Below are 57671 nucleotides of genomic sequence, written 5' to 3'. Positions count from 1 at the left end.
TCAAGCGTTCTGGGTAGTTGACTCCTACCTCAAACTGACTTGCTAACCACTTGAGAATTACTAAGCGCTTTTTGCGACTAGCAGGAATTTCTTTGAGACGTTGGACAGAATTTTCATTACATCCATCGTCTTCTATATAGTTTTTTAGGACTTTACTTCCCCAAGCCTCAGTATTTATATCTTCTATCAAAGTTGTTATTTTATTAGCTGTAAAAATTTCCTTACTGATACTTTGCAAAGCCTCGTTATCTAATTGATACAGATTGGTATTTCCATCAGAGCGCATTGTCACCAAATTTAACTCCTTAAGTTTTGTCAAATGATGGCATATCGTCGGCTCTTTGAGTTGCATTTGCACCGCCAACTCTTCAACACTACATTCCTGGTTTGCCAAAATACCTATTATCTTCAATCGACTATTGTCTGCTAACACCTTGAAAAAGCGCAGCAAGATGTTCAATTGCTCTGGTTGCATAACTCACTTCTAATTAGACATCAATCTAATTAGAAGTATATCTAATTTAAACTGATTAAACCATCTCTATCTCATACAAATCTGCTTAACCTCGTTTTTACGCGCTTATCAGTCCGAACGCCAATAAACCCCATTCTCTCGTTGCATCAACTGGTAGCCTATCAATTCCCGTCTTAGAGTGGCGTAGTCAGGATGGTAGCGCTTGAGAATATCATTCACTGCGCGTTCTGGATACTGAATCCCAATTTCAAATTTATTTGCTAACCACTTGAGAATTACTAGGCGCTTTTTGCGACTAGCAGGGATTTCTTTGAGGCGTTGGACAGAGTTGTTGTCAAAAACATCGCCATCAAAATAGTTTTTCAATACTTTGTTTTCCCACGCTTCAGTATCTACGTCGTCAATCAAAGAAGCAATTTGCTCAGGTGTAAAAATTTGCTTACTGATGCTTTGCAAAGCGTCGCTATCCAACTGGTACAGACGGCTATTACCCTCAGGGCGCATAGTCACTAAATTGAGTTCCTTAAGTTTCGCTAGATGATGGGATACTGTCGGTTCCTTGAGTTGCAATAACACAGCTAATTCTTCGACGCTGCACTCCTGGTTCGCCAGGATACCTACAATTTTCAATCTGCTTTCGTCTCCTAAAGCTTTGAAAAATCGCAGCAGGGTCTGAAACTGTTCTTTCTCCATAATTTGTTATAATCAAATTAGATCTCAATCTAATTAGAAAAAAATCAAATTAGCTCTGCTGTCCTCTTCTGATACAGCATTGCCTTATCTTCGCTAATTGTGAATTAATGTTAATTCTTAGATTTTTTTCGTAGAAAATTGAGATTTCTTAAGTTGTTCTTTACATTTCGCCATGACACGTCCCTCATTAATTAGGAACAGAAGAAGAGGGAGTATCCTCCAACAGGGTACTTCACTTGTACAAGCAGCGAGATTTTTGGGTGTAGACCAGAGTACTCTCTACATGGCTCTACAAAGAGGACAGATTCCTACTACTAGAAGAAATGGGCGGACTGTGGTTAGCCAAGGAGCATTGATGGACTATAGAGCTAGAACCAGACCACTTTTATAGTTCTTGATTGAGTAGAACACAACTTTTAGGGGCAAAGCGCGTTGCTTATTGGCGTCAACTTCAAAACAAAAAGCCCAAATTTGTTGGGTATAAGCTGAAAAAGTAAAAAGGTAATCTCCATAAATCAATTTAGGAGATTATCTTTTTATTTTTTAAGTAATATCATTGACCACAAAAATTTAAAATATGCTGGGCAGTGATTTGTGGTTGTTCTAGGTGAGGAAGATGTCCACAATCTTGAATCCACGTCAGGGTACTTTGTGGAATAGCTCTTTTAAATCTTATGGCATCCTTAGTGCCCAAAATTTTATCGGAATCACCCCATAAAATTAGCGTTTGTTGCACAATTTGTGAGATTTTTTTAAATCTAAAAGCACTATAACCACCACTTTTAGTAAAAGCAATTAAAGCTTGATGCCAATTCGGCATTTGTAGGTGTAATGCAGCACAATATAAAGCATCTAAAGAAGCAAGACTTTGATTTTTATATCCAATGCGGGCAACGCGATCGCGCACTTTCATATTACTCAAAAACTGAGTTGCTAGATAATCCAATGGCGGAAACATTAGCTTACTTAATGGCGAACCACCCGCTAACCCAGCACTATCAATTAATACTAGCTTTTTGACGATTTCTGGGTAAGTCAGGGCTAAATCAATTGCCGTTGCACCCCCCATTGAAGCCCCTACCAAAATTACAGGTTGGTTAATCAGGCTTTTCCAAAAATAATAAAGATGGGTTTTAATTGCAGTTGGGCTATAGGCAATTCCTGAGAGTCTATCTGTAAAGCCAAAACCCAGCAAATCTACTGCCCAGGTTTCATTATTTTCAGCAAGCAATGGTAAAAGCCGACGAAATTCTAATACAGAACTATCAAAACCGTGAATTAATAAAATAGGAGTTCCACCACTCCCTTGCTTAACATAAGCTGTGGCGATCGCTTGATTAGTTAAAGGTGTAGTCAGAGCAGTTATTTGAATATTCTGAGCCAGAGCGATCGACGCTGATTCTGTTAGTTGCCCAACTGCTGTAGGAAGAAAATTTGGAAACATAAATATCAGTTTATCGTACTAAGTCACTTCCAAGCATCGCTAATTTTGTTAAACCACAAAATTACACAAACTAATCTTATTAATTATCACCATTAATATATAAAACATAATTCCGCCCCCCATCAAAACATTCTAACTCCCTACTCCCCACTCCCCACTCCCTACTCTCCAACCCGCCATTAAAGAAAGTTTTCCAAAATGTCAAAATTGGGACTAAACCCACGTACAATAAATATCACTTATTATTGACTCAGGAGCTAATGCCATGCCAATGGCGGTTGGCGTAATTGAAACTTTAGGTTTTCCCAGTGTCTTAGCCGCAGCAGACGCAATGGTAAAATCTGCCGCAGTCACGCTGGTATATTATGGCCTAGCTGAAAGCGGTCGCTTTGTAGTCGCCGTCCGGGGACAAGTTGCTGAAGTAAAAAGAGCTGTTGCAGAAGGTATTGATGCTGGAGAGCAAGTAAAAGCTGAAACAGTAATCACCCACTACATTGTTCCTAATCCCCCGGAAAATGTAGAAACTATATTACCAATCCATTTCACTCAAAAATCAGAACCTTTCCGTATGTTCTAAGCAATTTCGCCATCAAAATCCCTAGCGAAGCTTCGTACAATTAATTTGTCGCGCCACATATCGTTTATTCATAAAGGAGATTAGTAATGTCCCTACAGGCAGTCGGATCGCTGGAAACTAAGGGTTTCCCTGCTGTCCTAGCAGCAGCAGACGCTATGGTAAAAGCCGGTCGAGTCACTCTGGTTGGTTACATCCGAGTTGGTAGCGCTCGCTTTACAGTTAATATTCGTGGTGATGTTTCTGAAGTCAAAACAGCTATGGCTGCTGGTGTTGAAGCCGCAGAAAATGTTTATGGTGGTACCCTAGAGTCTTGGGTGATTATTCCTCGTCCCCATGAAAACGTTGAAGCTGTTTTACCAATTGCTTACACAGAAGAAGTCCAACAATATCGAGAATCTGTAGAAAACCCCATTGTTAGATCCTCGAACGGACGATAGCATCAAGCCCAGTTTTTTCCCTTTTGGCGTTGGCGGAGTCAGATGCTCGCAGGCTCGCTAACGCTAAGTTAACCTCCTAAAACAATGGCTCATGCTTCTTTAGAATTCAAGTGTCTTTGGCTTAGCTGAAAATCAAACGAACAATTCTTATATATTATCTAGAATGGCGATCGCCATCCACGATACTAAAATCGATTGCCACAATAGCTACATTGGTTTTCACTAACACTCATATGTTGATTCAGTAACACCGAAAATTTATCAAGTTTTATCTGAAGTTTATCTAATTACTTAGGTATTAAAAATATTACGGGTTTCAGTTAGGGGAAGTACACAACGTAACTCTGTAGTATGGAGTAAAACCTGTTTTGCTTCCCCATTCCGACTGGGAAAATTTAGCAAATATCCTATTTTTTCCATCAGAGTATTAATCTTGGCGATCGCTATCTTCTCAAGCATCAATTAGCTTGATGTATGTATTCATGACATCAAAATTATTATTAATTGCTAATTACCATATATACACTTAGTGAAACTATTTTATGGTTTCAAGTAAAACCAAGTATATAACTACGTAAAGTATTGCCGAGAGTTGAAACTTATACGGGTGAAATAACGTCTGATATTGAGTTAAATTATATTCGTTCCTCGGCTGGGTTCTTAAAAGTCAAATTTCCCCAACCCATCTTTTGTAACGATGTATTATCCTCACTACTCTAAGTACATTTCTGTTGTCAGTTAAAAAACACAACTTAACAAAAGTTAAAATTAACAAAATTGACGGAAATCCCTCATAGATATTGGTTTGGGGCACTTTGAATATCCAAGGAAAACATCATCAGAGAAATTTCTGCATAAAATTAGTGAATTTAGGCGTAATAAAAGTGGAATCACTGAGATGTTTTCATGAAACTCATGAAATCCGGGGCAACTGCCAGTTAAACAATTAGGTTAGATGGGATGAATGGGGGTTGTGATGCAAACTTCAAAATTGAGTTTCGAGGAGCGCAATCTCGCTATGACAAAGGATTTAGAAAAACTGGCTTTGGATTGGCAAAAGCGCTTGGCTGTAGAATGTCCAGAACAAAGTGAAGCTAGTAGAAAAAGTATTACTTTGTGGCTCTTGGGGTCTGACTCAAAACGGTTTGATATGTTTAACCCGAAAGAACTTGAGATTGCCAAGCAAGCAATGGAATATCGCTGGAGAATTTTACGTCAACGCTACTTAGGGTTAGGGCGAGAACGTGCTTATCGTAACTTGATAACGCGACTGGGGAGTTTAGCAACATTACGGAATAAAATTCAGACTTGGGTAGCCCTGAGCCGCGATCGCCAGCGCAGTGTCGTAGATGTGTTGCAAGAAGTACTACAAGAATTATTGCAAAACGACAGCTACATGCAACAGCAAATGGTTGACATTGCCAAATATACAAGCGATCGACGATTAGCCGATGCTTTGCTGTTTGCCAGCACAGAAGAATATTGTTTGCGCCCAGTACGCAATCAACCCCTATTGGCTTACCGTTTTGTAAATTACTTACGTCGTACTCAACGTGGTGGCTTAACCCAAGTACCAAGCCGCGATTTGGTGAGATTAGTCTCAGAAGAAGTTCTCACAGACGACAGCGACAATCGAGTTAACTTAGTCGATAGTCAAGCGATCGCAGAATATCAAGAAGCACAACAACAAGAGGAACAACAAGCACTACGTCAGTCCGTACAAAAAGAATTTGAACATTATTTACAAGAAAACCTCGGAACCGAGGCAGTGGAGTGGCTACGGTTGTATCTTCAAGGTAAATCCCAAGAAGAAATTGCCAAAAGACTCAATAAGCCTACTAGGGAAGTATACCGACTGCGAGAAAAAATTAGTTACCATGCTGTGCGCGTCTTTGCCCTCAAAGGCAAACCAGAACTCGTAGATAGTTGGCTCTCAATTTCCTTGGAAGAACATAACTTAGGGCTAACACAAAGCCAATGGCAGCAACTTCATGAAAAACTCACGCCTTTGGCGCAGCAGATCCTAGATTTACGGAGAGAAGGTAAATCAATAGAAGACATCGCCCAACAATTAAAACTCAAAACCCATCAAGTGCTAGGCGAATGGACAAAAGTCTATCTGGCCGCCCAAGCTTTAAGAACTCAAGAGTAAGCAGGTATGGGGGAGCCACTGCGGTCTTGGGGTCTCCCCAAGTGGAGCAAGTGGCGTCATTGAGCATTGGGCATAGGGAAATGAGCGAGAGAAGAGGATAAGGGGACAAGGAGAATAATTCTTAATTTTTAACTCTTAACTCCTCACGGGCTAAACGCCCCGCTACCGCTAACAGCATTCCTATGCCCCATGCCCCATGCCCCAGTTCTCAGTATTTTCCCTAGTCCTTAATCGAAAATTTATCTTATACTTACGTCTACTTATGTAATAGATAATTGAATTTTTAACAATCCAGTAATGTATCTTTATTAACTACCTACTAAACTAGAAGGAAAATATTATATAAGAAAATACCAAGTAATAAAATCTATGTTGTCTTCAGAAGGCGAACTCACAAATAGCACAGCTAATAGGCGGCAAGTGCTAACCGCTACACAAACTAAGTGGGAGCAAGAAGGCGAACGCGAGCAAATATTCCAGCTAATGGATAGTTTTTTATCGTTTGAAGCTTGTCTTTACCATCAAATTTTGCCTTTTGGATTAAAAGACAACAAGCTATTGCTAGGTATGGTTCATCCACAAGACGCTGAGGCACTAGATTATGTTAGTCGTATTGCCTCTTATATGAATTGCACGCTGATAATTGAAGCGATCGCAGCTGACGCTCACCGCAGAATACTGTCAGCCTACCTCAACCACAAGAATATATCCCAGCTAGATACTCAACAAGCGGATCGGGAAATAACAGTTACCATTGTTGACAGGTTCATTGCCTCTGGTGATACTTACTCTGAATCACAGCACCTACCAACATTCATACCACCTGAGACACAAACAAATGAGGATTCTCGGCAGGCGATAGATTTGCCATCCCCAAATCAAGATAATCCTCCTCAAATTTCTACCTTCTTGACCACCGGAAATACAGAACGACAAAGGGATACATCTGAAGCCTCCGTAGTAGAAAATCTACTTATCCTGCCAGTGGAAATTCCCGAAATGTTTAGTCCTGTGGAAGTTCTGCCAACACTTCCACCCAAAAGATTACTAGAAGAATTACTAGGGCGAATTTTGGCAGGGGGAATTGGTCGGTTATATCTAGAAAGGCAACCTTACGAAGGCAGGATACTATGGAGTGACAATGGAGTATTGCAGTCTGTGTTAGACAAACTGCCCCTCTCTGTTTTCCAAGGAGTGCTTAATGAATTAAAGCGGTTTGCTTCCCTACCTATTACCAAGGTTGTAGAACCCAAACAGGTAGAGAAAGAATGTTTGTATCAAAAAACCCGCTTGCTATTACGCTTGCGAGTTATGCCAGGAATCTACGGAGAAGAAGCCACACTCCAAGTTTTGCGGGGAGCAGCATTAAAGTTTTATCAGCAACAACAGTTAACGCGTTTAAGCCGCGATGCCTTAGGAATTTCTCAGCAGCTAAGCTTCAAATTACATGAACTACAAGAACGCCTTTTTCTCAATCGCGGCCTTGACTCTGAACAATTAGAGGCTTTAGTTACCCTGAATCAACTAGTGAAAAGTTTAGACCAACAGCTCAAAAAACTAGCACTAGAGGGCGATCCACCGACAAACAGCAAATCATAAGTCTATCAGTGAAACCGCTGATTTCGATCGCAATACATAATTGTTATGTTGTAATCGAACTCTGAACTGACCAATCTAAGAAGGTTAGAACAAATAAATATAAATCTTACGTCTGTATTCTACGTAAGATTACGGTTGAAAGAAACTTATAGTAAGCAAGCTAATTTTCCGTTTTTAAATCCATATTATTGCAAATATTTCATGCAAACAGAGGTTTTTAGTGAACTTTTCCCCTTAATGAGTACAGCCAACCCACAAACTTTGGAATGGTTACTCAACGTTGCAATTGAACATGAATACCCAGGTGGGCGAGCTGTTCTCATGGAAGATGCTTGGGGTAATGCCGTTTATCTCGTCGTTTCCGGTTGGGTGAAAGTCCGACGTACCATCGGGGAAGATTCAGTAGCTCTGGCAATTTTTGGCCGTGGGGATTTTTTTGGAGAAATGGCAATTTTAGATGAATCTCCCCGCTCAACGGATGTTATTTCCCTTTCACCTGTAAAGTTACTTAGCATCTCTAGAGAGCGTTTTATTCAAATATTGTTTAAAGACCCACAATTACATCACCGAATGTTGCAATTGATGGTACGGCGACTACGGCAAATTAACCTGCGCTTGCAAATGCGGTCTTCACCACCAGCAGTCAAACTCGCTCATACCTTAGTGACTTTAGGCGAAAGCTATGGTCAAGAATCGAACCAGGGCAGAGAAATTTTTAACATTCCCTTTAAAGATTTGGCAGAGGTGACAGAAATCGGTGTTGAAGAAACCACCAAAATCATGGAAAAGCTGCATGAAAAAGGGTGGATTAACATTGACAGCACCAACAACATTACTTACCTTGTAAACTTCAAACAGTTGATGAACTTGGCAGGTAGAGTGTAATTATTTTGCTGATTACCCATTGTCTACTAGCAAACTGTTCAACATTTAAGTTGCATAACTAGGGTGGTCTTTTCGGCTCACCCTACAATAATTTGATTTCATCTGAATTATGCAATTGAGATGTTTTTTAGTTCAAATAAAACTCATTTTTATCGACTACCCTACGGATAAATCTGAGGGGTTCTAAATCACTGCACGACTATAGTAGCTTAACAGCTTGTTTAATTAACTACTAGTTTATTAAACTGGTGTCTGTGTTGTATTTCAAACACAAACTTAAGATTGCTCGCGTATTTAGATTGGCATAATCAAAAATAGAAACTCCAGAAATGACTAGAGCTTCATCTTTACCACCGAATTATACTATTCGCCAAGCTCGTAATATTGATATTCCAGCAATATATCAAATTATTCTCTTGGATATTAATGATTTAAAAATTTTAAAAATTTTAATTATTTTTGCTCTATTTATAGCAATAGGTATTTTTTTAATCTTTTCTGCTATGTGTATTGCTATTGGAAATTGTTCTCTTAGCTTTCAAGATTTTTGGATAACTCTAGTAATAATACCACTAATAGTAAGCGGTTCAATATTAATAGCTTCCTTTATACAAATAGCAAGTATTTTTCATAGACAAGATGGCTCAATAGTTTTGTTGATAGAACACCATAATCGCTTGGTAGCTTATGCTATACAGTCTCAAAAACATAGCTATTCGTTGTTGAATTCTTTACATGTTAAATCTGATTATCGCCGCCTTGGGTTGGGGTCTTGTTTAGTACAAAACCTTGCAAGCGTAGGAGTTAGACCAATTTATGTGTTCCCTACACCTGATTCATTAAGATTTTATATACGTCATGGTTTTATTTTAGTCCAAGAGCAAAATCTTTCACCCGAACTCCGCAGAAATAGCAGATGTTTAGGTTTGATATAGCTCAGATATTCAATACAAAACGCTACAACCGCGAGTTGCTCAGGTGAGTATCAGTTTTTTCCTAAATATAGATTTGAAACAGGCAAAAAAGACCTCTCACAATATACCCAATAATTTACTCAAATTGCGGCTACATCACTGATAAAAATGTGGCAGCCGCTCAAGAGTTTTCGTTCTATGGTTTTTAGCCGTGGGGCACACGGTCAAAATGCTTGGCGAGGGTAAATTCGTTTTCTACACCATAAAGCAAAAATCCCCCAGCTTATAGCCGTAGGGAATGTCAAAAACTACCAACTTGGTTGAGTTTTGCACCCGAAATTAGTATTTTAAACTATATTTTCAATCAACGAGTCAAAATATTTATCCGAATCTGCCGCTGACGTAATCTCTGGTATATTCCTGCTTAGGATTGTTAAAAATCTGCTCTGTCAAATCATATTCCACCAGATATCCCATTTTTGAGCCGCTTTCCGTTGCCTGTGCATTGAAAAAAGCTGTCATATCCGACACCCGTGCAGCTTGTTGCATGTTGTGGGTGACGATAATGATGGTATATTGGGACTTTAGTTCTTGGAGTAATTCTTCAACCCGTAAAGTTGAAATTGGGTCAAGGGCTGAGCATGGTTCATCCATTAGCAGCACCTCTGGTTGAATTGCTAGGGCACGAGCAATACACAAGCGCTGCTGTTGTCCACCAGATATAGATAGACCACTTTGTTTGAGTTTGTGCTTCACTTCATCCCACAAAGCAGCTTGTCGCAAACTCCGCTCTACCAATTCATCCATATCACCTCGATAGCCATTAATCCTAGCTCCAAAGGCGATGTTTTCATAAATTGATTTCGGAAAAGGGTTGGGTTTTTGAAACACCATACCAATGCGGCGGCGCAATTCTACCGTGTCAATTCTTTTGTCATAAATATCGGTTTCACCGAAGGTAATTCTTCCCTCAATGTGTGCGCCGGGAATCAAATCGTTTAAGCGATTAAAACATCTTAGTACAGTGCTTTTCCCACATCCAGAAGGGCCAATAAAGGCTGTGATTTTGTTTTTACCAATGTTTAAGTTAACATCACGAACTGCTTTAAAATTACCATAGAAAACAGATAATTGTTCAGCTTGCAATATAGTCTCGGATGTAGCAGTTGTTGAGTTTAATACCATAAAAAAGTTGGAGAAATACTGAAATTTCTTAGCTCATTTAGCGAGACTGCTGGAATTTATTGCGTAGATATATAGCTGATGAATTCATCAAAAGCAGCACAATCATCAAAACGATAATGCCAGCAGCAGCATTCTGGTGAAAATCTGTTTGAGGGCGAGAAACCCAGTCAAAAATTTGAATTGGTAGTGCTGTGAAAGAACTTTGCAAGCCTTTTAAAGAAAGTTCAGGCAAGAAAGTTATGAAACCAACAGCCCCAATTACAATCAACGGAGCTGTTTCGCCGATCGCTCTTGAAAGTGCCAAAATTGTACCAGTCAGAATACCTGGTAAAGCAATGGGAAAAATTTGTTCTCTGATGATTTGCCACCTATTCGCGCCAAGGGCAAAACCTGCTTGCCGCAAGCTATCAGGAACAGCACGCAACGCTTCGCGAGTAGTAATGATGATGATTGGTAAAATCAATAAGCTCAAGGTTAAAGCACCAGCTAGCACACTACGTCCTTGAGTAATTGGTTCCATCACCCGTACAAAAATTTGCAAACCTAGCAAACCATAAATAATAGATGGGACTGCGGCTAAATTTGCAATGTTGATTTCAATTAACTGAGTAAACCAGTTATCTTCGGCATACTCTTCTAAGAAAATGCCTGCGCCTACTCCTAAGGGAAAGGAAATTAAAGCCGTTATTACCAATAGCCAAATAGTACCAACTAAAGGAGCTAGTATCCCTGAAGATGAGGCACGACGAGAGGAAAAACTCGTCAGAAAAGACCAATTCAAACGCCCAAGACCGTCAATTAAAACATCAATTAGCAAAATAGCTAACACCACCAATCCAAATATAGTTGCAACCCAAGTAGCGATCGTAAAAATTTTGTCGAGGTTGTAACGCTTATCGATTGACAGATCGAAGTTACGATTTGCACCAGAGTCAAAGGCATTTTTAGATTGAATATTGCTTTTTATCATTCGTATTTCTCCCGGAAGCGGCGAACAAACCAGTAACTAAAAATATTAAGAGCTAAGGTTATGAGAAATAATGTCATACCCACTGAAAAAATAGTTTTATATGCCAGTGAACCCGCTGGTGTATCTCCTTTACTGACTTGGACAATGTATGCTGTCATTGTCTGAATTGGTACTAGCGGATTGAAGCCCAATTGAGGATTTTGGCCAGCCGCTATGGTAACAATCATTGTTTCACCAATGGCACGGGAAATCGCCAATATGAAAGAAGCTACTATCCCAGATAAAGCTGCTGGTAATACTACTGAAATGATTGTTTCCCGCTTCGTTGAACCCAATGCATAAGCGCCTTCACGCAAACTACGCGGAACAGAATAAATAGCGTCTTCACTTAAAGAAGCTACCAGAGGAATAATTGAAACTCCCAATACTAAACCCGCACTCAGAGCATTAAATCCCTGTATTCCAGGGATGAATTTTTGCAGGAAGGGTGTAACTGTCAACAATGCAAAGTAACCAAAAACAACAGTAGGCACCCCTGCCAAAATTTCTAGGGCTGGCTTTAGCCATTTACGAAGCTTAGGTGGAGCATACTCACTCAAGCAGATAGCTGCTAGTAATCCCAGTGGTAACGCCACTACGATCGCAATTATAGATATCAACAAAGTGGCGCTAATTAGCACCATGATGCCAAATTGCTTATTGGCAAACAATGGTGTCCATTGGGTGTCTGTTAAAAACCGCCAGATGGAAACTTCTTGAAAAAATGATACTGTCTCAAAAATTAATGTTAAAACAATCCCGATGGTTGTTGCTACGGAGACAAACGCAAACAAGGCAAACAAACTTTTGACACCAAATTCAATTCGCTTACTCAAAGCCCGATTGGGCTGCCATAAGTTGGAATTACTTGGTTGATTAGATAACGGATTGGAAGTCATTCGGGGACAACCTCATAAATTCAAACTTCCTTTTTGGAAAAATTGCCCTTTTGCTGGAAATTTAGCTCAACTTTCAATACAAGTAAGGCTTAAATCAAGTTGGCTTACTTTGCGAAGGATAGCTACTTCCAGCTACTAGGGCTGAGTCTTACAATTGTGGTTAGAAAGTCAAAGGAGTCTTTAGACTAACTATTACTTTTCTTTTTTGAGAAGGTCTTTAAGGGTGACACCCACTTGAGAACCCTTACCCTCAAAAACTGAGCCTACTGTTCCCTTGTTGAAGCGTGCTTCAATTTCAGGGAGTAGGTCGCTAGGTAAAGGCACATAGCCCACTTCTGTAACTAGCTTTTGGTTAGCTGGAGCGTAATTGAAATCAACGAAAGCTTTGACATCAGGACGCGTCGCCACACTTTTCTTGACATAGATAAATTCTGGGCGAGAAAGCGGCTGATAAGTACCATCACCGATAGTTTGAGGGCTGGGTTTAATACAGCCTTTACCACCATCAATACCAACAAGCTTTAATTTGTCTTTGTTGTTTTCGTAATAGGCATAGCCAAAGAAGCCTAAACCGCCTTTGTCAGCGCTCACACCTTGTACCAGAGTATTGTCATCTTCACTAGCAGTGTAGTCTCCGCGGCTTTCCCCTTCCTTACCTACAATTGCTTGGGTGAAATAGTCGTAAGTACCGGAATCAGTTCCAGGACCATACAAACCGATTTTTTCAGCAGGGAATTTCGGATTAATCTGGTTCCATTGGGTGACTTTGCCTTGAGCACCGGTTTCCCACATTTTCTTGAGTTCATCAACTTTCAGGCACTCAACAAAATTATTTTGGGGGCTAACCACTACTGACAGACCATCGTAAGCAATGGGCAGTTCAATGTACTCGATATTGCCTTTTTTACAGAGTTCTACTTCCTCTGGCTTAATTGGGCGGGAAGCATTAGAAATATCAGTTTCACCCGCGCAAAACTTTTTGAAACCGCCACCTGTACCAGAAGAAGCGACAGTTACTTTGACACCAGGATTCGCCTTTTGAAACTCTTCTGCCATCGCCTCAGAAATAGGATAAACGGTACTAGAACCATCCACCCTGACTGTTCCAGATAAATTCGATCCGCTTGCTGTATTGGTGGCTGGGGTAGCGCCGCCTTCAGCTGCTGGGCTAGAGTTGTTAGAAACCTGATTGTTTTCGCCGCCGCAAGAGCTAATACCAATTGCCAAAGCAACTAGAGGAGCAACCAACCGCACCTTTGAAGAGAACATAAGGATCTTTATAGATGATGCTATGGATTAACAGTATGAACATTAGCATTTAAGAGTGACAGAAAGGTTAACAAACGGTTAAGTCAATCCTAATACATACTCAAAAATGCTAAATTTTCAAGTCAGTAAAAGCACATTTTGATTATCAGTAATAGTATAAAGCGTGATTTAAATTATACTACTATCTTCCCCAAAATAAACTAAATACAGATAATTTGGGTAAGCTAAAAATATTTCTAGAAATTTGCACATTTTTAAATTAAATTATGACTACATATTAGCAATCAAATATCAATCAAGATACAGGTTTAAGTTTAGGTATTCGACTGAAAGATTAGAAGCCCTACATACTATTTTGGTTCTGCGAAGAGCTACAACCAAAGCTAAAGTGGGAAAGTTCATATATTAATGTTTATACTGGTTGCTATTGGTTTTTTCTTTTGCCTTTCCTTGGTTGCCTGATAAATGTTTGCTGCTTCCAACCAATTACTATGGTCTATGATTGGCTTACTCCTGACAATGGGTGGTACCTTCCTAGAAGCTTATGGCATCACTTCACCTTGGAGTTGGAGTCAGCACGGAATTCAGACTTTTTCTTTAGGTGTAACTTTTCAAGTTGGTGCAGTACTCCTCGTGGGCTGTTTGGGGGGTAAAAATGCTGGTGCGCTCTCGCAAATTGCCTACTTGGTCATGGGGTTAACCTTATTGCCAGTATTTGCCGATGGTGGTGGTATTGGTTATGTCAAGCTATCTCAGTTTGGCTATTTGCTAGGTTTTATTCCTGGAGCTTGGATTTGTGGTTTGTTTGCCTTTAAAGCTAGACCACGACTAGAAACCCTGGCTTTTAGTTGCATCTGTGGGTTGTTAACTCTCCACCTATGCGGTATTAGTTATTTGATTATTAGCTATCTTTTTCAGTGGAAAGGCACAGAAAATCTACCTTTGATACAAGCAATTCTCAGATATTCTTGGTTTGTACTCCCAGGTCAACTAACTGTAGTCTGTGCTGTCACTGTAATAGCATATGTATTGCGTCACTTAATGTTTTATTAGTCATTAGTCATTAGTCGTTTTTTCAATGCCCAATGACCAATGCCTAATGATGCCAATCGCCTCAAGTCAGAAAACCCGCCCACGGCGCTAGCTTCTCAATGCCCAATGACCAATGCCCAATGACTAATTTGCCATGCGTTTAAAAAATCGCCTTTTCTGGATTTCTGCCTTTATAGCTTTTTTCTTAGACCAAATAACAAAATACTGGGTGGTGCAAACCTTCAGTTTGGAGCAAACAGTACCACTTTTACCTGGGATATTTCACTTGACTTATGTCACTAATACTGGTGCGGCTTTTAGTCTGTTAAGCGGGAAAGTAGAATGGTTGCGCTGGTTATCTTTAGGAGTAAGTTTAGTATTAATAGGACTGGCGTTGTTTGGCCCGACGTTAAATCTGTGGGATCAGCTAGGCTATGGCTTGATTTTAGGTGGAGCTATGGGCAATGGTATCGATCGCTTTGTTTTAGGCTATGTCGTTGATTTTTTAGATTTTCGCCTGATTAACTTTGCTGTATTTAATGTGGCAGATTCATTTATTAGTATCGGTATCGTTTGTCTGCTAATTGCCTCGTTGCAAAAAACACCAACTTCAACTGGCAGGTCGGATTAAACTATTAAGCCTGGGATGATTCATCCCAGGCTATCGATCGTTCAAACCCTTTGTCAATCATATACGCGAAAACTTGATTTCTGGGTTTGAGTTATTTAATTTAGTAACTTACACCAATTACTACAACTGGTGTAAGATGCCAAGATCTACAGCGATCGCTAACCCCAAATCAGTATGGAGATCTAAATTTAGTTGCCTGTACCAGGGGTATTGGGCGAGGTAGAACCTGGAACTGAACTAGGAGAGCTAGGAGTTGGTTCAGAAGAGCCATCAGAAGGAGTGCTACTTCCTGGTGTTGGAGCTACATTGCTAGGAGTACCAGAGTCAGAAGGAGTACCACTTCCTGGTATGGGAGCTATATTGCTAGGAGTGCCAGACTCAGAAGGAGTATTGCTAGGAGCGCCAGACTCAGAAGGGGTAGTACTTCCTGGTGTTGGAGTTACATTGCTAGGAGTACCAGAGTCAGAAGGAGTACCACTTCCTGGTATGGGAGCTATATTGCTAGGAGTGCCAGACTCAGAAGGGATATTGCTAGGAGCGCCAGAGTCGGAAGGGGTGGCTCCTGGTGCTGGAGTTGTGGTAGTGCCATCAGGAGTGCCAGAACCGGATGGAGTGACGTTTCCTGGTGTGGTAGTGCTATCGGGAGTAGTGGTTTGCGATGGCGTGGTTTCTGCTGGAACTGTAGTGCTACCAGGAGCAGTAGGTGTGACTGCTGTACCACCGCCACAGCGGGAGTTAAGGGGGAAATACTCGCACAGAATTTTCTTACCTTCTGGCGACAGCTTGATTTCCGTTGGTGAACTAGTGGAGGAGTCGCTACTGGATTGGGCTATGGGGGATTTACTGGATTCAGCTACAGCAATATTAGTGGTAAGTGCCAAAGATAGAGCTGTACCAATCAGGGTCAGAGATTTTCCCATCATTATGAAATTAACCTCAACGGAACACTCGCACTATTAAAACAGACAATAAGATTTAGAAAATCTTCCTAAAAGAGGATATTTAGGTTTGTTTCAAAATATGTTGATATGTAAAACTAGTAAAATTTAAATCTGTTGTTTATCAATGTTTTGTGCCCATGAATACAAGTTTATGAATAGTATTTATAGTTATTGAGCATAAAAACCTGTATCCAATAACCACTTGAGATTTGATAAGCAAAATCCTCTATCAGCAAAAAAGCAATAAAAAGCACAAGTTATTGTTAGTTATGAAATATATTTAGGTATAAAATGAATCTAAAAACTCATCTAGCCAATTTATTCTTTGGCTTATGAGTAAAATGATGGAAGATTAACATCTAAGTTGTAGTTCGTCCGATTCTTCACTAAAAAGTGTGATGTAAATAGCCGATGAGTTCTCCCCAACCCCCTCACAAGCCACAAACGTTACTAGGTCAACTGACTCAAGCAGTACATACAATTCAAGCTAGGGTTGATTTTTCCAAATTGGCGCTCAAGCCGAATGCCAAAGTGCCGGAACTTTGGGTGCAGGATGCGGGGGCGGACAAAGCAGAGGTATATCCACTGTTGGGCGATCGCTACGTTCTCGGTCGTAGCTCCAAATCCTGTGATATTGTCATTCGTAACCCTGTTGTCAGCCAAATTCACCTATCGCTATCGCGCAATTCCACTCAGCGCACACCAGTTTTCGTCATCAAAGACGAAAATTCTACCAATGGCATCTATCGTGGCAAGCGCCGTGTCAATTCCCTGGAATTGCGTCATGGCGATATTCTCACCTTAGGCCCACCAGAACTCGCCGCTTCTGTAAGATTGCAATATGTCGATCCACCACCTTGGTATATCAAAGCTGCAACCTGGACAGGTTATGGCATCGGTGGTGTTAGTGCCCTGTTCGCCTTAGTGATTGGCGTCGAATGGCTAAAATTTTCAGTCAGACCCCTACCCACAACTACACGCGCCCCAGTAGTTGTTTATGCCCGTGATGGGAGTACCCCCCTGAGAGAGCCTCGGACTACCTCTCACGTGGACATGAAGCGATTAGAGGAATTTGGCCCTTACTTGCCTGCTGCCGTGGTTGCTTCCGAAGATAGCCGTTATTATTGGCATTTTGGGGTCGATCCGTTGGGAATTTTGCGAGCAGTATTGATTAATAGCCGCAGCGGAGATGTCCAACAAGGAGCCAGCACAGTTACCCAGCAAGTCGCCCGCAGCTTGTTCCGCGATTATGTAGGCAGACAGGACACCTTGGGACGTAAATTGCGAGAGGCAATTGTCGCCCTGAAGTTAGAAACCTTTTACAGCAAAGACGACATTTTGCTGATGTACTTAAATCGGGTTTTTTTGGGTGGGGATACCTCTGGATTTGAGGATGCAGCGAGATATTACTTTGAAAAGCCAGCTAAAGATTTAAGTTTGGCGGAAGCTGCAACATTGGTAGGAATTTTACCAGCCCCCAACGCTTTCGATTTTTGTGGGGATGGGCCAAATAAGCTAGAAACTGCCGAATACCGCAATCGTGTGATTAAGCGGTTGCTGGAGATGGGCAAAATCAAAGCAGAGGACGCGAATCGAGCCAGACGCTCGACTGTTCAAGTTAGTCCAAAAGTTTGCGAACAGCAAGCCAAAACCATTGCTCCTTACTTTTACAATTACGTTTTCTCTGAGTTGGAATCAATTTTGGGGGAGGGAGCAGCAAGAGAAGGCAACTATATCATTGAAACCAAACTCGATCCAGCCATCCAAAGCCAAGCAGAAGCCGCATTGCGTAATTCAGTAAATAACGCTGGTGCAAGTTTTAACTTTTCTCAAGGGGCAGTGGTTACCCTTGACTCCAGTACCGGTAGTATCCTGGCAATGGTAGGGGGAACTGATTACAAAAAAAGTCAGTTCAATCGTGCAACCCAAGCTAAAAGACAACCAGGTTCGACCTTTAAAATCTTTGCTTACACCGCCGCTATTCAACAGGGAATTCCAGAGTCAAAAAGTTATTCTTGCGCTCCTTTAACTTGGCAAGGCTTTACTTACAAACCCTGTCGTGCTGGTGCAGACGCCAGTTTAGATATTGCCACTGGGCTAGCTCTTTCGGAAAATCCCATTGCTTTACGAGTTGCCAGAGAAGTTGGCTTGGATAAAGTGGTTTCTATGGCCCAGCGTTTGGGGGTAAAGTCCTCCCTCGATCCTGTTCCTGGGTTGGTACTGGGTCAAAGTGTAGTTAATGTTTTGGAAATGACTGGTGCTTTTGGTGCCATTGGCAATCGCGGTGTATGGAATCCTCCCCATGCCATTAGTCGTATTTTAGATAGTGGTGATTGCCGCGATCGCAACGATCTAAAAACTTGCCGTGTCATCTACTCCTTCGATCAAGATCCAGACGCTAACAAAAGAGTTTTGCCAAATGGTGTGGCCGATGAAATGACCAGTTTAATGCGCGGTGTAATCAGCAGAGGTACTGGTCGTAGTGCCTCCATTGGATTGGGGGAAGCTGGTAAAACAGGCACCACTGATAAAAACGTTGACCTATGGTTTATAGGTTTTATTCCCAGTCGGCGACTTGTAACTGGTGTTTGGCTGGGAAACGATAATAATTCCCCCACATCTGGTAGCAGCGCTCAGGCAGCTCAGTTATGGGGAAATTATATGCGCCGGATTACAAGGTAAATGGGCATTGGGCAATAGGCAATAGGCAATAGTAACTTAATTCTCTTCCCCATGCCCAATGCCCCAATCCCCAATTACTGATATCCCTGCCAAGGACTGATTTCCAATTTGCCATTAGGTTTGAATATCACTTGGAAGTGGGCAAGAGGTTCTTTGTTATTGGGTGGCGCTACATTGGAACCGTAGATGGCGTTAAACATCTGGGGAAGCGGTGTTTCGCGGAAATAGTCAAAGGCAACTTGGTTGAGTGGTTCATAGTCAGCAATTACACCATCTTTGTTGACAGCTACCCGATATTTTAAATCTCGCGTAAATGTAGGGGTGCCGCTCCAAGCTTGGCGAACAGTATTATAAAGTTTTTGATTTAAACCTTTGACTATATTAGAGTCAGTAATTTTTGTACCCACCACCTCTGGTGTTCTAGCATATCCGCGCCAAGGGCTGACTTGTAGCACACCGTTTGTAGTAAATACTACTCGGAATTGGGCGATGGGTTCATTGGAAATGGGAGCACGGTTAGCAGGGTTGTAAAGTAAGTTAGGTAGAGGAGTTTGCCCTATTCCTTGATTTGCTTCTTGATTTACCGCTTTATAACCAACGATCGCTCCATCCGCAGCTACACCTATACGATAGATCAAATCTTGTTGCAATCCTGAGCGATTAGTCCAAGCTGGATGAATTTGATTATACACTTGGCGATTTAATGCACGCAGTTGAGATGGGTCGGTAATTTCCGAAACTGTATTTATAAGTGCTTCTAAATCTTTAACTGCTGGCTGGGTAGTAGTCGTAGGTGTTGGTGTGGGAGACGCAGCAGCTATGGGCGTTGCAGCCGACGTGGGAGTTGGATCTGCTGATGCTGAAGGGGTGAGGTTCTTGGTTGTCGAGGTCGTTTGCCCATCAGGCTGAGGCTGTGGTGGACGGATTTGCGGAGGTGGAATCAAGTTAAAAGCGATCGCTGCTACTGCTAAACTTGATACTCCCACAGCAGCCGGAACCGCCTGCTTGATTAAAGCTTGGCTAGCACCACCATAGCGTCTGGTAACTGGCTGTAGTTCTAGGGAAAGTTCTGGTAAAGTTTGGCTATCAGCAAAAAACTGATCTACTGCTTCCACTAAATCAAACAACTGCACCGTACTCAAATCTATTTCAAGAGGCGGACGTTTAGAATGGCTTTGATGAGACTCGAAGCCTTCTGGTGCGCCTTCTGAATGTACAATTAATCGGTGTCGGTTGCTGTCTATTTTTTGAAACTCTACTAGCTCTGACTCGTGGTTGTGGGCTTGGGGATTAGGTACATTACTTAAAAATTCTTGGGCATAGCCACTAACTGCCCTCACCAAACTTTCAAAAAACTCCCGCCCTCCAGTTAGAGGTTGATTATATCCAGATAAATAACATTCGGCATTTACCAATATAGATAATTCCGGGCGCAGTTCTTGGAAGTGTGCAGCCCTAGTGACATCACTTAATCCTTCTAAAAGCAGTGTACAATTAGGTAAACTGTACTTACGTTGAATATTCATTCCACTTCACCATCAAACAGACTAATCCAGAACCGCTGCATTCCAGCCGTACCAGTACAAAATAGTAATTGCCCTAACAAATTTATCGCTAGGTCATCTAATTTTTCATCGGAAGTTAATGCCAGGACACCAGAACGCCGGGCATTCATCCGGCTCTTAAAATGCGCTCTAAACCGCTCTAGATAGTTAGATAGCCGCAAATTCTGTTCTAAGGGAATCTGCTTTTCTTCCATCTGTTGACACAACATTAATAGCTGCCGAATCACAACAGTTAAACGCCGTGCTATGTAACAAGCAATAACTACTAAAGCTTTGGCTTCCATAATAGTTAGGGGACGGCGCATGTGCGCTCTGCGTAGTGGGTTAGAGCTACGCATCCGCCATAAATTCACCCGATCTTTAACAATTCCTTTAAGATCCAACTCTTGAGCAAAAGCCAGGATTGCTTCAGAACCACCAAGCTCTAAAGCTTCAATAGCAAGTAAAATAAGGTCAATTTGCAACCGGGTTCTTCGAGGACATGTTTGTCCGGCGATCGCAGGATCTGGTAAAGTGTCCAGAATCATCGGCAGTGAATCTTGAGTTGGACTTTTCAACGGCGTTAAACTTGCAGAAACATTCATTCTATAAATACCTTGTGCGCTTGTGACAGACTAGGTAAAACAAATTTAAGATAAGTAGCCAAGACTTGAACATTAGACTTATGGCAGTAGTCATAACTACCCGATATATACATTACTTAACTCTTTCTACTCAAAGGATTCCCTATATTGAATTCAAAACTTTAAAACATCACTTAATTCACCTCATTTATTAGTGCTATACCTTTTCTAGCTTGGTTTAGTTTCTAGTTATCGTCAATCAAGGATCAAGGTTTAGCCTCTACACCCAGCGTATGACATTATAGTGTACGATTTTTCACGTATCTGGAATTGGGCATTGGGCATTGGGCATTGGGCATTGGGCAGGGGAAAAGGTTAAAGGTTAAAGGGAAAAGGAATAAATTTAATCTTTTTCCTTTTCCCCTTACCCCTTTCCCTTTCCCCTTGTCCTCTTCCTATGCCCCATGCCAAATCTCCATTCCCTACTCTTATTCTATGGATTTGAAGTCTCTGATTCGTGACATCCCAGATTTCCCCAAACCTGGAATTTTATTTCGGGATATTACTACTTTGCTGCGCGATCCAGAGGGATTGCGCTATACTATTGACTTTTTAACACAAAAATGCATAGAAGCTGAGATGACGGTGGATTATGTCATTGGTATGGAGTCGAGGGGATTCATTTTTGGCTCACCTCTGGCTTATAAACTAGGAGCTGGTTTTATTCCAGTCCGCAAAAGAGGTAAGTTACCATCAGCAGTTCACTCAATTGAGTATCAACTAGAGTATGGTACAGACTGCCTAGAAGTACATCAAGATGCTTTACACGAGGGTAGCCGGGTTTTGATTGTAGACGATTTGATAGCTACTGGTGGAACTGCGAGTGCAACAGCAAACTTGGTGCAGAAAATTGGCTGCGAACTAGTAGGTTTTGGGTTTATTATCGAGCTACGAGATTTAGAAGGACGCAGACATTTGCCAAATGTGCCGATTATTTCTTTGGTTGAATATTAATGTAATTAGTCATTAGTCATTGGGCATGGGGCATTGGACAGTCAACAGATAACTGTCATCTTTGCACCTCCCCTGCTTCTTCGGTCACTGACCATGAAACATAACCCAACTGACAACAAACAACTAAACAAAGTGTTATGACATCTACGGCAAAAATTTCTTTAGCAACGGGTTGGGATTGGCTGATTAGGCTAGTCACAAGTGAAACTTTTATATACGTAATGAAGCGGCTGTTGCAGGCATTACTGACTTTGTTTTTGGCGTCGGCGCTGTCGTTTCTGGTTATGCAACTTGCTCCGGGAGATTTTGTCACCCAATTAGAAGCAGATCCCAAAAAATCTAGAGACCAAATTAAGGCTTTACGGGAATTTTGGGGTTTAAATAAGTCCTGGGTGGAACAATATTGGCTTTGGTTGTGGAATATTGTATCGAGAGGCGACTTTGGCCCGAGTTTTTCTTATAAACGCCCAGTAGTATCCCTGTTGTGGGAACGAGTACCAGCAACATTGCTGTTAGCGATCGCTTCTTTGATTGTAACTTGGGCGATCGCCATTCCCTTGGGCATCATCGCTGCCATCAAGCAAAATCGCTGGGCTGACCGGGTTTTACAAGTCGTTAGCTACGCTGGGCAAGGATTTCCCAGTTTCATCACCGTTTTAGTGCTGCTTTTCTTTGCTCAAATCACCTCGCCGTTATTCCCGGTAGGTGGTATGACTAGCATCAATCACTCGGAACTGAATTGGTTTGGTAAAATCCTTGATATTGGCTGGCACATGATTTTACCCACCATCGCCCTCTCAATTACTAGTTTTGCTGGTTTACAACGCATCACTCGCGGCGAATTGTTAGATGTTCTGCGTCAAGATTACATCCAAACCGCTCGTGCTAAAGGACTGCCAGAAAACCGCGTAATATATGTTCACGCTCTCCGCAACGCTGTCAACCCTTTAATTACTCTATTAGGCTTCGAGTTAGCTAGTTTATTAAGTGGGGCGTTCATTGCCGAACAATTCTTCAACTGGCCTGGTTTGGGACGATTGACTTTACAAGCTGTAATGTCTCAAGATTTGTATCTGGTCATGGCCAGTTTAGTCATGAGTGCAGTTTTGCTAATTGTTGGTAACTTAATTGCTGACTTAATGCTTAAAGTAGCCGACCCGCGTATTCGTTTAGAAAATCTGAATTAGTCATTGTTATTCTTTCTTCCTCTGCTTCCCAGTCCCTACTCCCTACTCCCTAACCCTTCCATGTTGTCCGAAGTCTATTACCTGGTGCGCTCAAAAAGTGATGGTCGTTACCTGACAGCTCGTCCCAATGCTGATGCATCAGGTTATCTATTATTGTTTCGGGAAAACTTTGATGCTCTTAGTTATCTGAACACCCATGCAGCAGAAGTGGCAAATCGTTTTGCAATAGAATCGATTCCGGGTACACAGTTGGGGAGTCTGCTCAAACGCTGGGGTTTTACTGGCGTGGGCATTGTAACTGACCCGTTATTGCCCAAAGTTGAGTTTTTACAACATAGTTGAAAACTAGTTTTGCCATTTTGAGAAAAAGCAGCTTATTCAATACCTTTGCACGCTTAATCTCAGAATAAAAGAATATGTTAACTAAAATAAAGAGGCGATCGCACAAGTAAAATCAGGCAACATCGGTGAATTTAGTTCATCACCATTGAACAATGTTGCCGCTAACTTTAAACTCCCTTGCTCGCGCCGATAAACTTCCACTTGTTGTTTGTGCCAATCCACAATCCAATATTCTCTCACTCCCCTTGAAGAGTAGAGCTTCAGTTTAAGTTCCCTATCCCGCTTTTCGTTGTCGCTACCAAGAGATAGTACCTCTACCACTAGTTCTGGCGCACCAGTCAAATGTCCCGCCTCGTCTAAAAGTAAGGGCAATCTTTCATTACTAACCCAGACTACATCAGGAATCACATTATCATTCTCACCAAAAATTACTCCTGGAGCAGGTACAACCTGTCCCAATGAAGTGGCTTGTGACCAAGTATCCAAAGGAGCAATAATTCTCGCACAGGCTTTTTGATGATTCCAGTGAGGCGCTCTGGTCACAAACAATTCTCCGTCAATAATTTCATAGCGGTTTCCGTTATCTGGAAACAATTCTAAATCGGCGGTAGTCCAGCGCACTCTCTCAGATATCGGCTGGTTCATAAATCATTTCTGTTAAGGTATTCAACTATTTTAGCCAGAGTGGGCATGGGACATTGGGTGGGGTGAAATTCTCTTGCCATCTCCCCAGTCCCCAATCCCTAGTCCCCAGTCCCTACACCACTACCTTTTCTTTTTCCAAAATCAACTTAGAACGCTTCACTTGTTCAGGAATGGCTACTGGATAATTTCCAGTAAAGCAGGCAGAACAAAAACTATTGGTGTCTTCTCCTGTTGCTGTTAGCATTCCCTCCCAGCTGAGATAAGCGAGGCTATCTACTTCCAGTTGCTTGGCGATTTCTTCTACTGATTTAGTGGCAGCAATTAGCTGATCTTGAGAATCAGTATCGATGCCATAAAAACAAGGATGAGTCACTGGTGGAGAAGAAATTCGCATGTGTACTTCTATTGCACCCGCCTCACGCAAAGTTTTCACGAGTTTCCGACTGGTAGTACCGCGCACAATCGAGTCATCTACGATGATCACTCTTTTACCAACCAGCACATCTTTGAGGGGGTTGAGTTTCATCTTGAGACCTGATTCGCGCATGGTTTGGGTTGGTTGAATAAAGGTTCGCCCGACGTAGCGATTTTTAATCAGTCCTTCCATGTACATGACACCGGAAGCTTGGGAAAATCCAATGGCAGCAGGGATACCAGAATCAGGAACACCAAACACTATATCGGCATCTACAGCAGATTCTTTTGCTAGTTGCCGCCCTAAGCGCATCCGGTAGCTGTACAAACTCTCGTTATGCATAACGCTATCGGGGCGGGCAAAGTAAATCATCTCAAAGATACACAATTTCCGCTGGGGCTGTTGACTCCAGTGGTAAGAAGCCAAACCTTCTTCGGTAATCCAAACTAATTCACCAGGTTCTACATCCCGCAGGTATTCGGCTCCAATGATGTCTAAACCACAGGTTTCGGAAGCTAAAACGTAACGGATGGGATTACCAGCCAAAGTCCCAATTACCAAAGGACGAATGCCATTGGGGTCGCGCACTCCCATAACGCCAATGGGAGTGCCAATAACTAAACTAAAAGCTCCTTGGCAGCGATGAAACGCCTTAATTGCACCTTCTAACCAATCTGCACCTGCATCGATGGCTTGGGCGATCGCAAAAGCAATCATTTCTGAGTCTGTTGTCGTCACTAAGTTGCATTTGTCTTCCAACAACTCTTGACGCAATTGCACTGTATTGACTAAATTACCATTATGTGCTAATGCTATTGAACCCAAGCGAGTTTCAATGACGGCGGGTTGAGCGTTAACTTTGCGGCTAGAACCTGTAGTCGAATAACGAGTGTGACCAACAGCATGGCTACCAGGTAACTGTTCTAAGATGGATTCGTTGAATACTTGAGACACCAAGCCCATATCTTTGTGGAGATGGACTTTCGTACCCTCAAAGGTGGCAATACCAGCTGATTCTTGACCCCGGTGTTGGAGGGCATACAATCCAAAGTAGCTTAGTTTAGCAACGTTTTCTCCTGGTGCGTAAATACCGAAAACACCGCAAGCTTCTTCTGGCTTGTCGGGACGATTTTCATAACTATTAATTGGGTTGTTGGTCTGGTCGGGGTATTCATCCGAAGTGACAGAATGAATAGAAGTCATGCTAGCTTTGCTCCTGGTGGGGGGTCAGTCAATTTTGGATTTTAGATTTACGATAGTCGTTAGCGAGTCTGCGAGCGTCTTTTGGATTGACCGCACCCTAGAAGGAATACGGCTAGATAATTTGAGATTTGTTGAACCTGCTGAAGACGGATGATACATTAACTAGAAAAAGTACTCTCAATCCAAAATCTAAAATCTAAAATCTAAAATTTGGTAGTCGAGTCACTGGGATTATGTCGATAGATAGTCGCAGAGTTCTTAATAAATCTTTAACCATCCATTAAAACAGTACCGTAATTTTGTTCACAAAGATTAATAAATTAGGAGTAAAGACGCGATTAATCGCCTGTGTACAGGAGATATAAGTTAAAAGTTAGGGTTTTTATTCTTAACTCCTGACTCTCAACTCCTAACTTTTGTAATTTCACTCCTAACTGCTTCAACTGGGAGTAGTGGTTTGGATGGCGAGACGCCTGGCGATCGCCTGAGAATAACGATCGCTTATATGTTCAATATTAACTTTGATTAAGGGTTGGTTGTCAGTGGTTAAAACCCCCAAACCCGTCTCGAAATTACCGACTATGCCGAGTTTTTGCCACTGTTGACCCAGATGTTCCTGTAAGTATGATTCCCAAATTTCTTGGTGTTCTGGTGTTATGGAAACTAAAATTCGGCTCCCACCTTCAGCAAACAGTACCTCGTCTAAACGCTTTAATTGAGTTGGTGTTATTTCTAAATTGATTTGGGCGCCGAGGTTGCCAGAGATGCAACATTCTGCTATTGCGATCGCTATTCCTCCCTCAGCACAATCGTGGGCAGAACGTACCCAACCATTACGAATTCCATCACGACAAACTTGCTGTACCCGACGTTCCAAGTCAAAATCTATTTGTGGCGGTTTTCCGGCAACAGTACCGTGGATGGCGGCTAAATATTCAGATGCTCCTAAACTGAGTTGGGATGTTACGGGCAATCCCAGAAGGTAAATCACATCACCTGCTGTTTGCCAACCTTGACCACAAATTTTGCTGATATCAGGAATCAAGCCCACCATACCCACAACAGGAGTGGGATAAATTGGTTGGGGAGTCCCTTGGGAATCAAGGGTTTCATTGTATAAAGAGACATTTCCACCTGTAACAGGTGTTGCTAGTTCTCGGCAACCTTCTGCTAAACCGCGACAAGCTTCTGCTAATTGCCAGTAACCAATTGGTTTTTCTGGAGAGCCAAAATTCAAATTATCTGTTACCGCCAGAGGTTCAGCACCCACACAACTCAGGTTGCGTGCGGCTTCCGCCACCACTGCCTTAGCTCCTTCATAGGGATCGAGGTAAACATAACGAGAATTGCAGTCTACAGTAGCTGCAACTGCGGATTTTGGATTTTGGATTGGGGATTTTAGATTGGGGATTTGTTCTAGTGGACGCAAACGAATAACAGCCGCATCTGCGCCACCTGGTAGAATTACGGTATTGTTTTGTACTTGATGGTCGTACTGACGATATACCCAATTTTTAGAAGCGATCGTCGGTGTATCAAGCAAAGTTAAGAGAATATCATTCCAACTTTGCAGGCGTCCTTCGAGTTCGATTCCAGCAATTGTAGAACTAGGCAAAGAATCAGCAGTCCACTGCCAAGCTTGACGCGCATATTCTGGTGGTTCTGCCAGCAATTCCCTTTGATAAAGTGGGGTATTTTCCGCCAAAGCCTCAGCGGGAATTTCAGCTGCTACTTTACCTTGATAGAGAATTCGCACAATGGGTTGAGCAATCACTGTACCAGCAACAACAGCATGAAGTCCCCAACGGTGAAAAATGTCGATTAACTCTTGTTCGCGCCCTTTGTGGGCAACAAACAGCATCCGTTCTTGAGATTCTGAGAGCAAGTATTCATAGGGAACCATCCCTAGCTCCCGCACGGGAATTTTATCTAAATCCAGTTCAATTCCCACACCGCCTTTTGCCGCCATCTCGGATGTAGAACAGGTGATTCCTGCTGCTCCCATATCCTGGGCGGCGACAACTGCACCTGTTTTAAAAGCTTCCAGACAAGCTTCAATTAACGACTTTTCCAAAAACGGGTCACCCACTTGCACAGCAGGACGGTCATCCATTGATTGTTCAGTCAATTCTGCACTGGCAAAACTCGCGCCTCCCATACCATCGCGCCCGGTGGTGGAACCAACATACAATACGGGGTTTCCGAAACCAGATGCCCCAGATTTAACAATTTCTGGGGTTTCCATTAACCCCAACGCCATCACATTCACTAGGGGATTACCAGAGTAAGCAGCATCAAAGTAAACTTCACCACCAACGGTGGGTACTCCCACACAATTACCGTAATGAGAAATTCCTGACACTACACCAGTAAATAATCTTTGGGTTTTGGCATCTTCAAGGGAACCAAAACGCAGCGAGTTTAAGATGGCAATGGGACGCGCACCCATCGTAAAAATATCCCTAAGAATACCTCCTACTCCTGTTGCCGCTCCTTGAAAGGGTTCGACCGCTGAGGGGTGGTTGTGGGATTCTATCTTAAAGGCTAGTTGCAGTCCGTCACCTAAATCTACAACACCAGCATTTTCACCAGGCCCCACGAGAATGCGGCGACCTTCGGTAGGAAACTGTTTGAGTAAAGGTCGAGAATTTTTATAACAGCAATGCTCTGACCACATTACCCCAAACATTCCCAGTTCGGCTTTGTTGGGATGACGCCCTAAACGACGGACAATTTCTGCGTATTCTTCTGGCTTTATACCTTCGGCGGCGATTTCTTCGGGGGAAAAGGGAGCAGGAGATGTGGCAGTCATGGAAATAATGCACCAATTGTACAGAGCATTATTCTATCGATTTACTTGCCCTGTAAGTGCAGTTCTAGGATGGTTTATGGCTAGACATGGCAAATAGGTTCAATAAATAAATCTACTTAAAGATAGATGTTTTGGTATTTCCAAAGATAGATTATAAACTCAGCATTGGTGATAGCTAGTTCAAAAATTTCTGGTAAAAACACAGGATTATCGTGCTTCTACCAACGTATTTGTATAATTGTTAAAGTGAATTTAAAGCTGAAAAAGTATCTCATCATGAGTATTTAAGTTGCATAAAACTAGGGCTGTTACCCTTGACTGCAAAAGAATCACTGAAGAATTAATGACGATGATCTCACCAGTAGTAAAAACTCAGAGATAGGAAATAAGCCTGGCTACAAACCACAACGACATTTTCCCAATGGCAAAGGAATAATTGTCGGATGTCAGTTAAATGAGCGTATCTATTACAACCCTACATTTATTTGCTATCTATTTGTGTATATACTCTTAGTCCAAAATTTGTACAGACTGACTAGAACTCAGAGATTATTCGGGGATATGCAGTTTTGCTGTAACAATCAAGTGACGACAATCACACTTATACATGATTAGGATCGTCTCATTGCGATCGCCAGCTAGGCATAATTAAGGACAACTGAACTCTAGCCGAGTCATTAATAGGGAACACACTAATTACCGACAGCCTTTATCAAAGACTGTCGGTTTTTTGTTATTAATCACTGGGCATGGGGCATGGGGCATTGGGCATGGGAAGAGGCTCTAGGGGCACAGGGGAAAGAGTGCTGGAACTACTCCTCTGCTCCCCATGCCCAAATAAAATTTCCCCACAACTGGTTGGTAACTTGACAGAGATTTAGCCATAGCTACTACCAAATGTGGGGAAGTTAAGATTGAATTAGTAATCTTATGCCTATGGAGTGCTAAAATTTTACACTCACTCTAGTAGAACAAAAGTATCTATTAGAATCAGCACAGACTTTGTATTAAGACATCGCTTGAATGATGTAATCAAAGTATGGCCCAGCTTCAGCAGCATCTTCCGCACTCAGTAGGCCAAGGGCGGCTGTTTTAAGGGAACTGATAGCTTCTACCATTCCGGGTACGGGAACACCCAATGAATTGTACATTTCACGCACACCAATCAAACCAATTTTTTCAATTGGCTCTTTGTCGCCAGCAAGTACACCATAAGTAATTAGGCGTAAGTACCAGCCAAAATCACGGATACATAGAGAGCGTTGGCGTTCCCCGTAAGCATTACCACCAGGAGAGATAAAATCAGGACGCTTTTGCCAAAGTTGTTTGGTTGCTTCCTGGACTATCTTTTTTTCATTTTCAGCTAACGTAGCAGCAATGCGCGTCCGTTGTACACCGGTTTGCAAAAAGTCTTTGATATTTTTAAGTTCGCCACTGCTGGGATAACGCAGTTCGTCGTCAGCTTTGAGAATAACTTGGCTAATTACAGTCATGATGATTGAAATCACCTTAAATATTATCTGCTAGTTTAGCGAGTCTGAGGTACACAAGTGAAGGGGGAGTGGGGAGACAAGGGGAAAAGGGGACAAGGGGACAAGGGGACAAGGAGCAAGAATAATTGTTGATTCGTAACTCAGCACTCCCAATGCCCAATGGAGTAATAACTAATAATTAATGAATAAAATGATTTGGCAACAAGGTGAATTAATTGAAGTAACGATCGCCGATCTGAGTGATACTGGCGATGGGGTGGGACGGGCTAACGAACGTGTAGTATTTGTCCCGGATACAGTACCAGGCGATCGCGCTATTGTGCGTTTAGTACATGTTAAACCAAAATATGCCCAGGCTAAGCTACAGGAGCTATTGCAACCATCTCCCCATCGCATCCGCCCTGCTTGTATTGTGGCTGACAAGTGCGGTGGTTGCCAGTGGCAGCATATTAATTATGATTACCAGCTAATAGCTAAGCAAAATCAAGTCATCCAAGCAATGGAGCGCATTGGCGGTTTTACCCAACCACCAGTAGATCCAGTACTGGCTGTCGGTTCTGCTTTGGGTTACCGAAATAAATCTACTTATCCTCTGGGCAAGTCGGCAACAGGACAGGTACAAGCTGGTTATTACCAAAAAGGTAGTCACCAATTAATCAACTTAAATCAATGTCCAGTCCAAGACTCGCGTTTAAATCCCATGCTTGCCGAAGTTAAGCAGGATATCCAACAGCGGGGTTGGCAAATTTACGACGAACATCGCCACCTTGGGCAAATTCGCCATTTGAGTTTACGCATCGGCCGCCATACTGGCGAAATGTTGCTGACTTTAGTAGTTAAGGACTGGAATTTACCAGAAATTGCAATCCAAGCCCAGGAATGGTTAAAGCGTTATCCGCAGTTAAGGGGAGTATGCCTGAATCGCAATGGCGATCGCACAAATGCTATCTTTGGAGTAGAAACCCGTTGCATCGCTGGAGTACCCCACCTGCGTGAAAAATTTGCTGGACTGGAATTTCAAGTGCGCCCAGATACATTTTTCCAAGTTTATACAGAAACAGCAGAGGCATTATTGGAGGTAATTCAGTCAGAACTCAATCTTCAAGGACATGAATTTCTCGTTGATGCCTATTGTGGTATCGGCACTTTGACTTTGCCCCTGGCTAAACAAGTACGTCAAGCCATAGGTTTAGAAGTGCAACCAGCAGCCGTGGAACAAGCTATTTTGAATGCCGAGCGCAATGAAATTAATAATGTAACATTCCAAGTCGGCGCAGTTGAGAAATTGCTGCCAAAAATGGGCACAATACCAGAGGTCGTAATTCTCGATCCACCACGTAAAGGATGCGATCGCGGTGTCATAGACACTTTACGGCAATTGAAACCATCTCGGATTGTTTACGTCAGCTGTAAAGTAGCCACCCTCGCCCGCGACCTGAAATTACTCTGTCAAGATGGGCAATATAAGATCGCACGGGTACAACCTGCTGATTTTTTCCCCCAAACTGCTCATGTGGAAGCTGCTGCCTTTCTTGTGCTATCACATTTGGATAAGGATGCTGATTCCTTTAAAAAAATTGAAATTTCAAATTTCTAGTCTAGTGCATACTAACAATGCTAAAATCGAATTAAGCTAAAAATAGAAATTCATTTTGTTTAAAGAAATTAAAAAAGTTGCATCGACTCCTAAAAGTATGAATTGGATTGTGTAAATTACAAATCGGCAGTTAACTAGAGTATGCCAATACTCGATGAAATTAATAGCACTTTTCTAAGTTGCTCATTCCTCGATCGAATTTATTAAAGCCGTTATATATCCGACCAATCCCAATTCATTCATAAAGTCAATGCTCCCTAGCATTTTCAAAATTTAGTTTTAAAGACGCAAGTTTGAAGGCAGCATGACCACCTCAATTTTTATCAGGGTGCCTGTGACACCAAACTGATGTCTAGCTAACTGAAAGCTATGGGGTTTCTCTTGTGATTACTATTTCACTTCGTCCAGTTGGACGTTATTGGGGCACTATTAGTTTTGCCTCAACCCTCTATCTTTGTCCCATATTAGATTTATTGTTGGCAGAAATTCCAGCAAAATTACAATCAGAACTGCGTTTAGGGCTTCAAGAAGCCCTAGTAAATGCAGCTAAACATGGCAATAATCTCGATCCAAGTAAAAGAGTTGTAGTACGTTTTTCATTAATAGATAATCAATATTGGTGGATAATTTCAGACCAGGGTAGCGGCTTTACTCCCTTACCTATTAGTGATGAAGAACCAACAGACTATCTACCACCAGATGAAGCAGAAAGTGGTCGCGGTCTATGTCTTCTGCATCAAATTTTCGATCAGGTAGAGTGGAATCGCAAGGGTACAGAATTGAGACTCTGTAAACAAATGGAAAATCGTCGGGGACTATCTCTGCGACGGTAGTTGTAGTTAGGAGTTAGGAGTGATGAGTTAAAAGTTTTAAACTATTAACTCCTAACTCTTAACTCCTAACTTTTGCCATGAGTTGGACAGGGAGGAGCAGAAATAGAGCGATCTAGCCAACCAATTGCTTGTTCTAACCTGGCTTGGGCTTCTTGTGGTTGATTGTTTAAAAGATAAACAAGAGCTGCTGCTAGTTGTTCGCTGGCGCGGGAATTGCGGTTAGACTTGAGGCGATGCCAATCTTCAGGAGAGATGCTTAGTCTTTGCATCAGAACTTGGGCTAGTTCTAAAGTACTAAATTCACTCAGTTGACTGGTTTTCGGTAGCTGTGCAGATTGAGACATAATATAAAGTCCTTTGTCAATTATCCCGTGTCAATTGTCTTATCTTACGAACTTGAGGCAGCCCGTTGGCGGACTTCTCCCGCTTAAAGGAACTACCGTTGAGCAACTGTGGTGGAGGAGTCTGGTGGCTTGGCGGCGTTTAATGACCTCAAACTCGATCGGAGATTTTGTGCTTAGTTATTTGTCCTTTGTTTATTAACTAATGACAAATGACCAATGACAAATGACAATTGACTTTTAATCTTAGTTTACTACTTGTAAATGAAGCCGTCTCAACAATCACAACCGCCAGAGGAAAATCCGGAACCAGATTTGGAACAAGAAATCGAGGAAGTAGAGCGATCGCTCTTATCCTTGAGAGAACGTTACAATCAAGTACAAGGCGATCGTCAGCAAAAGGCTCAATTGCAACAGCGTCAGGAGCGATTAAAAAGCCATAAATCCCAAACACCAGAAATTAAAGCAGAGTTACGGCAAATCAAACAGCAGTTGGAAATGTTAGAAATAAACTTAGAAAGCCAGTTGTTTTCTTGGCGTAGTCTCAAAAAACCTTTCTGGCAGGTCGTCCGCTTTGGTGGAATGGGCGTTATCATAGGCTGGATATTAAAGTCTTATGCTGGGTAAATATGGTAAATCGACGGATTGCAGAAATATTGCGAAGTGGTCAACCTGATGAGTCTCTCTTAGTTCAAGGCTGGGTGAGAACAAAACGCGAGTCCAAAGGATTTGCTTTTATCGAAGTTAATGACGGCTCATCGCTAGCTAATTTGCAAGCCGTCATCAATCAGGATTTGCCAGATTATGAAGCTATTTTGAAAAAGCTGAATACCGGCGCTGCTGTTGAAGTCGCTGGAGTGTTGGTGGCTTCTTTGGGTAAAGGACAGCGAATTGAGTTGAAAGCAGAATCTGTAAAAGTTTACGGAGAAGCCGATCCCGATACATATCCTCTGCAAAAGAAACGGCATTCCTTTGAGTTTCTGCGAACCATTGGACATTTGCGATCGCGTACTAATTCTTTTGGTGCAGTTTTCCGGGTGAGAAATGCTTGTTCGGCAGCAATTCACCAATTCTTCCAAGAAAGAGGTTTTTTGTGGGTACACACACCCATCATCACTGCTAGCGATTGTGAAGGTGCTGGCGAACTTTTTAGCGTTACTAGTTTAGATTTAAAAAATATTCCCCGCACAGATAATCAAGCCGTAGATTATAGCCAAGACTTTTTTGCTAAACCTACATATCTCACAGTTAGCGGGCAGTTAGAAGCGGAAATTATGGCGATGGCGTTTAGCAACGTCTACACATTTGGCCCTACCTTCCGTGCAGAAAATTCTAATACTTCGCGTCACTTAGCAGAATTTTGGATGGTTGAGCCAGAAATGGCTTTTTGTGACTTAGAAGGCGATATGGATTTAGCTGAGGCGTTTCTCAAACATATTTTTAAATATGTGTTGGAAACTTGCCCAGAAGACATGGAATTTTTCAATCAGCGCATTGATAATTCGGTGTTGGCAACAGCCGATAATATTATTAACAATCAATTTGAACGCTTAACTTACACAGAAGCGATCGCACTTTTAGAAAAAGCCGATGTCAAATTTGAATATCCCGTAAGCTGGGGCTTAGATTTACAATCAGAACACGAACGTTACCTGGCTGAACAATTATTTAAAAAGCCTGTAATCGTCACAGATTATCCAGCGAAAATTAAAGCTTTTTATATGCGCTTGAACGACGATGAAAAAACTGTTCGCGCAATGGATATTCTCGCCCCGAAAATTGGCGAAATTATTGGTGGTTCCCAGCGGGAAGAACGGTTAGAAGTTCTAGAACGTCGCGTAGTAGCGCAAGGAATGAAGCCAGAAGATTTATGGTGGTATCTAGATTTGCGTCGTTATGGTACCGTTCCTCACGCTGGTTTTGGTTTGGGTTTTGAACGACTCGTGCAATTCATCACCGGAATGGCAAATATTCGTGATGTAATTCCCTTCCCGCGTACACCGCAAAGTGCCGAGTTTTAGTTTGAGTTGAAAATCAGGCGATTAGAAATCACGTCTACACAAACTAAGTCTGTCCGATGGGCTAATAAAAACTTTGAAACCCGCGAATGCGGGTTTTATTCGTATAGGGAGGTATTTTATCAAGCGATTAATTAAAATTAACGTGAGTTCGACGGGTCGAAAAAGGCAAAAAGCTTGCTATGTATGGATTCGCATAACTCAGCATTACAAAGGCGATGCCTGCGGCGGGCTACGCCTACGCTACGATTAATAGAGCGTAAGTTCTATGTAGAACTAAATCATTAGATTGTAATAAGATTAACGAATCAGCACGAATTGGTTCGCTTGATAATTCAGTAGGGCTAAGTTCTGTTAATTTAATCGGTGAACCTAGTAACCAAGTTACTAAGTCATCTTTGAAGTTTTCAAATCCATATAAAAATAAATCCGTAGAAGTTCAACGATGATTAAGCGCCTACGGATTTTTAATATTTAATTTATTTAAAACCAATGTAAAATGACGATTAACGTCATTACTACCAAATTATGAGCAATTCTTCAACTTTTTCAGATCTAGATTTCTGATTTGCATTGAGCATTGAAAAAATTGTACAAAGTAAAAACTTCATCCTAGAAGTCGAAGAGGAAGCTCCGATAGCAATTCTAAATAAACAGGTGAAATCTAATTACTGAATATTTTAGATAATAGATGCACCCAAACTCGTATTCCGGTTCGCATTCCCAAGGATTTGCATAAATATGCAGTAGGTTCATGACTGATTTTTTACTATGGTTTTACAGTCATTATTACTGATGCTCAGGTAAGGGCAAATATGCCAGAATATAGCTGTTTCGATTTGGAACTACGAGGAACAACTTCCCAGAATAAAAGCGCTTTAAATTACCTAGATGAATTGGATTTAGAAGTTTTGCATGAATCCAATCCAGAAGAAGATGGTTGGTAAAGAATTTGGATTTTGGATTTTAGATCATCAATCCAAAATCCAAATTCTAAAATCGGCTATGCCATTTGATTTTCAATCGCCCACCGCGCTAGTTCAGTGCGGTTGTGGAGATTGGTTTTGCCCAACATATTGGACACATGGCTTTCAACTGTACGCTGACTAACGTTAAGTTCTTCAGCGATTTCTCGGTTAGCTAAACCCCTAGCTACAAACTGGACTACTTTCAGTTCGGTTGGGGTCAACTGGACATCAAAAGGAACTTGGATGCGGGAACCGTTTTCGCCTCCTTTTGCTTGGTGTTCTTTCCAACGGATAGTTTGTTTCAGTGAGGACTCAACTTGGGCTACGAGTTCTTCTGGTTCAAAAGGCTTGACCATATAAACATCAGCACCTTTGTTCAGACCTTTAACTCGGTCTGCACTTTGTCCTTTTGCTGAAAGGAAAAGAACTGGAATCCAGCTGGTGCGTTCGTTTTGCCGGACTTGTTCCACAAAAGTATATCCGTCCATTTCCGGCATCATCACATCGCAGATGATCATGTCTGGAACATCTTGCTCTAAAATTTCCAGAGCTTCACGTCCATTTTCGGCGGTGATGACTTCATATCCTCGGAATTCTAAGTAATCCTTCACCAGCAAGATGAGGTTAGGGTCATCATCAATCAATAGAAGTCGTTTGTGATCTTTCATGCTGGGCTCTTTCATAGCAGTGGCACTTGTCGCGCTTCGGTCCATCAAGGTCTTGAATATTTATCCTCTATGGTGGGTTATTTGAGATGTTGTCCTTTTGCCTACTTAACTTGCCTTTGCTGTCTCAAGTCTCAAAAATGCCGAGCACTTTCAATAGACTACTAGCTCGATAGCAAAAGTCCAGCAAGGATACGTATAGCAGTAGTATCTATAATGCGCTATTATATATCGCTTTGAAAGGGGCGGGGTAAAAAACACTGATAAAATAATAATCCTTCTGACTCACTAGTTAAGTATTGGCTTAAAGATGACCCTACCTCAAAACCAACCCGCACTTTCTTAAAGCTTACTGCTATAACATATCCTTGCGCTGTTAAGCCTCTATGAGATGTTCACAAGAAACTAGGGAAGTTTCTGGCAAAAGATGGGTTAAAAATGCATATTCTTCAACCGCCATTATGCCTAATTAAGTGTTCTTGAACGATTCGCTCAATAACTTCCGAGTTTGCTTGGCGATATCAGACGCCATCAGGATAGACCACCATTATGAGTCCAGAACCACAAACCTGCAAGCAATTGGTTTTAGTTTTAAAAACGCAAATAGTATGACTTGCTTGCGCCTTGTCGAGTTTTAGCTCTTTAAGTCGCTTTTTTAAATACTTCCAAAGTTCCAGACTAGCTGGTTTGGAGCAATAGTTATGGCTTGTTTGGTCAGCACAAATAAAAACATTTTGCTGAATTTTTGCCACTCCTAAACTTTCCACACAATTACTCAGGGCTTTATGTTCAAGAGGCTTGGTGGTTTTCGGGATTTGATAGCTTTTCTGGATCACTTTATTGTTACTCATCGAGCGGCTCCCTGATTACAGTTCTATAACAATTTCCAAGCTTTGCAAATAAAGTTTACTGAGATGGGTACTGGGGATTGACGATTGGGGATTGGGCATAAGGGACTAGGTACTAGGAAACAAGCTTATATCCCATCCCCCATGCCCTATGCCCCATGCCCTATTCCCTATTGTCTATAAAAATATTCGTAGCTTCCGCAACGGAACCCGAAGGATAAAAATAATTAAGCATTTATACTTAAGTACACCCCAGAGATTCTAGTTCGGGAACCCGTACTTAAGAAATTCTTGCCATTGGACGCTGCTTTTGGGTAGATTAGCACTCAGGAGTTGAGAGTGCTAACTCTGGAGAAAATCATATGGCAGCAATATCTCTAACTGTTTCTACAGTAAAACCTTTGGGCGATCGCGTTTTCGTAAAAGTGAGCGCCTCCGAGGAAAAGACCGCAGGTGGTCTGTATTTGCCCGATACCGCTAAGGAAAAGCCCCAAGTAGGCGAAGTAGTCGCCCTTGGCCCTGGCAAGCGTAATGACGACGGTAGCCGTCAAGAATTGGAAATTAAAGTCGGTGATAAGGTTCTGTACTCTAAGTACGCTGGTACTGACATCAAACTCGGTACTGAAGAATATGTACTGCTTTCTGAAAAAGATATTTTAGCAGTCGTTATTTAGTAGGGAGGCGGGAATAGGGAATGGGGAATAGGAAAGAGTTTTCCCAATGCCCTGTTTGCCCTGTTTACCCAATGCCCAATTCAAAAAAATTGACTTACTCCTTGAATTTAGACACCTATGGCAAAGCGCATTATCTACAACGAAAACGCCCGTCGCGCCTTAGAGCGAGGCATTGATATCCTGGCTGAGGCTGTAGCTGTTACCCTTGGTCCTAAAGGTCGTAACGTAGTCCTAGAAAAGAAATTTGGCGCACCGCAAATCGTTAATGACGGTGTAACCATTGCCAAAGAAATCGAATTAGAAGACCACATTGAAAACACTGGTGTAGCTCTGATTCGTCAAGCTGCTTCTAAGACCAACGATGCTGCGGGCGATGGCACCACCACTGCCACCGTTTTAGCTCATGCGATTGTCAAAGAAGGCTTGCGGAACGTTGCAGCAGGTGCTAACGCGATTTTGTTGAAGCGTGGTATTGATAAAGCTACCGCCTTCCTCGTAGATAAAATTGCTGAACATGCTCGTCCGGTGGAAGATTCCAAAGCCATTGCCCAAGTTGGTGCAATCTCGGCTGGTAACGACGAAGAAGTCGGCCAAATGATTGCCCAAGCTATGGATAAGGTGGGCAAGGAAGGCGTAATTTCCCTAGAAGAAGGGAAATCTATGACCACCGAGTTGGAAATTACTGAAGGGATGCGCTTTGATAAAGGCTACATCTCTCCTTATTTTGCCACCGATGCTGAACGGATGGAAGCGGTTTTTGATGAGCCTTTCCTCCTGTTGACCGATAAGAAAATTGCTCTGGTACAAGACCTCGTACCAGTGTTAGAGCAAGTAGCTCGTGCTGGTCGTCCTTTGGTGATTATTGCTGAAGATATCGAAAAAGAAGCTTTGGCAACCTTAGTAGTTAACCGTTTGCGCGGTGTACTGAATGTTGCTGCTGTCAAGGCTCCTGGCTTTGGCGATCGCCGCAAAGCTATGCTAGAAGATATTGCCGTGTTGACTGGCGGTCAACTAGTCACTGAAGATGCTGGTTTGAAGCTAGACAATACCAAGTTAGATAGCCTGGGTAAAGCTCGCCGTATCACCATTACCAAGGACAACACCACAATTGTTGCTGAAGGTAACGAAGTTGCGGTTAAGGCTCGTGTAGAACAAATTCGTCGTCAAATCGAAGAAACCGAATCTTCCTACGACAAAGAAAAACTCCAAGAGCGTCTGGCTAAACTTTCTGGCGGTGTCGCCGTGGTGAAAGTGGGTGCAGCCACCGAAACCGAAATGAAAGACAAGAAACTGCGCCTAGAAGATGCTATCAACGCTACCAAAGCTGCTGTGGAAGAAGGTATCGTTCCTGGCGGTGGTACAACCCTCGCTCACCTCGCTCCTGATTTAGAAACTTGGGCGAACAGCAACCTCACAGGTGAAGAGTTGATTGGTGCGTTGATTGTAGTTCGTGCTTTACCTGCGCCTCTGAAGAGAATTGCGGAAAACGCTGGTCAAAATGGTGCTGTGATTGCTGAGCGCGTCAAAGAGAAGGAATTCAGCGTTGGCTACAATGCTGCAACCAACGAATTTGTCGATTTGTTAGCTGCTGGTATTGTTGACCCTGCGAAAGTAACTCGTTCTGCTCTGCAAAACGCTGCTTCTATCGCGGGTATGGTGTTGACAACCGAATGTATTATAGTTGACAAGCCTGAACCTAAAGACGGCGCTCCTGCTGCTGGTGCTGGTGCTGGTGGCGACTTCGATTACTAATACTTAATAGTCCCCTGTTTGTAAAAATAGCTGCCTCCTTTGCGAAGGCAGCTATTTTTTTGTGTCATGCAGAAAGGAGGAAGACGTGAGTTACGATAACGCTTGCAAATATTTAGCTGAACATTACCCTGCTGATTTTGTCCGTTGGTTGCTGGGGGTGGAGGTTCAAAAAATTGAAGTATTAAAAACCGAACTCATGCTTGAACCAATTCGTGCGGATTCTGTGACATTTCTGCAAGCAGCTAACCAAATTTTGCATATTGAATTTCAAACTTTAGCGAAATCTAACCCACCGCTGAATTTCCGAATGCTTGATTATTCTGTGAGATTAAAACGTCAATACAGATGTCCTGTAACTCAGGTATTAATCTTTTTGCAGGAAACTAGTAACGAGGTGGCTTTCGCAGAAGAATATCGAGACCAGACAACGATTCACCAGTATCGGGTGGTTCGCCTATGGGAACAAGATTCAGAGCTATTTTTGGAAAATCCTGCACTGTTACCTCTAGCAAGTTTGACACGAACAAACTCGCCACCAGCTTTACTGGCACAAGTGGCTGAACAAGTCGCTACAATTCCAGATAGAGAGGAGCGACAAAATATTGCAGGTTGTGTGGAAATTCTGGCAGGTTTGCGATTTGACAAGAATTTAGTTCGTCAATTTTTACGGGAGGATATTATGAAAGAATCTGTAATTTATCAAGATATCGTTCAGAAAGAAGCCTTTAAATTGATCGGTCGCCTACTTAAACGGCGCTTTGGTGATATTGATGCATCATTAGTTGAGCAGATTCGTAATTTATCTGCTGAACAGTTAGAAGACTTGGCAGAAGAACTACTTGATTTTTCGGAAGTGGCTGATTTGGCAGTTTGGGTAGAGCAGCAAGAGAGGAATTAATAAAAACGAGATTTATTTTTAAAGCTGTATCTTTATTCACTTCTGTGCTCGTTCTTAATAAGTTTGTAATTTGTCATGTGTCCATTTATTTACCTCACTCTCTGAATCACTTCTTGAGCGAAATATTTTAGAGAGTCATACAAATCACCATATTTTTGTTTATATGTTAACTTCTCTCCAAAATCTAAATTTTTAGCTAATTGTGCTCTTTCAGCAATTTTAGTTCTAAAAACTGATGGAAAATCAGAGCTATTCGTAATTAACTCAACCAATTGATTTTCATTAGCTCTAGATACATTGAATCTAGAGATTAAAGTTACTAAAGATTTTAAGTTATGCCCATTTTCATTATTAAATTTGTTAATATGTCTTAGGATTAATCTTAATCCACCAATTGACATCCGGTTAGGGGTGCAAGGCAAAATACAAAAATTACTTGCTAAAAATGCACTTTTATTCTTTTGTCTACAAATCTATGAGCCAAAGTCATTCTGAAACAACTCCCTTACATACCCTAAACCCACTCAAAAGATTTTCCGATAGAGCAGAAGATTATGTAAAATACCGTCCAAGCTATCCCACAGATGTAATTCATATTATTTTGGAAGGATTAGATAAAAAATCACAAATTTTCGCAGCAGATATTGGTGCGGGTACAGGAATTAGTTCCAGACTATTAGCTGAACGTGGAGTTAATGTCATCGCCATAGAACCGAATGCGGCGATGAGAGAAGCCGCCGAACCACACCCTTTAGTAGAGTTTCGTGATGGAACCGCAGAATTTACCAAACTTGGGGATAAATCTGTTGATTTAGTTACTTGTTTTCAAGCTTTCCATTGGTTTAATCCAGAACCAACTTTATTAGAATTTCACCGAATATTAAAACCATCAGGACGGTTAGCGGTAGTGTGGAATAACCGCGATAAAGAAGATACTTTAACCGCAGAATATAGTCGAATAGTTCGTGAAGCATCTAACAATCATCCAGCAGAATCAAGGATGCAGTCAGTAGAGCCACTATTAGCAACTCCTCATTTTATCAACATCGGTGAATACACTTTTACTTATAGGCAACAGTTAGATTTAACTGGACTTATTGGACGAGCAAAAAGTGTTTCTTACCTACCAAATGAAGCTTTAGCAGACAACAAATTTATTAATAATTTTCAAGAATTATATCAGCGTTTTTGTGATGAAAATGGTTTTGTGTACTTGGTATATCGGACTAGCGTACACCTTGCCGAAGCAATTAATTAAATGACTTCCAACTCACAAATTACAGAAGGTTGGCATGGCAAACTGAATTTAGTTTACGCCGATCGCCAAAACACAACCGAATTAATTTACACTCACCAGCAAGCACCTTTGAAGGTACAACGCCCATTCTATCCAGAAGGGCAAAAAGTCTGTCATAGCGTAATTTTACACACGGCTGGGGGAGTTGTGGGGGGCGATCGCTTATCCTCTCATATCCACCTCCAACCCCATACACACGCCTTAATCACTACAGCAGCAGCTAGTAAGATATATCGCAGTAATGGCTTACAAGCCAGACAAAACATCCAGATACAAGTTGACGCTGGTGCTTGTTTAGAATGGTTACCGCAAGAAACAATTTTATTTAACAGTGGGATTTATCAGCAAGATTTACAGGTAGAATTAGCAACCGGGGCTAGCTTTTTAGGCTGGGAAATTACCCGCTTTGGCCGCAGTGCTAGAGGAGAGAAATTCTTGCAGGGAGAATGGCGATCGCATACTGAAATTTGGCAACAAGGCGTTCCCTTGTGGATAGATCGGCAATGGTTACCAGCTAGCGAAGAAGTTTTTCACAGTCCCCACGGCTTGGCGGGAAAACCAATCACAGGTAGTCTAGTTTGGCTTGGCGATGCAGTTTCACCAGAAATAATCGAAAAAATCCGAATTTTAGCTAATGGTGTTGGTGAAATAGGTGTTAGCCGATTACAACATGGATTATTGTGTCGATATCGCGGTGATTCTACATCTGAGGTGAGAAACTGGTTTATTGAAGTTTGGCAGTTGCTACGAGTTTGTTTTTTGAATCGTGGTAAGTGTATACCAAGGGTGTGGCAGGTTTAAACTAACCGCAGAGGCACAGAGAACACAGAGGAGAGAAGAATGCAACTTACGCCGCAGGAAAAAGATAAGTTATTGATTTTTACTGCTGCTTTATTAGCAGAAAGACGTAAAGAAAGAGGTTTGAAACTCAATTATCCCGAAGCAGTTGCCTATATTTCTGCTGCTATTTTAGAAGGTGCAAGAGATGGGCAAACTGTAGCTGAATTAATGAGTTATGGCACAACTCTATTAACACGAGATGAGGTGATGCAAGGAATACCAGAAATGGTACATGAAGTGCAGGTAGAAGCAACTTTTCCTGATGGCACAAAGTTAGTTACAGTACATAATCCAATTCGTTAATTTTTTAAATATGATTCCTGGAGAAATTATTACACCAGAAGGTGATATTGAACTAAATGTTGGTCGTCCTACTGTTAAATTGCAGGTGTCAAATACAGGCGATCGCCCCATACAAGTCGGTTCACATTTTCACTTTTATGAAGTTAACGCAGCCTTAAATTTTGACAGAGAAGAAGCGCGAGGAATGCGTCTCGATATCCCCGCAGGTACCGCAGTTCGTTTTGAACCCGGCGATGAAAAAGAAGTGACGTTAGTACCTGTGGTTGGTAGCCGCCAAGTTTATGGATTCAACGGTAAAATTAACGGTTCTCTGTAATTATGCAAATGGAATGGTATAATGAACCGCCTGTTTGGGAAGTAAAAGATGAGGCGATCGCTGTCACTTCCGGGGCAAAAACAGATTTCTGGCGGGAAACTCATTACGGTTTTATTAGAGATAATGGTCACTTTTTTTATCAAAAGATTCAAGGTGACTTTATTGCAGAAGTTAAAGTGACTGGACAGTATCAGGATTTGTACGACCAAGCCGGCTTGATGGTACGTTTAGATGAATTGAATTGGTTAAAATGTGGCATTGAATTTGTCGATGGTGTCCAACAAATTAGCGCAGTAGTGACACGCAATTACTCAGATTGGTGTGTTATTCCAATGCCTCAAAATCCACCTGCAATTTGGGTACGTGTAACTCGACGCGGCACAGCAATAGAGGTGGAATACTCTTTAAATGGAAATGAGTATACAATGCTGCGACTTGCTTATTTAACTCCAGTGGAAACATTAAATGTTGGTGTGATGTGTGCCTCACCTGAAGGAAATGGTTTTCAGATGAGGGTTGAAAATTTTCAAATTCGCGGTTTGTAAGGAGTAGTTATGAGTTAATTGATTTTTTAACGCAGACGGACGCTGAGGTAAACGCAAAGGTACGCAAAGTTAGAGTTTGTTTGCTACGCGTTTAATGCCTTCTTTGAGGTGGAGAACGTTAAAGTTGAGAATCAGACCGAGTTTACAATTAGTTAATTTGAGATAAGTTAAAAGTTGTACGGAGTGAATTGGGTTAATGGATTCTACAGACTTGACCTCAATAATTACTTTATTTTCTACTATTAAATCTAATCGATAAACACAATCTAATTTCACCTCTTCGTAAATAAGCGGTAATGGAACTTGCTTACCAACATTTAACCTATTCTTTCTCAATTCGTAATACAAACACTCCTCATAAGCTGACTCTAACAAACCCGGCCCCAACACTGTATGCACTCGCATCCCACAACCAATTATCACCCCACTCAAATTATTCTCATCCATCCTCTGCGAACCTTTGCGCTTACTTTGTGCTCCTTTGCGTTTAAACTCAATCTTAACCTCCATTACTAAAAATTATGCCTTACAGAATGTCCCGCCGCGCCTACGCCGAAACTTATGGCCCCACTGTCGGAGATCAAGTCAGACTTGCAGACACAGAATTATTCATCGAAGTCGAACAAGATTTCACTAACTACGGCGATGAAGTGAAATTCGGCGGCGGTAAAGTCATCAGAGATGGCATGGGACAATCTCCCATTTCTAATGCTGATGGCGCTGTGGATTTAGTAATTACTAATGCTTTAATCCTCGATTGGTGGGGTATTGTCAAAGCGGATATCGGGATTAAAGATGGCAAGATTTTCAAAATTGGTAAAGCCGGAAATCCCTATATTCAAAATAATGTAGATATTATTATTGGCCCTGGAACTGAAGCCTTAGCAGGGGAAGGAATGATTCTCACTGCTGGTGGTATTGATGCCCATATTCATTTTATTTGTCCCCAACAAATTGAAGTAGCGATCGCTTCTGGTATCACGACGATGATTGGCGGCGGTACTGGCCCCGCTACGGGTACAAATGCCACTACCTGCACTCCAGGCCCTTGGAATATTTATCGGATGTTGCAAGCTGCTGATGCTTTTCCTGTCAACTTAGGGTTTTTAGGTAAAGGTAATGCCAGTCAACCCCAAGGACTTGTAGAACAAGTAGCCGCCGGTGCAATGGGATTAAAACTACATGAAGATTGGGGAACTACCCCCGCAGCAATCGATACTTGCCTCAGCGTTGCCGATGAATACGATGTGCAAGTGGCTATCCATACCGATACCCTCAACGAAGCCGGATTTGTGGAAGATACCATCGCCGCGTTTAAAAACCGTGTCATCCATACCTACCACACCGAAGGCGCAGGCGGCGGACACGCACCAGATATCATCAAAGTTTGCGGTCAAGCCAACGTTTTGCCATCTTCCACCAATCCGACGCGTCCTTACACCCTCAACACTTTAGACGAACACCTGGATATGTTGATGGTATGCCATCACCTCGATCCGGCGATCGCTGAAGATGTCGCCTTTGCCGAGTCTCGCATCCGCCGAGAAACCATTGCCGCTGAAGACATTTTGCACGACTTGGGCGCATTTAGCATGATTTCTTCTGATTCCCAGGCAATGGGAAGGGTAGGCGAAGTGATAATTCGCACCTGGCAGACATCTCACAAAATGAAGGTGCAAAGAGGAATTCTTAACCCACAAGGAATTGAGCAACCAGCAGATAATTTTCGTGCGAAAAGATATGTTGCTAAGTATACTATTAATCCAGCGATCGCTCACGGAATTGCTGAATATGTAGGTTCCGTGGAAGAGGGAAAATTAGCAGATTTGTGTTTGTGGCGTCCGGCATTTTTTGGCGTCAAGCCAGAAATCGTCATTAAAGGCGGAATGATTGCCTGGTCGCAGATGGGCGATGCTAATGCCAGTATTCCCACACCCCAGCCAGTGCATATGCGACCGATGTTTGGGAGTTTTGCAGGTGCTAAGAACGCTACATCATTAACTTTTGTTTCCCAGGCAGCTTTAGAAAGGGAAATTCCTACCCAGCTAGGTTTACGAAAAACAGCAGTTGCAGTTTCTAGAACCCGCCAATTGAGTAAGCAGGATATGAAGCTCAATGATGCCCTACCCCAAATTGAAGTTGACCCAGAAACCTACGAAGTTAGAGCAGATGGTGATTTGCTAATTTGCGAACCTGCAACAGCCTTACCTATGACCCAGAGATACTTTTTGTTTTAATTGATACAGAATAATCTAATCAAAGCACTATGGGTTTAATTACGAATTACGAATTCTACAACCAACGTTGTTTTTTAGCATAAACAATACTACCAATCACAATTAAAGCCATAACAGCGATCGCCACCGGATAACCCCAAGGTTGTTCTAATTCCGGCATATACTTGAAGTTCATACCATACACACCAGCAATGAAGGTGATTGGTAAGAACACCGCCGATAGCATAGTTAAGCGGTTAATTCGTTCGCTAGTTTCACTGGCAATATTATCGCGTTGAATTTCCATTAATTCTGACATCCAGACCCTCAGATTTTGATACTCTTGCCAGAGATTATCGATATGATATACGAATTCTTCCTTGAATAATGTCTTCACTGGCTGCGAAATCCATTGGAAATCTTCGTCATCCATCATCATTAAAAGTGACTTAATGCTTTGAAAATTACGACGCCCAACACGAGTAGATTGCCTCATGCTAGCAATTTTATGGTACGTTGATTCATCACCAAAATTTCCTAGAACTTCATCTTCTAAATCATCAAGCTGCCTAGAAATGTATTCAAATACTGTATGGTAATTATTTAAAATATCTTTAAAAATCAGATAAAAAATATAGTCAATTCCCCACTTTTGCAGGTTTACATTTCGCTTTTGCAGATTGTTAGTTAGTACATTAAATATTTTGACTTCAGTGATTTCAAAAGTGATGATAAAATTCCTTCCCAGCAAAATACTGCCACGCGCTACCTCAAACTCCCGATTTTTTAGTTGATGAGTTAATATTTCATAATTATCAAATAAACAATCTTCTGTATCTTCATCCATTCCTGTAGAGGTATGATTAAAAACCATGTTCACACGGGATGGATTGAGTTGAAAGTGATTTAGAATTCTACCAGTTCCAGCGCGATCGCGAAAATTAACACAGCGCAACCAAATATTCTGGGAATTATCAATTCTTTGGAGTACCGTATCAACATCCCTATGAGAGAACAAATCTAGCTGATTCTGAGAAAAGGTAAGAAGAATTAGCATGTAGATTTTAACGTCATAATAATTCCAACAAAAAAGCGCCCCCTTTTCAGGGAACGCTTTTTAATCAGCTATTACTTAGTATTAGCCGTTGATAGCAGGAGCAGTCAAAGCTACAGGAGTAACATCACTAGCAGCTAAGTCTAAGGGGAAGTTGTGAGCGTTACGCTCGTGCATTACTTCCATACCCAAGTTAGCGCGGTTGATTACGTCTGCCCAAGTGCTGATAACGCGACCTTGAGAGTCAATGATAGATTGGTTGAAGTTGAAACCGTTGAGGTTGAAAGCCATTGTGCTTACACCCAAAGCGGTGAACCAAATACCAACAACAGGCCATGCAGCTAGGAAGAAGTGCAAGGAACGGCTGTTGTTGAAGGAAGCGTATTGGAAGATCAAGCGACCGAAGTAACCGTGAGCAGCAACGATGTTGTAGGTTTCTTCTTCTTGACCGAATCTGTAACCGTAGTTTTGAGATTCGGTTTCAGTTGTTTCACGAACCAAGGAAGAGGTTACCAAAGAACCGTGCATTGCGGAGAACAAGGAACCGCCGAATACACCAGCCACACCTAACATGTGGAAGGGGTGCATCAGGATGTTGTGTTCTGCTTGGAACACGATCATGAAGTTGAAGGTTCCGGAGATACCCAAGGGCATACCATCAGAGAAAGAACCTTGACCGATTGGGTAGATCAAGAATACTGCGGTAGCGGAAGCTAGAGGTGCACTGTAAGCTACGCAGATCCAGGGACGCATACCTAAGCGGTAAGAAAGTTCCCACTGACGGCCCATGTAGCAAGCGCAACCGATCAAGAAGTGGAAAATTACCAACTGGTAAGGGCCACCGTTGTACAACCACTCATCTAAGGAAGCAGCTTCCCAGATGGGGTAGAAGTGCAAACCGATCGCGTTAGAAGAAGGAACAACTGCACCAGAGATGATGTTGTTTCCGTAGATCAAGGAACCAGCAACAGGTTCGCGGATACCATCGATGTCTACAGGAGGAGCAGCGATGAAAGCGATCGTGAAGCAAACGGTAGCGGCTAGCAGGGTAGGAATCATCAATACACCGAACCAACCAACATAAATGCGGTTGTCAGTGCTGGTGATCCACTCGCAAAACCGATCCCATACGTTAGCGCTAGAACGCCGTTGTAAGGTAGTTGTCATTGTTTTATGAGTGCTATGTTTTGTTAAAAATTAAACAGGCTAAATTTCTTTATTTTGCCTGTAGAAATAAGTCTACATGAATTTACTTTGATGCGATATGTAGCTTAATATTCTGTAACATATTTGTTGAATAAACTCACGCAAAAGTAAAGTTTTTCTTCGGATTTATACCAGCCCCAAAAAGCATTAAAAGCATTGATTTATATTGCTTTAAAGAGTTTCAACTCTAAACCAATTTCAAGACTCCATCGCCTATACCACTGACACAAAAATCTCTCTAACTCTTATTCTTCCGTGTTCTCTGCGTCCTCTGTGGTTCCATTTTCCTCTACCTGTGCGTCATTTGTCCCATCATTATTAACTTTACATTTCTTTACAAAATTAATTAAAAATATTTAATAAAAAATATCTTGTAAGAATCGATAATCCAGAACTTATAACCCTTTTCAACTACAAGGAATGAGAAAAAATCAAGAGGGTAGCACAGCCATATGTGCTACCCTCTCTTGTACCTCATAAATTGCTATTAACTACAGTTGCCTGTGTCCCAAGAAAGTGAATTAAAAATCAAAATATATATAGGGTAAACTACCTTCAGGAGCTAATAACCAAACTGCAAAGAAGCATAAGGGCACAAAAACAAGCTTTAGAGGCCAGTTAAACTCTAACTTCAACATCCGGTTAAAGCCATAGACTATAGCCATGAGAATAGCTAAAGTTGCCAACACGCAAGCGAGTTGGTATTGGCTCATATTTAAAGCTTCCACATAGACTTTTTGCGCAAACTGGGCGTCAGCTGGATAACCCCAAAGATGACGAGTGACCAAAAAAGAATCTTGGGGGTTAGGTAAGCGGAACCAAATCCAAGAGGTAAAAACCATCAGTTGGGTCAACAGCCAAGCTATAAATATACCCAAAGGATTTTGCCAGAAGTGTTCTAACTTTTCAAAGCGATCGCTAATTACATCTGTAAGCCGATGAACTACCAATGCTAATCCGTGAAGTATCCCCCACACTACATAACCTAAAGCAGCTCCATGCCAGATACCAGCAATTAGCATCACAATAAATAAATTCGCACAAGTGCGAGTCAAACCCTGACGCGAACCACCTAAAGGAAAATAAACATAATTACGCAGCCAATCGCCTAGAGTCATGTGCCAGCGCCGCCAAAATTCTGCAATGCTGGTGGTGAAATAAGGAAAATCAAAGTTCTCAGGCAGAACCAACCCGAAAAGTAAAGCACTACCACGGGCAATATCTACATAGCCATTGAAATCTAGATATAATTGCAACCCATAGGCAAATGTAGCTAACCAGAGATCCGTACTACCCGCCCGCTGTAAATTGCCAAAACATAAATCAACAAAAACTCCCAGATGATCTGCCAAAATACCTTTTTTGACTGCACCCCTAGCAATTAACCACAATGCTTCTGCTACTCTATTAGTAGTAGGTAATTTTAGAGCATTAAATTGATTTGCTAAGTTGTGGTAGCGCGTAATTGGGCCGGAAATTAGTTTAGCAAAAAATAATTTGTACGAGGCAAATTGCAGAAATTTATCTGTAGCTGGGGCACCACGATAAACATCTATTAAATAAGCAATACACTCAAAGGTAAAAAATGAAATTCCTAAGGGTGCAATTAATTTAAAAGAATTTTCTTGTGAATTTGTTTGGATGTTAAAAACAAAGTTATATAAAGGGACAATATACTTAAAGCCTAATAAAAGTAAAACATTGAGAATTATACCTAGCCACAGAAGTTTTAGGCGACGTAGATTCCAATCATTTTCGATAAATCGCCATTCTTCATTAGAAATTCGCCAATCATGAGAATGTTTTCCCAGAGATGTATTCTTGCCAATTTCTACACCCAAGCGAAAATTAATAAAAGTCAATGCTAATAGCAATGGTATGTACTGGATATGCAAAGATGCATAGAAAACCAAACTAGCAATTAAGAGTGTCCACAATCGCAATTTCTGTTCTCCTAAAGACCAGTAAATTCCCAATACACTCAACAAGAAAAGCGCATAGAAAATTGATATAAAGTTCATTTTTTAGTTATTAGTCGTTGGGCATTGGGCATTGGGCATTGGGCATTGTCTGAGGATTTATTCTTCTTGTCTCCCCATCTCCCTAATCCCCGCGTCCCCGTGTCATCGCGTCTCCCTATTTCACTGGCCAGGGAATCATTGGGTCAATCGCTAACTTTTTGGAGACTTCGTAAGCACCAAAGCGGTTGAGGTGGCTAGGGTCAGAAAAATAGTCATTTACTTTAGGCCACTGTTGGCTTAAATCACGATAAATAAAGTTGGGGTTAGTTGCTAAACGCAACATATGTTGTTGGAATTCTTGCTCATATTTTTTACGCACTGGATCTAAATAATCTGCTGTCAGGGGCATGTTGATAAACACTAAAGAAATTTTATGAGATTGGGTAAATTGCAGCACTTCTTGAAATGCAGTTTGTTGCTCTCCTCCTAGTTGAAAAAATTTATAGTCGTTGTCATAATTTCCTGGGACTCTAGAATGTTTTTGATAGTATCTAGCAGGATGAAAGCGAATAGACAAAGGTAGAAATCCATCAAAATCAACTGCTTGTTGGGAAGTATCTTCTAAATTTCCGTCTGTTGGCTGCTTTTGGGATGTAACTGCCTGATTTTGACCAAATTCAAGTAGTTTTTTTTGCACTAAACTTTTAATTAGATCCCGGTTTTGATAACTATGAGAAACAGATGCTAGAGCCTCATTTAACCAATCATTGACAGCTTGATAACCGTTAGTTTCTTGCTTTTCTTCTTTTGCCTTTTCTTTTTCGGAATTTTCAGGCAAATCACCGCTAGTTGCAGTTGTCGAGGCTTTCTGCAAGGCTTGTTTATAGCCAGCTGATGCAGCGATGGATTTAAAGGTAATATCTTCGCGTCCGCTGTTGAAAGCACGAGCGCCGTCTGCCCAAAGAATTAATTGTGGTAGTTCTGATGGTTCTAAAACCTGGCGGATTACAAAGTTTACAACTTGTGCAGTGGCACCATTAATACCAAAGTTGAAGACATCAACATTTGGATAACCCTGAGTTGCTAAAGCTTTAGAAAGTGCTGCTGGGTCTACTCCTCTAAGGGCGCGGGAGGAACCAATAATTAATACATCTGGTGGGCTACCAGTTCTAGCGAGACGTTGTTTGTAGAGGGCTAGTTGCTCGTCTAATTGTCTAACATTGAAACTTGGCATTTGCGATCGCGCTGCTAAAAGAATAGCAGTGGCGGTTGCTTTTTCTTTCAGTGGTGCGGCTGCTAAATTCTCGTTTTGCGTATCATCACCTTGGGTGAATTGAGAAGCATTGAATACAGTACTTTGGTTTGGAGAAGATTTGGTTTTACTAGTGCTGGCAAAAAATGTCTTTTGATCATTGGGACTTTTCCCAGATGTGAACGATGCTTTTTGCTCAGATGGTGCAGGTGAGACATTAGCGACAGTTGGGGAACTCGGCGTAGTACGGGCGATGATTTGACCCAACACCCAATCACTTTGAACAGTGAGCAACAATCCCAGTGTCCCCCAAACCAAAGCAATCTTAACCCCTTGACCATCAGGGTTTAGGTCTTCTGATTGGTCAGTTTCCTTAAATAGCTGACTTCCCAACAGGAATTTTTTGACTGCTGCATTCGCCGTTGCTAGCCAATCGAGGGCTACTTCTGTGACAAAACTTTGAACTTCTTCTGTGGTTAAGTCTGGACGCAAAATTGGTTCGCTAGTTTCAGCCGTTACCAAATCGTTAACGTATTGAGAAGTAGCAGCAAATTCTGGGGTTGCTTCTGGTACTAAACGTTGGCGATGTTCTAAATCGATACCATGATGCCAAAAAGGTTCCTTATTCCCTGCACGCCTTCCGTAGACGCGCACTCCTTTTATACCGGGAATTTTTAATTGACGGATAAACTGTGTAACTTTATTGGCTACTTGTGACCGTCCGGGACAAACAGGCGCATCACACATAATGTGCAATAAATCACCTTTGTTGAGCAGCTGTACGCGAATTCCACCTGTGAGCAAACGCCAATCCAAGTCAGGATTGAGTAAGCGCTCTAGTAAAAAAACGATCGCTTCTTCATCGCCAGTATTTGCCAAATCCAGTGGCGATGTCGCAAAGACGGAATGCTCCGCAGCAGGTAAAGCTAGCCAATCAATCCAAGCAGGTTGGTTGTCGCCTGCTTTTTGTCCATATATTGTGGCGGCAAGAAGGCCTTGAGGAGCGATGGCTTCTAGCTGGGGTACAATTAACTCCAAACACGCTGTTTTATCTGGGATTGGGGCGGTTCCTAAGGGGTCAAAAGCTGGCGTACAAAAAATATGTAGCGTTGATTCTTTGAGAGAAGCTTGGACAGCAACCTTTAACCCTGACAATACCTCAGTTAGTAATCTGGCGATCGCTTGCACATCCCCCCAACGCGCCCACTCCTTGAGCATCACTTCTGGAGGTGTTAAATCCACCCGCAGCAGCCAATCAGGTGCAGTTTCACCGCTCACTTGAGAAACTATTACCGCATCTGGATAGCCACTAAGCCTGAGATAACGTAACTTTTGGGCTATTGGTTCCGCTAGCAACGATGGATCGGGACTATAGCTAGAGTGGCAAAATATCCACAGACGATTTTCTTCAACCTGAGAATTCTTGGGCTTATATAGCTTAATTTTTGCGTTTACTGACACACCCAACGTACTCAAAGTTTCGCTCAGGTAGCGAGCAATGGCATCTGGGTTACCTTGGCGTGCCAAAGTTTCATTAGAGACAATCAGCGCCCCACCTGGCTGTTTTGAATTTTCCGAGTCCGCTAGTAAAGCTTGCTGCACCTGCTCTACATGCTTGTCAATTTGATTCAAATAAACTCGATGACACCATTTAGGGCGTGATTCCCCTTTTCTTCGACCATAGACAAATACTTGGTATATTGAGGGTTGTTCGTTGCTTGTGAGGCTATCCAAATCTGTTTGCTGTAGTGCTTGCAGCAAATCAGACAGGGTACGCCACCGCAGCGGACATTCTGTCCCCTCACAAAGAATATGAAGGTCATTTCCCCGTAATCGGATTTTCACCCCGAAAGTGTTAATCCCTGTTGCTTGACTGATCCATTGCACTAACGATTGCTGGCGATCTGGTAATACTGTTTTCATGGGAAATTAACTTTAACAGTCAGCGATTGTTGGGGGATAGTGCCTGCACTTGTAAACTAGAAACATAGGTCTATCACAGTTTGACGTTTTTTTTTAACAATTTTGTTACCTTTGTAACTTGCAAAATCGGCAAAGATAGTTTTGTACGGTTGCAAGTCCGGCTAATGTTGAGTTTTGCGTTTATTTTACTCGCAGGGAGTCAGAAGTCAGAAGTTAGGAGTCAGAAGTCAGAATTCAGAACTCAGGAGTTATAAGTCAGAATAATTTTATGTGACTAGCTGATAAATTGTCTTTTAGAGTCTGAATCGCCTCCGATTAAGCTAACGCTCCTTGTAGGCTAAACCAATAACAAATCTTATCCAATTTAAACTCCTTCTCCTGATATGTGAAGTCCTCCTGAATTCTCAATTCTGAATTCTGACTCCTTTTGACTGATTTTTCCACAACCAAAGAATTAGCAATGACAGCAGCAAACCAAAAACCCTCAGATAACCCCCCATCCAATGTGGATTTCTTTAGCATTCCCCAATCGTTCCTCCTGCAAATAGGTACAGCGTCTATGGTACTGCTGCTGGTTACAGAAAAAGCTACAGTAAAGGCATTAGAAGCTATAGGGGAAGCCAGTGAAGAATTATTTCGAGGCGATCGCTTACCCATTCTTGACTTCCCAGACGATAAGGAAACTGAACGAACTTAGAAAATATACATCGAACAATTATCTGCTCAGGAAGAACATCGTGAGCGTTGAGTGCAAAACCTACAAGTGTAAACAGTAATTGGCTTTACAATCATCAAGAATATGAGTTCCCTTTTATACTCTTCATCGCAAACTGCGGATATATACCCGGTGTCGGAATTATTTTTGCGTCATCGGCTACAGGTAGTGGAAGAATTGTGGGAGTCAGTTCTGAGGCAAGAATGCGGCCAAAACATGGTAGATCTGTTGCGGCAGTTGCAGGATTTGTGTTCGCCAGAAGGACAAACAACAAATGACCAAGCCTCTTCAGCTGTCAAGTTAATTGAACAACTCAACATCAATGAAGCAATCCGCGCCGCTCGTGCTTTTGCTCTGTATTTTCAGTTGATTAACATCATAGAGCAGGAATACGAACAGCGGCAGCAATTAAGCCGCTATGAGGTTGAAACAGAAGCAACAGAGCCGGAAACGCCACCAAATGCTAATTATTCGTCAAATCAAGGAGAAGACGACGCACCTGTTACTGGGGGATTAGCAGCAGAGTTGCTGGCAAAGAGTTATGTCCAAAAAGCCCAAACCAAACTAAAAGGTACTTTTGCGGCTTTATTTCCCCATTTATTTAAACTGAATGTTCCACCCCAGCAAATTCAACGTCTGATTTCTCAGTTGGATGTACGCTTAGTCTTTACAGCGCACCCAACAGAAATTGTGCGTCATACCATCCGCGATAAGCAGCGACAAGTGGTACAACTTCTGCAAAAACTCGATGCTTTGGAAAATGGCCTTGGTAGCACAGGAGTGGGACATCCTTGGGAAGCAGCAGATATCCGCGAACAATTACTCGAAGAAATTCGTTTGTGGTGGCGCACAGACGAACTCCACCAGTTCAAACCCACGGTGCTGGATGAAGTCGATTATGCTCTACATTACTTCCAAGAAGTTTTATTTGACGGTATTCCGCAACTCTATAAACGCTTCAAACATACACTAGCAAATACTTTTCCTTGGCTAGAACCGCCAAGTAAAAATTTCTGCTCCTTTGGTTCTTGGGTAGGTTCAGACAGAGATGGGAACCCATCAGTCACACCAGAAATTACCTGGCAGACAGCTTGCTACCAACGCAAAATGGTGCTGGGAAGATATATCCAGTCAGTGAAACAACTGATTGAATTATTGAGTGTGTCGATGCACTGGAGTGATGTCTTACCAGACTTGCTGGAATCTCTAGAATTAGATCAATCGCAGTTGAGCGAGGTATATGATGCCCTAGCACTGCGTTATCGACAAGAACCTTATCGCCTCAAACTAGCTTATGTCCTCAAACGACTAGAAAATACCCGCGATCGCAATTTAGCCTTATACAATCGGGAAACACCCAAAAATCAAGACAGCCCCTTATATCGTTCTGGAGCCGAGTTTTTAGCAGAACTGCGGTTAATTGAGCGCAACTTAACAGAAACAGGTTTAAGTTGTAGAGCGTTAGAAGATCTCATCTGTCAAGTAGAAATTTTTGGCTTTAACTTGACACAGCTAGATATCCGCCAAGAATCATCGCGCCACTCTGATGCCCTGAATGAAATTTTAGAATACCTGCAAGTACTACCCCAACCTTACGACGAACTCTCAGAGACAGAAAGAGTTGCTTGGCTAACCTCGGAACTGCAAACCAGACGCCCATTAATTCCCGCAGAATTGCCATTTTCCGAAAAAACCAACGATGTGATTGAAACCTTTCGCGTCGTGCGATCGCTGCAACAAGAATTCGGCCTCAACATCTGTCAAACTTACATTATCAGCATGTGCCGCCAAGTCAGCGACGTGCTTGAAGTATTGCTTTTAGCCAAAGAAGCCAGACTTTTTGACCCCGCCATTGCTGTAGGCACTATTCAAGTTGTTCCTCTATTTGAAACAGTAGAAGACTTGCAACGCTCCAGAAGCGTCATGCAAGAATTATTTGCACTTCCTTTGTATCGGGCTTTGTTAGCTGGTGGCTATGCAGCACAAAAAGGGGAAGAGGACACGGGGACACGGGGACACAGGGATGCGGGGAAGGAGACAGGAAATTCTTTCACCGCGTCCCCCCGTCTCCCAGTCTCCGTGTCTTCTTCCTCTGTCACTCCCAACCTCCAAGAAGTGATGCTGGGGTATTCTGACAGCAACAAAGACTCTGGTTTTTTAAGTAGCAACTGGGAAATTCATAAAGCGCAAAAATCACTGCAAAAAATCGCAGAAGGCTATGGCGTGAATTTGCGAATTTTCCACGGACGCGGCGGTTCTGTGGGAAGAGGAGGCGGCCCGGCTTACGAAGCGATTTTGGCTCAACCGGGTCACAGCATCAACGGGCGGATTAAGATTACCGAACAAGGGGAAGTTTTGGCTTCCAAATATTCCTTGTTGGACTTAGCTTTGTACCACATGGAAACCATCACCACCGCTGTGATTCAAGCTAGTTTGCTGCGGACAGGGTTTGATGATATCGAACCTTGGAATGAGATTATGGAAGAACTAGCAGCGCGATCGCGTCAACATTATCGTGCTTTAATTTACGAGCAACCTGATTTTATTGACTTTTTCCACCAAGTAACTCCCATTGAGGAAATTAGCCAACTGCAAATTAGTTCTCGTCCAGCACGGCGTCCCTCTGGCAAAAAAGACTTAAGCAGTTTACGAGCTATTCCTTGGGTATTCAGTTGGACACAAACTCGCTTTTTACTACCTTCTTGGTATGGTGTTGGCACCGCTTTGCAACAATTCTTGAATGAAGAACCAGAAGAACACTTAAAATTACTGCGCTATTTTTACATTAAGTGGCCTTTCTTCAAAATGGTGATTTCCAAAGCAGAAATGACCCTAGCAAAAGTAGACATGCAAATGGCGCAGCACTACGTTCAAGAATTGTCAAAACCAGAAGATAAAGAGCGCTTTATTAAGGTTTTTGACCAAATTGCTAGTGAGTTTAATCTCACAAGAGATTTGGTGTTAAAAATCACTAATCACAATCGACTCTTGGATGGCGATCCCATATTGCAAAGGTCTGTACAGTTACGCAATGGCACAATTGTACCTTTGGGATTTATCCAAGTTTCCTTGCTCAAGCGTTTACGCCAGTCCATGAATACTACTGCTACTTCTGGAGTGATTCACTCTCGTTATAGCAAAGGTGAATTACTGCGAGGGGCATTGTTAACTATTAATGGTATTGCTGCCGGTATGAGAAATACAGGTTGATTGGGAATGGGGCATTGGGCATGGGGCATGGGGCATAGGGAAATGAGGGAGCAAAACAGTGGAGTTAAAATACTTGTTGGCGAATATCAAAGACTCGTCAGCGAGTATTAAAGACTCGTTCATGAATATCAAAGATTCATTCACGAATATCAAAGATTCGTCAGCGAGTATTAAAG

53 protein-coding genes and 2 pseudogenes (1 of these 55 running past the window's edge) are annotated in these 57671 nt (G+C 42.0%); 31 read left to right on the top strand and 24 right to left on the bottom strand.

Annotated elements, in window-relative coordinates; genetic code table 11:
* Positions 1-475, bottom strand: partial view of a DUF2087 domain-containing protein gene (locus H6H03_RS15515; RefSeq protein ID WP_190955983.1) — the 5' portion only. The gene continues 116 nt to the left of window position 1, outside the view; only the first 475 of its 591 coding nucleotides appear in the window; the start codon lies at positions 473-475; the stop codon falls past the left edge of the window.
* Between the two features lie 108 nt (positions 476-583).
* Positions 584-1168: a DUF2087 domain-containing protein gene (locus H6H03_RS15510; RefSeq protein WP_190955982.1), complete on the bottom strand. Its 585-nt coding sequence runs from the start codon at positions 1166-1168 to the stop codon at positions 584-586.
* Between the two features lie 172 nt (positions 1169-1340).
* Here H6H03_RS15510 and H6H03_RS15505 point away from each other — a divergent pair, with 172 nt between their 5' ends.
* On the top strand, positions 1341-1559 hold the full coding sequence (locus H6H03_RS15505; protein WP_190955981.1) for a helix-turn-helix domain-containing protein: 219 nt from the start codon (positions 1341-1343) through the stop codon (positions 1557-1559).
* A gap of 162 nt (positions 1560-1721) precedes the next feature.
* Here the strand turns inward: H6H03_RS15505 and H6H03_RS15500 are convergent, their stop codons facing one another.
* A complete protein-coding gene (locus H6H03_RS15500; protein ID WP_190955980.1) occupies positions 1722-2612 on the bottom strand; it encodes an alpha/beta fold hydrolase in 891 nt (296 codons plus the stop codon).
* A 265-nt stretch (positions 2613-2877) separates the two neighbouring features.
* Between H6H03_RS15500 and H6H03_RS15495 the strand changes: the two genes are divergently transcribed.
* Both H6H03_RS15495 and H6H03_RS15490 read left to right on the top strand, forming a co-directional pair.
* A complete protein-coding gene (locus tag H6H03_RS15495; RefSeq protein ID WP_190955979.1) occupies positions 2878-3189 on the top strand; it encodes a carbon dioxide-concentrating mechanism protein CcmK in 312 nt (103 codons plus the stop codon).
* Positions 3190-3275: 86 nt separating this feature from the next.
* Complete coding sequence (locus tag H6H03_RS15490; RefSeq protein WP_096536804.1) at positions 3276-3626, top strand: carbon dioxide-concentrating mechanism protein CcmK; 351 nt, start codon at positions 3276-3278, stop codon at positions 3624-3626.
* 291 nt (positions 3627-3917) lie between these two features.
* Here the strand turns inward: H6H03_RS15490 and H6H03_RS15485 are convergent, their stop codons facing one another.
* Entirely contained in the window at positions 3918-4085 is a 168-nt protein-coding gene (locus H6H03_RS15485; protein WP_190955978.1) for a hypothetical protein, read from the bottom strand.
* A 505-nt stretch (positions 4086-4590) separates the two neighbouring features.
* On the opposite strand from H6H03_RS15485, the gene H6H03_RS15480 reads away from it, so the two are divergent.
* The 4 genes and pseudogenes from H6H03_RS15480 to H6H03_RS15465 all read left to right on the top strand — a co-directional run bounded on the left by H6H03_RS15480 (position 4591) and on the right by H6H03_RS15465 (position 9197).
* Positions 4591-5778: a HetZ-related protein 2 gene (locus H6H03_RS15480; protein WP_190955977.1), complete on the top strand. Its 1188-nt coding sequence runs from the start codon at positions 4591-4593 to the stop codon at positions 5776-5778.
* Between the two features lie 369 nt (positions 5779-6147).
* A pseudogene (locus tag H6H03_RS42235) lies at positions 6148-6405 on the top strand (GspE/PulE/PilB domain-containing protein); the annotation flags it as partial.
* Between the two features lie 1173 nt (positions 6406-7578).
* Positions 7579-8262, top strand: coding sequence for a Crp/Fnr family transcriptional regulator (locus H6H03_RS15470; protein WP_190955975.1), 684 nt, complete (start codon positions 7579-7581; stop codon positions 8260-8262).
* A gap of 329 nt (positions 8263-8591) precedes the next feature.
* A complete protein-coding gene (locus H6H03_RS15465) occupies positions 8592-9197 on the top strand; it encodes a GNAT family N-acetyltransferase (RefSeq protein ID WP_190955974.1) in 606 nt (201 codons plus the stop codon).
* 360 nt (positions 9198-9557) lie between these two features.
* Here the strand turns inward: H6H03_RS15465 and pstB are convergent, their stop codons facing one another.
* From pstB to H6H03_RS15445, 4 genes are all read right to left on the bottom strand, one after another.
* Complete coding sequence (gene pstB / locus H6H03_RS15460; protein ID WP_099068826.1) at positions 9558-10361, bottom strand: phosphate ABC transporter ATP-binding protein PstB; 804 nt, start codon at positions 10359-10361, stop codon at positions 9558-9560.
* A 37-nt stretch (positions 10362-10398) separates the two neighbouring features.
* Positions 10399-11331, bottom strand: a complete 933-nt coding sequence (gene pstA / locus H6H03_RS15455) for a phosphate ABC transporter permease PstA (RefSeq protein ID WP_190955973.1) — start codon at positions 11329-11331, stop codon at positions 10399-10401.
* A complete protein-coding gene (gene pstC, locus H6H03_RS15450; RefSeq protein WP_190955972.1) occupies positions 11328-12269 on the bottom strand; it encodes a phosphate ABC transporter permease subunit PstC in 942 nt (313 codons plus the stop codon). Before pstC ends, pstA begins: the two co-directional genes overlap by 4 nt.
* Before the next feature lie 192 nt (positions 12270-12461).
* Entirely contained in the window at positions 12462-13538 is a 1077-nt protein-coding gene (locus H6H03_RS15445) for a PstS family phosphate ABC transporter substrate-binding protein (protein WP_190955971.1), read from the bottom strand.
* A 465-nt stretch (positions 13539-14003) separates the two neighbouring features.
* On the opposite strand from H6H03_RS15445, the gene H6H03_RS15440 reads away from it, so the two are divergent.
* The 4 genes from H6H03_RS15440 (at position 14004) to H6H03_RS15425 (ending at position 18824) form a co-directional block, all read left to right on the top strand.
* The gene (locus H6H03_RS15440; RefSeq protein WP_190955970.1) at positions 14004-14591 is read left to right on the top strand and encodes a biotin transporter BioY; all 588 of its coding nucleotides are present in this window, start codon (positions 14004-14006) and stop codon (positions 14589-14591) included.
* Between the two features lie 133 nt (positions 14592-14724).
* The gene (gene lspA / locus H6H03_RS15435) at positions 14725-15201 is read left to right on the top strand and encodes a signal peptidase II (protein WP_096536813.1); all 477 of its coding nucleotides are present in this window, start codon (positions 14725-14727) and stop codon (positions 15199-15201) included.
* 192 nt (positions 15202-15393) lie between these two features.
* Positions 15394-16161, top strand: coding sequence for a hypothetical protein (locus tag H6H03_RS41785; RefSeq protein WP_190955969.1), 768 nt, complete (start codon positions 15394-15396; stop codon positions 16159-16161).
* A 392-nt stretch (positions 16162-16553) separates the two neighbouring features.
* Positions 16554-18824 carry a transglycosylase domain-containing protein gene (locus tag H6H03_RS15425; protein WP_190955968.1) on the top strand — a complete coding sequence of 757 codons (2271 nt, stop codon included), beginning with the start codon at positions 16554-16556 and terminating at the stop codon, positions 18822-18824.
* 74 nt (positions 18825-18898) lie between these two features.
* On the opposite strand, the gene H6H03_RS15420 is transcribed toward H6H03_RS15425, so the two are convergent.
* The gene (locus H6H03_RS15420; protein WP_190955967.1) at positions 18899-20350 is read right to left on the bottom strand and encodes a DUF4335 domain-containing protein; all 1452 of its coding nucleotides are present in this window, start codon (positions 20348-20350) and stop codon (positions 18899-18901) included.
* A complete protein-coding gene (locus H6H03_RS15415; RefSeq protein ID WP_190955966.1) occupies positions 20347-20973 on the bottom strand; it encodes a DUF3038 domain-containing protein in 627 nt (208 codons plus the stop codon). The genes H6H03_RS15420 and H6H03_RS15415 overlap by 4 nt, the downstream gene beginning before the upstream one ends.
* A 474-nt stretch (positions 20974-21447) precedes the next feature.
* Between H6H03_RS15415 and H6H03_RS15410 the strand changes: the two genes are divergently transcribed.
* The 3 genes from H6H03_RS15410 to H6H03_RS15400 all read left to right on the top strand — a co-directional run bounded on the left by H6H03_RS15410 (position 21448) and on the right by H6H03_RS15400 (position 23495).
* Complete coding sequence (locus H6H03_RS15410) at positions 21448-21966, top strand: adenine phosphoribosyltransferase (RefSeq protein ID WP_190955965.1); 519 nt, start codon at positions 21448-21450, stop codon at positions 21964-21966.
* 137 nt (positions 21967-22103) lie between these two features.
* Positions 22104-23153 (top strand): ABC transporter permease, encoded by a 1050-nt coding sequence (locus tag H6H03_RS15405; protein ID WP_190955964.1) that lies wholly within the window; start codon positions 22104-22106, stop codon positions 23151-23153.
* Between the two features lie 60 nt (positions 23154-23213).
* Positions 23214-23495 carry a hypothetical protein gene (locus tag H6H03_RS15400; RefSeq protein ID WP_190955963.1) on the top strand — a complete coding sequence of 94 codons (282 nt, stop codon included), beginning with the start codon at positions 23214-23216 and terminating at the stop codon, positions 23493-23495.
* An 81-nt stretch (positions 23496-23576) separates the two neighbouring features.
* Here the strand turns inward: H6H03_RS15400 and H6H03_RS15395 are convergent, their stop codons facing one another.
* Positions 23577-24140 carry a Uma2 family endonuclease gene (locus tag H6H03_RS15395; RefSeq protein ID WP_190955962.1) on the bottom strand — a complete coding sequence of 188 codons (564 nt, stop codon included), beginning with the start codon at positions 24138-24140 and terminating at the stop codon, positions 23577-23579.
* 112 nt (positions 24141-24252) lie between these two features.
* Positions 24253-25758: an amidophosphoribosyltransferase gene (gene purF / locus H6H03_RS15390; RefSeq protein WP_190955961.1), complete on the bottom strand. Its 1506-nt coding sequence runs from the start codon at positions 25756-25758 to the stop codon at positions 24253-24255.
* Between purF and H6H03_RS15385 the strand changes: the two genes are divergently transcribed.
* Entirely contained in the window at positions 25757-25912 is a 156-nt protein-coding gene (locus H6H03_RS15385) for a hypothetical protein (protein WP_190955960.1), read from the top strand. The genes purF and H6H03_RS15385 overlap by 2 nt on opposite strands.
* Before the next feature lie 285 nt (positions 25913-26197).
* On the opposite strand, the gene purL is transcribed toward H6H03_RS15385, so the two are convergent.
* On the bottom strand, positions 26198-28570 hold the full coding sequence (gene purL / locus H6H03_RS15380) for a phosphoribosylformylglycinamidine synthase subunit PurL (RefSeq protein ID WP_190955959.1): 2373 nt from the start codon (positions 28568-28570) through the stop codon (positions 26198-26200).
* A gap of 1007 nt (positions 28571-29577) precedes the next feature.
* A complete protein-coding gene (locus H6H03_RS15375; RefSeq protein WP_190956056.1) occupies positions 29578-30063 on the bottom strand; it encodes an allophycocyanin subunit alpha-B in 486 nt (161 codons plus the stop codon).
* Between the two features lie 181 nt (positions 30064-30244).
* Here H6H03_RS15375 and rlmD point away from each other — a divergent pair, with 181 nt between their 5' ends.
* Together rlmD and H6H03_RS15365 are read left to right on the top strand one after the other, a co-directional pair.
* Complete coding sequence (gene rlmD, locus H6H03_RS15370) at positions 30245-31660, top strand: 23S rRNA (uracil(1939)-C(5))-methyltransferase RlmD (RefSeq protein ID WP_190955958.1); 1416 nt, start codon at positions 30245-30247, stop codon at positions 31658-31660.
* Between the two features lie 383 nt (positions 31661-32043).
* Positions 32044-32493: an ATP-binding protein gene (locus H6H03_RS15365; RefSeq protein WP_190955957.1), complete on the top strand. Its 450-nt coding sequence runs from the start codon at positions 32044-32046 to the stop codon at positions 32491-32493.
* Between the two features lie 65 nt (positions 32494-32558).
* Here H6H03_RS15365 and H6H03_RS15360 read toward each other — a convergent pair whose 3' ends face one another.
* The gene (locus H6H03_RS15360; protein ID WP_190955956.1) at positions 32559-32837 is read right to left on the bottom strand and encodes a DUF6439 family protein; all 279 of its coding nucleotides are present in this window, start codon (positions 32835-32837) and stop codon (positions 32559-32561) included.
* 261 nt (positions 32838-33098) lie between these two features.
* Here H6H03_RS15360 and H6H03_RS15355 point away from each other — a divergent pair, with 261 nt between their 5' ends.
* Entirely contained in the window at positions 33099-33461 is a 363-nt protein-coding gene (locus H6H03_RS15355) for a hypothetical protein (protein ID WP_190955955.1), read from the top strand.
* 2 nt (positions 33462-33463) lie between these two features.
* Entirely contained in the window at positions 33464-34855 is a 1392-nt protein-coding gene (gene asnS / locus H6H03_RS15350) for an asparagine--tRNA ligase (RefSeq protein WP_190955954.1), read from the top strand.
* Positions 34856-35120: 265 nt separating this feature from the next.
* Here asnS and H6H03_RS40330 read toward each other — a convergent pair.
* A pseudogene (locus H6H03_RS40330) lies at positions 35121-35261 on the bottom strand (Rpn family recombination-promoting nuclease/putative transposase); the annotation flags it as partial.
* A gap of 406 nt (positions 35262-35667) precedes the next feature.
* Here H6H03_RS40330 and H6H03_RS40325 point away from each other — a divergent pair.
* Complete coding sequence (locus tag H6H03_RS40325) at positions 35668-35799, top strand: NIL domain-containing protein (protein WP_242057851.1); 132 nt, start codon at positions 35668-35670, stop codon at positions 35797-35799.
* Positions 35800-35855: 56 nt separating this feature from the next.
* Here H6H03_RS40325 and H6H03_RS15340 read toward each other — a convergent pair whose 3' ends face one another.
* Together H6H03_RS15340 and H6H03_RS15335 are read right to left on the bottom strand one after the other, a co-directional pair.
* On the bottom strand, positions 35856-36533 hold the full coding sequence (locus tag H6H03_RS15340) for a response regulator transcription factor (RefSeq protein ID WP_012407592.1): 678 nt from the start codon (positions 36531-36533) through the stop codon (positions 35856-35858).
* 473 nt (positions 36534-37006) lie between these two features.
* Positions 37007-37336: a hypothetical protein gene (locus H6H03_RS15335; protein ID WP_242057850.1), complete on the bottom strand. Its 330-nt coding sequence runs from the start codon at positions 37334-37336 to the stop codon at positions 37007-37009.
* 359 nt (positions 37337-37695) lie between these two features.
* Between H6H03_RS15335 and groES the strand changes: the two genes are divergently transcribed.
* The 3 genes from groES (at position 37696) to H6H03_RS15320 (ending at position 40657) form a co-directional block, all read left to right on the top strand.
* Entirely contained in the window at positions 37696-38007 is a 312-nt protein-coding gene (gene groES, locus H6H03_RS15330; RefSeq protein ID WP_073640427.1) for a co-chaperone GroES, read from the top strand.
* Positions 38008-38124: 117 nt separating this feature from the next.
* On the top strand, positions 38125-39759 hold the full coding sequence (groL, locus tag H6H03_RS15325) for a chaperonin GroEL (protein ID WP_190955953.1): 1635 nt from the start codon (positions 38125-38127) through the stop codon (positions 39757-39759).
* 85 nt (positions 39760-39844) lie between these two features.
* Positions 39845-40657 (top strand): DUF4351 domain-containing protein, encoded by an 813-nt coding sequence (locus tag H6H03_RS15320; RefSeq protein ID WP_190955952.1) that lies wholly within the window; start codon positions 39845-39847, stop codon positions 40655-40657.
* An 89-nt stretch (positions 40658-40746) separates the two neighbouring features.
* Here the strand turns inward: H6H03_RS15320 and H6H03_RS15315 are convergent, their stop codons facing one another.
* Entirely contained in the window at positions 40747-41058 is a 312-nt protein-coding gene (locus tag H6H03_RS15315; RefSeq protein WP_190955951.1) for a hypothetical protein, read from the bottom strand.
* 74 nt (positions 41059-41132) lie between these two features.
* Between H6H03_RS15315 and H6H03_RS15310 the strand changes: the two genes are divergently transcribed.
* Genes H6H03_RS15310 through H6H03_RS15290 form a run of 5 tightly spaced genes read left to right on the top strand, consistent with a single transcriptional unit; the run spans position 41133 to position 43958 of the window.
* The gene (locus H6H03_RS15310) at positions 41133-41915 is read left to right on the top strand and encodes a class I SAM-dependent methyltransferase (protein WP_190955950.1); all 783 of its coding nucleotides are present in this window, start codon (positions 41133-41135) and stop codon (positions 41913-41915) included.
* Complete coding sequence (locus H6H03_RS15305) at positions 41916-42755, top strand: urease accessory protein UreD (RefSeq protein ID WP_190955949.1); 840 nt, start codon at positions 41916-41918, stop codon at positions 42753-42755.
* Positions 42756-42794: 39 nt separating this feature from the next.
* A complete protein-coding gene (ureA, locus tag H6H03_RS15300; RefSeq protein WP_190955948.1) occupies positions 42795-43097 on the top strand; it encodes an urease subunit gamma in 303 nt (100 codons plus the stop codon).
* A 10-nt stretch (positions 43098-43107) separates the two neighbouring features.
* Positions 43108-43413, top strand: coding sequence for an urease subunit beta (locus H6H03_RS15295; RefSeq protein ID WP_190955947.1), 306 nt, complete (start codon positions 43108-43110; stop codon positions 43411-43413).
* An 8-nt stretch (positions 43414-43421) separates the two neighbouring features.
* Positions 43422-43958: a DUF1349 domain-containing protein gene (locus H6H03_RS15290; RefSeq protein ID WP_190955946.1), complete on the top strand. Its 537-nt coding sequence runs from the start codon at positions 43422-43424 to the stop codon at positions 43956-43958.
* 69 nt (positions 43959-44027) lie between these two features.
* Here H6H03_RS15290 and H6H03_RS15285 read toward each other — a convergent pair whose 3' ends face one another.
* Entirely contained in the window at positions 44028-44405 is a 378-nt protein-coding gene (locus H6H03_RS15285) for a GxxExxY protein (protein ID WP_190955945.1), read from the bottom strand.
* Positions 44406-44479: 74 nt separating this feature from the next.
* Here H6H03_RS15285 and ureC point away from each other — a divergent pair, with 74 nt between their 5' ends.
* A complete protein-coding gene (gene ureC / locus H6H03_RS15280) occupies positions 44480-46195 on the top strand; it encodes an urease subunit alpha (RefSeq protein ID WP_190955944.1) in 1716 nt (571 codons plus the stop codon).
* A gap of 55 nt (positions 46196-46250) precedes the next feature.
* Here ureC and H6H03_RS15275 read toward each other — a convergent pair whose 3' ends face one another.
* The 4 genes from H6H03_RS15275 to H6H03_RS15260 all read right to left on the bottom strand — a co-directional run bounded on the left by H6H03_RS15275 (position 46251) and on the right by H6H03_RS15260 (position 53570).
* The gene (locus H6H03_RS15275; protein WP_190955943.1) at positions 46251-47231 is read right to left on the bottom strand and encodes a magnesium transporter CorA family protein; all 981 of its coding nucleotides are present in this window, start codon (positions 47229-47231) and stop codon (positions 46251-46253) included.
* An 81-nt stretch (positions 47232-47312) separates the two neighbouring features.
* The gene (gene psbA, locus H6H03_RS15270; protein ID WP_190955942.1) at positions 47313-48395 is read right to left on the bottom strand and encodes a photosystem II q(b) protein; all 1083 of its coding nucleotides are present in this window, start codon (positions 48393-48395) and stop codon (positions 47313-47315) included.
* 560 nt (positions 48396-48955) lie between these two features.
* A complete protein-coding gene (locus H6H03_RS15265) occupies positions 48956-50455 on the bottom strand; it encodes an MBOAT family O-acyltransferase (protein ID WP_190955941.1) in 1500 nt (499 codons plus the stop codon).
* A gap of 115 nt (positions 50456-50570) precedes the next feature.
* A complete protein-coding gene (locus tag H6H03_RS15260) occupies positions 50571-53570 on the bottom strand; it encodes a DUF1574 family protein (protein WP_190955940.1) in 3000 nt (999 codons plus the stop codon).
* A gap of 460 nt (positions 53571-54030) precedes the next feature.
* On the opposite strand from H6H03_RS15260, the gene H6H03_RS15255 reads away from it, so the two are divergent.
* Complete coding sequence (locus tag H6H03_RS15255) at positions 54031-54267, top strand: hypothetical protein (RefSeq protein WP_190956055.1); 237 nt, start codon at positions 54031-54033, stop codon at positions 54265-54267.
* Between the two features lie 102 nt (positions 54268-54369).
* Positions 54370-57495: a phosphoenolpyruvate carboxylase gene (locus H6H03_RS15250; RefSeq protein ID WP_190955939.1), complete on the top strand. Its 3126-nt coding sequence runs from the start codon at positions 54370-54372 to the stop codon at positions 57493-57495.
* Positions 57496-57671 lie beyond the last annotated feature (176 nt).

This window comes from Nostoc paludosum FACHB-159 (assembly GCF_014698835.1).
GTDB classification, from domain to species: domain Bacteria; phylum Cyanobacteriota; class Cyanobacteriia; order Cyanobacteriales; family Nostocaceae; genus Nostoc; species Nostoc paludosum.
The sequence above is the reverse complement of the archived record's forward strand: the minus strand, read 5'-3'. Positions and strand labels throughout refer to the sequence as shown.

Bases quoted from the DNA above. Each gene is read 5' to 3' on its own strand.
- H6H03_RS15285 (WP_190955945.1), bottom strand. From the start codon at position 44,405: ATGGATGAGAATAATTTGAGTGGGGTGATAATTGGTTGTGGGATGCGA.
- rlmD (WP_190955958.1), top strand. From the start codon at position 30,245: ATGAATAAAATGATTTGGCAACAAGGTGAATTAATTGAAGTAACGATC.
- H6H03_RS15335 (WP_242057850.1), bottom strand. From the start codon at position 37,336: ATGAGTAACAATAAAGTGATCCAGAAAAGCTATCAAATCCCGAAAACC.
- H6H03_RS15510 (WP_190955982.1), bottom strand. From the start codon at position 1,168: ATGGAGAAAGAACAGTTTCAGACCCTGCTGCGATTTTTCAAAGCTTTA.
- H6H03_RS15340 (WP_012407592.1), bottom strand. From the start codon at position 36,533: ATGGACCGAAGCGCGACAAGTGCCACTGCTATGAAAGAGCCCAGCATG.
- purL (WP_190955959.1), bottom strand. From the start codon at position 28,570: ATGACTGCCACATCTCCTGCTCCCTTTTCCCCCGAAGAAATCGCCGCC.
- H6H03_RS15410 (WP_190955965.1), top strand. From the start codon at position 21,448: ATGGATTTGAAGTCTCTGATTCGTGACATCCCAGATTTCCCCAAACCT.
- psbA (WP_190955942.1), bottom strand. From the start codon at position 48,395: ATGACAACTACCTTACAACGGCGTTCTAGCGCTAACGTATGGGATCGG.
- H6H03_RS15355 (WP_190955955.1), top strand. From the start codon at position 33,099: ATGAAGCCGTCTCAACAATCACAACCGCCAGAGGAAAATCCGGAACCA.
- ureC (WP_190955944.1), top strand. From the start codon at position 44,480: ATGCCTTACAGAATGTCCCGCCGCGCCTACGCCGAAACTTATGGCCCC.
- H6H03_RS15415 (WP_190955966.1), bottom strand. From the start codon at position 20,973: ATGAATGTTTCTGCAAGTTTAACGCCGTTGAAAAGTCCAACTCAAGAT.
- H6H03_RS15255 (WP_190956055.1), top strand. From the start codon at position 54,031: ATGACAGCAGCAAACCAAAAACCCTCAGATAACCCCCCATCCAATGTG.
- H6H03_RS15305 (WP_190955949.1), top strand. From the start codon at position 41,916: ATGACTTCCAACTCACAAATTACAGAAGGTTGGCATGGCAAACTGAAT.
- H6H03_RS15315 (WP_190955951.1), bottom strand. From the start codon at position 41,058: ATGTCAATTGGTGGATTAAGATTAATCCTAAGACATATTAACAAATTT.
- H6H03_RS15500 (WP_190955980.1), bottom strand. From the start codon at position 2,612: ATGTTTCCAAATTTTCTTCCTACAGCAGTTGGGCAACTAACAGAATCA.
- H6H03_RS40325 (WP_242057851.1), top strand. From the start codon at position 35,668: ATGCCAGAATATAGCTGTTTCGATTTGGAACTACGAGGAACAACTTCC.
- H6H03_RS15260 (WP_190955940.1), bottom strand. From the start codon at position 53,570: ATGAAAACAGTATTACCAGATCGCCAGCAATCGTTAGTGCAATGGATC.
- H6H03_RS15465 (WP_190955974.1), top strand. From the start codon at position 8,592: ATGACTAGAGCTTCATCTTTACCACCGAATTATACTATTCGCCAAGCT.
- H6H03_RS15445 (WP_190955971.1), bottom strand. From the start codon at position 13,538: ATGTTCTCTTCAAAGGTGCGGTTGGTTGCTCCTCTAGTTGCTTTGGCA.
- H6H03_RS15400 (WP_190955963.1), top strand. From the start codon at position 23,214: ATGTTGTCCGAAGTCTATTACCTGGTGCGCTCAAAAAGTGATGGTCGT.
- H6H03_RS15490 (WP_096536804.1), top strand. From the start codon at position 3,276: ATGTCCCTACAGGCAGTCGGATCGCTGGAAACTAAGGGTTTCCCTGCT.
- H6H03_RS15395 (WP_190955962.1), bottom strand. From the start codon at position 24,140: ATGAACCAGCCGATATCTGAGAGAGTGCGCTGGACTACCGCCGATTTA.
- H6H03_RS15375 (WP_190956056.1), bottom strand. From the start codon at position 30,063: ATGACTGTAATTAGCCAAGTTATTCTCAAAGCTGACGACGAACTGCGT.
- H6H03_RS15480 (WP_190955977.1), top strand. From the start codon at position 4,591: ATGGGGGTTGTGATGCAAACTTCAAAATTGAGTTTCGAGGAGCGCAAT.
- H6H03_RS15290 (WP_190955946.1), top strand. From the start codon at position 43,422: ATGGAATGGTATAATGAACCGCCTGTTTGGGAAGTAAAAGATGAGGCG.
- pstA (WP_190955973.1), bottom strand. From the start codon at position 11,331: ATGATAAAAAGCAATATTCAATCTAAAAATGCCTTTGACTCTGGTGCA.
- H6H03_RS15360 (WP_190955956.1), bottom strand. From the start codon at position 32,837: ATGTCTCAATCTGCACAGCTACCGAAAACCAGTCAACTGAGTGAATTT.
- H6H03_RS15505 (WP_190955981.1), top strand. From the start codon at position 1,341: ATGACACGTCCCTCATTAATTAGGAACAGAAGAAGAGGGAGTATCCTC.
- pstC (WP_190955972.1), bottom strand. From the start codon at position 12,269: ATGACTTCCAATCCGTTATCTAATCAACCAAGTAATTCCAACTTATGG.
- H6H03_RS15425 (WP_190955968.1), top strand. From the start codon at position 16,554: ATGAGTTCTCCCCAACCCCCTCACAAGCCACAAACGTTACTAGGTCAA.
- groL (WP_190955953.1), top strand. From the start codon at position 38,125: ATGGCAAAGCGCATTATCTACAACGAAAACGCCCGTCGCGCCTTAGAG.
- H6H03_RS15420 (WP_190955967.1), bottom strand. From the start codon at position 20,350: ATGAATATTCAACGTAAGTACAGTTTACCTAATTGTACACTGCTTTTA.
- H6H03_RS15275 (WP_190955943.1), bottom strand. From the start codon at position 47,231: ATGCTAATTCTTCTTACCTTTTCTCAGAATCAGCTAGATTTGTTCTCT.
- H6H03_RS15470 (WP_190955975.1), top strand. From the start codon at position 7,579: ATGCAAACAGAGGTTTTTAGTGAACTTTTCCCCTTAATGAGTACAGCC.
- H6H03_RS15385 (WP_190955960.1), top strand. From the start codon at position 25,757: ATGCTAGCTTTGCTCCTGGTGGGGGGTCAGTCAATTTTGGATTTTAGA.
- H6H03_RS15250 (WP_190955939.1), top strand. From the start codon at position 54,370: ATGAGTTCCCTTTTATACTCTTCATCGCAAACTGCGGATATATACCCG.
- asnS (WP_190955954.1), top strand. From the start codon at position 33,464: ATGGTAAATCGACGGATTGCAGAAATATTGCGAAGTGGTCAACCTGAT.
- H6H03_RS15440 (WP_190955970.1), top strand. From the start codon at position 14,004: ATGTTTGCTGCTTCCAACCAATTACTATGGTCTATGATTGGCTTACTC.
- H6H03_RS15495 (WP_190955979.1), top strand. From the start codon at position 2,878: ATGCCAATGGCGGTTGGCGTAATTGAAACTTTAGGTTTTCCCAGTGTC.
- H6H03_RS15310 (WP_190955950.1), top strand. From the start codon at position 41,133: ATGAGCCAAAGTCATTCTGAAACAACTCCCTTACATACCCTAAACCCA.
- H6H03_RS15485 (WP_190955978.1), bottom strand. From the start codon at position 4,085: ATGCTTGAGAAGATAGCGATCGCCAAGATTAATACTCTGATGGAAAAA.
- H6H03_RS15265 (WP_190955941.1), bottom strand. From the start codon at position 50,455: ATGAACTTTATATCAATTTTCTATGCGCTTTTCTTGTTGAGTGTATTG.
- ureA (WP_190955948.1), top strand. From the start codon at position 42,795: ATGCAACTTACGCCGCAGGAAAAAGATAAGTTATTGATTTTTACTGCT.
- H6H03_RS15405 (WP_190955964.1), top strand. From the start codon at position 22,104: ATGACATCTACGGCAAAAATTTCTTTAGCAACGGGTTGGGATTGGCTG.
- lspA (WP_096536813.1), top strand. From the start codon at position 14,725: ATGCGTTTAAAAAATCGCCTTTTCTGGATTTCTGCCTTTATAGCTTTT.
- groES (WP_073640427.1), top strand. From the start codon at position 37,696: ATGGCAGCAATATCTCTAACTGTTTCTACAGTAAAACCTTTGGGCGAT.
- H6H03_RS15295 (WP_190955947.1), top strand. From the start codon at position 43,108: ATGATTCCTGGAGAAATTATTACACCAGAAGGTGATATTGAACTAAAT.
- purF (WP_190955961.1), bottom strand. From the start codon at position 25,758: ATGACTTCTATTCATTCTGTCACTTCGGATGAATACCCCGACCAGACC.
- pstB (WP_099068826.1), bottom strand. From the start codon at position 10,361: ATGGTATTAAACTCAACAACTGCTACATCCGAGACTATATTGCAAGCT.